Source organism: Litoribacterium kuwaitense (genome assembly GCF_011058155.1).
Taxonomy (GTDB): domain Bacteria; phylum Bacillota; class Bacilli; order Bacillales; family DSM-28697; genus Litoribacterium; species Litoribacterium kuwaitense.
The window spans coordinates 115,071-163,240 of the sequence record NZ_JAALFC010000005.1; the positions used below are offsets into that span (position 1 = coordinate 115,071).

Below are 48,170 nucleotides of genomic sequence, written 5' to 3' on the forward strand. Positions count from 1 at the left end.
ATTGGTTTTCTTTTTCCATTTCTTCGCCTGTTGTAAATCCGAGCGTTCCTTTATTCGCCATTTGTGTACCTGCATTACTTGTCATAATGAGAATGGTGTCTTTAAAGCTTACCGTTCGCCCTTGACTATCCGTCAGGCGACCATCTTCCATAATTTGCAAGAACATATGCTGTACGTCTGGATGTGCCTTCTCAATTTCATCAAGCAAGATAATACTGTAAGGCTGTCTGCGAACTTTTTCGGTGAGTTGACCAGCTTCGTCATGACCGACATATCCGGGTGGTGAACCAATGAGCTTAGACACGGCGTGTTTTTCCATATATTCACTCATATCGAGACGAATAAGTGCATTTTCATCTCCAAACAATTCACGCGCCAGCGTTTTCGACAGTTCGGTTTTCCCTACGCCTGTAGGTCCGACAAACAAGAACGAACCTGAAGGGCGGTGCTTCGACTTTAAGCCTGCTCGTGACCGTCTGACCGTTTTTGCGACCTTTTCGACTGCTTCTTCTTGCCCGATCACTTGCGTGGATAGTCTCTCCATCAAATGCTTCATCTTGTATTGTTCATCTTGCTGCAATTTTGACACAGGAATGCCTGTTTTCTTTTCAATCAACTGTTCAATGAGACCGCGTGTGACGGCAGGCTTTTGTTTTGATGCATTCGTATTTAATTGCTCCAGCAAATTTTTCTCTTCATCGCGTAATTGAGCCGCGCGTTCATAAGCTTCAATCGCTGTCGCTTCCTCTTTTTCTTTACGAACTTGTTCAAGTCTCGCTTCGATGCTGCTTTCATCACGGGCTTCCTCAGACAAGTTCAACACAGAACCAGCTTCATCCATCAGATCAATTGCTTTATCTGGCAAATGACGATCTTGAATATATCGTTTAGACAAAGTGACGCTTGCACGAAGCGCCTCATCTGTATAGGTCACGCCATGATACTGTTCGTAATGAGGCTTTAAGCCATTTAATATTTCAATCGCTGCATTTTCAGTAGGCTCATCCACTTGAACTGGCTGGAAACGACGTTCTAGAGCTGCATCTTTTTCAATCGCTCGATATTCTTTTAACGTCGTCGCTCCAACGAGCTGCATTTTCCCGCGTGCTAATGCTGGTTTCAAAATATTTCCTGCATCCATTTGTGAATCTTGCGTCTGCCCCGCACCAACGAGAAGGTGAATCTCATCGATAAACAAAATGACATCGTCACGAGATTGAACTTCTTCAACAAGCTGTTTCATTCGCTCCTCAAACTGACCACGAATTCCTGTATTCGATACGAGAGAAGCAACATCAAGCAGCATGATTTTTTTGTTTAACAGCTTTGTTGGGACGTTTCGCTGATGGATTTGCAGTGCGAGTCCCTCGGCAATGGCTGTTTTCCCGACACCTGGTTCCCCGATCAGGACAGGGTTATTTTTATTTCTCCGGTTCAGAATTTCGATGACACGTTGAATCTCATCATCACGACCAACGACCGGATCAATTTCGCCACGGTTGGCAAGAACATTTAAATTGGTCGCCATTGACTCAAGGATGCTCTCTTTTCCAGCATCCTGCTGTGTGAAAACGTGACCTCCGCCTCCTTGAGCACCGTTGCCGTTAAATGAATTAGACATGTGAGGCTGCTGCTGTCTTTGTAGTTCAGCCATACACTGATGACATAAATGTAATTGTTGTTCTTGTTGGTTTACTTTAAGTCGAAGATACACAGAAGCAGGACGTTGTTGGCAATTTTGACATTTCATGATCATTTGTCCTCCTTTGATATAGATATAAATTTAGTTCATGTTTATTTTAATGTTTGACTTTGACTTTCTTTGACCTTGACTATATTATACTTTGACCTTTCTTGACTTTCAAGAGATTTACTCGAAATGTTGTTATTTTTTTTAGATCAACGACAATAGAATAGAGAAATGTAAAGAAAGGTTGTTTCGTATGATGAAAAATGAACAGATCGTTTTTCTAGGCGCAGGCTCTATGGCAGAAGCGATTGTTCGAGGAATGCTTTCCCAAGAGATTGTCGAGCAAAATCAAATCACTATAACAAATAAAACGAATGTAGACCGGCTTGAATTCTACAAAAAAACATATGGTGTTTTGACAAGTCAAACCCCAAAAGAAATCATTCCTGATGCTTCCCTTCTCATCTTTGCGATGAAACCAAAAGAAGCAGAAGCTGCTTTTCTACATGTCAAAGATGAATTACGCCAGCATCAGTTAATCCTTTCTGTCATTGCGGGTCTACCGATAAGTACGATGCAGTCTTGGACGTCACCGCAAGCAAAAGCCATTCGCGTGATGCCTAACACGTCATCGGCAATTAGTCTGTCTACGACAGCTTTTTGCTCTAGTCCAAACGTAAGTATTGCTGAAAAAGAGCGCATCGAGACGATCTTATCTAGTATCGGCAGTGTATATGAAATTAAAGAAGAGCAAATGAATCTGTTCACCGGCTTGGCCGGCAGCAGCCCGGCTTACATGTACCAAATCATGGAGTATTTTGAAGCAACCGCCGCAGCACACGGATTTACCCGAGAACAAGGCCGGCAATGGATTGTAGAGATCATGGCAGGTGCTGCCGAAATGGTCAAAGCAACTTCTCTCACCCCTGAACAGCTGCGTAAACAAGTGACTTCTCCGAAAGGAACCACCTATGAAGGTTTATTACGGCTCAAGGAAGGACACGCTGAAGACAGCTTTCGCCAAGCCATTGAATCCTCAGCAAAAAAGTCAGCTGGATTCGAGCAGCAATTTTTAAAGCGGATGAATGAAAAGAACTAAGCCAAACAATCCCTTTTCTACTTGGTTGATTTACCGTTTGTGACATGGCTAAAACCCTCTCTGTTCAATCCAGAGAGGGTTTACTCGTTAATAATCAGCGGGGAGATTGGTTGTCGTAAATAAATAACCAATATAAAAGAGTACAATGGCAGCAGCTACGATGTATACCCAAACAATTGGGTTTTTTAAAATTGGATGTCGTTTCGTTTGCTCTCCCGTCTCACTACTCTTTTTGAAAGACATTGCCTGACCAACACGGGCAGAACCAAACGCCCCGGCGACCAACACAAGCACAGCTATTACGGATAAGGCAAGAATCGCACGGTCCATATAAGCGAACTCCTTCTTTTTTCTTACCTTTCCCTGCAGTTCTTCATTCATACATCTAAACGTGATCATTTTGATCGAATAAATATTCATATGATAAATCCATAAATAGATATAGCTGTTGAGAAATGGGGTAAGAAAAAGTCCGAATGTGCTGTTTTGTTTCGATATCTGAGTAGAGGTCTGACAAGATCCCTTTAGCGCCCATATCCATACGAACGATGTTTTCTAAAAAATACGGCCTCCATCCCCAGTTCTTTCCATTATATTCTTTTTGTAATTCCCACACAGCCTCTTTTTTCACCAAGTTTGCCGAACGTTGAAAACCATCGCGGTCACAAACGTAAAGCCTGAAGCTTTCGTTTTGAAAATCAGCAGCTACATGTGTCAGCCATTCATCATAACACTGATGCGCTTTTTGTCGTTCAAGCGTTTCTGCCATTTTTCGTTGTAGTTGCTTTTCTATATCCATCCGCTTCATAATCTTCTTTTTTTCATGATTAATAAAGCGACTAAAAGTCTGTTTCAGCGCCTCATCTTGAGACGTTGCAGGAGTGATGAATGAACTTGGTCGATCTAAAAAATTTCCCTGGTAATATTGGCCGCCATTTCGCCAAGCGTATTGCAATTGAAATTCTGTTTCAATCTCTTGATAAATCATCACGGCACCGATTTTTCGTGCGAGGTGTGTCAAAGATTGCAACACATCATCATAAGATTGGGGTTTTGTCTGATCAAGCATAGGCCTTAGGTTCACCTTCACATAATGCGGAGACAATAACCCAATGACATCTAAGTTTGTTTCCTTCACGCCAATACGATCAAGCGAAATTTTCATCCCATATGTTTTCAAATACGTGATAAAATGGTGCAGATGCTCTAAATCGCCTTGGAACGTATGCACACATATTTCGATGACGACAGATTCAAGGGGTAAAGAGAATTCACGTTCAAATGTTAAAAATAGATCAATGAACTCTTCCCCATGCGCCAATAAGACATCTGGATGAGCATTTAAAAACAGTTTTTCAATGCCAGCAGAATTCATAAATAATTCAATCGCTTGCTTATAAATATGAGCGTCTAGTTCAAAGCGATACTCTTCTGGCACATTTGCATCATGAAAGAAAGCACCAAGACCTATAGCTTTTTCGTCTACAACGAATCGACCGTACACTTCACAAGCATTCATCTGCCAATCATCAGCAGAGAACACACCTTGAAAATACGGACGAACATTCGCTTTTTGCGTTAAAATATCAAGTGGATCCATCATTTTGAAGCCTCCTTCATTAAAACACAACTTTGATGGAGCAAGAAATCAACACAATGAAGGGGAGAACGTCGAATGACTAAACAAAATATGACTCGGCGCTCATTTTTAAAGCGACTTCTCGGCTGGTTTACAGGCACTATTGCGACAATAGCCGGCGGTTACAGCTATGCCACTTACATTGAACCTCATTGGCTCGAAACAAAGCGGTTAACTCTTTCTTTCCCAACACTTCCCACCGCCTTTCACCAACTAAAAGTGGTTGTATTTAGCGATACACATATAGGGCACCATTACGATGCTAACCAATTCGAAAAGCTGATCAATGCAATGAATAAAGAAAAGGCGGATCTCATCATCTTTGCTGGTGACCTTCTCGATCGACCCATGTCTTATCAAGATCCAGAACGACTTATAGCTATTCTCACTAAATTAAGAGCCCGATTCGGAAAATTTGCCGTATACGGAAACCATGACCACGGCGATTACGGAACGGATTTATACCGTACGGTCATCGAAAATGCTGGCTTTCAATTACTCAGAAATGAAGCAGCGACAATCACAAGTCAAAGCGAAACCATTGTTATCGCAGGGCTGGATGATCAAATGCTAGGGAAGCCTGACGTGGACGCCACCCTATCTTCTGTTCAACAAGAACAATGGTCATTACTGATTGCTCATGAACCCGATATTGCCGATGATATTCACGAAACAAGCGTGAACTTACAAATTTCCGGACACACGCACGGTGGACAAGTCCAGCTCCCATTCTTTGGTCCGCTAGTCTTACCACCTTTAGGTGAAAAGTACATTGAAGGATTGTACACATTTACAGACACTGACTTCCAGTTATATGTAAATCGGGGCATTGGTACAACTCGCCTTCCTTATCGTTTTTTAGCACGCCCTGAACTGACCGTACTCACATTAGAGCGAACATAAAAATAAACGTATCCTTTCCTTCATAAAACAGCGGTTTAAACATGGCTATCCTGTGGAATACATTAAAAAATGATCTTCATTGACTCAAGATGAAGCCAACGTCAACGACAAACGGAAGCTGATCATTAAGCCCAGCTTGTATATTCATTATACAACTTTATGAATGGAGCGAGGTATGTGAAAAAACATATGACTTTTACATTGAAGAATAGGATTCCTGTTCCTACATTAATGACACTCTCTTATCGATTGAATAAAGAAAATATTGCTGTTGAATTTACATATGAAAATACAACGGTCGATGGTAGAGATGTGCTAAGTCTGATTTCCTTTTTCCTCATCCCGAAAATGGATTCGACAATTTCATTGACTACAACGGCTCAAGAGGCACAAAAAGGGATTGAACTAGTGACAACTACGATTTTAGAGAAAAACCAACCCTTCCCAATGATGACCGCCCGTAGCTAATGTTGATAGAATCTGTTAGAAAAAGACTCTCTGAACGATCATGACGAGTGTCTTTTTCTTCGTTTGGATTAAACGGTCGTATTCGTTATAATGGTTAAAAAGGAGGGTTGCACAACATGCGGACATTAGACAACGGGAAGCCCCCTCGTCTTCACGATATCGCGCGCGCACTTTTTATTGTGAATCGAAACGCAAAAACCGCCATTCACGCGAAAGAGCTGTACTCTTTAAAACATAAAACCGTTCAGAAGCTCCTTGAAGAAAACAAAGCCAAAAAAATTGGCCTCCACTTTTCTAAAAACCCGAAAAATGCGCAGCAGCATTCGAACTTACTGATCCAAGTGGATAACTATTACTTTCACGTTCCTCCTCGCAAAAAAGACTTCAGTGAGGTTCCACATCTTGGCGAAGGAGACGCCTCATACCGAAATCCGAAAACCTCAATGCCACTCTATGAAGCCAAACGACTTCTGGAACAATATACAGGCTACCGCTTTCAAGCGAAGTCTAAACCCACTTACCCAAAACGGCAAGCCCCTGTTTTTACAAAACTAGGTGAACCCTATCCTTGGCATCACCCCAAACGTTAAGTATCTCATATACAGGACAATTTTTTATGAGAAGGGTCATTTATTTTATGTTTCTAGACGACCGGGAAAAGTTGCGACAAGAGAGATTGGATGTTGAGTGAGGAAAGGAGCAAAAGAGCTCATTTTAGATATAAAGTGGCGAATGCATGGAAGCGATCGCGCGCAGAAAAACTTTCGATTATGACGTAGCCACAGCATGATGTCATCACTACTATGGACGGCAATAACCACGCAAGCAAACCATCGAACGACCATGACTTGCAGAAGATGACTCCTTCGATAGGGTCGTCTTTTCGCATTGGTTAATTTTTTATCGAAAGAGTGCTTGCGTGGTGGTAGAGAGAAGTGCCTGCTTAAGTGAAGCAATGGTGAGTCGTTCACTCATTTCACTTATCTAATTATGCAAGAAATTTAATTACTCTCATGGGAACTTTCGTGATCGTTCACATTTAATGATGTGTCAAATGGCTTAATTTAACCTGTAGTACTAAGCTTTAAAAGGCGAGATTCTTTAACGGGCTCATTTAAAAACGTAGGGGCAACGATTAATCATTTCGAATAATTAAATAAATGATGAGACCGATCACCGGAAAAAACAAGGTTCCAAACAAGATAATCAATGCATATTCACGACTCTTTCCTCTGGCTACAGAGTCTCTATATGCCCAAATGCTTGTAACGATATTTAAAACGATGAGCAACAGTCCAAAGAGCAAAAACCCTAAAAATATAAATTCCATAAATACCTCATCTCCCTTGCTATCCACTTCTACAGTCCTATGCATAGAAAATAGCAGACATTCTTTTTTCATGAACGCCTGCTTTGCTTGGATCATGTACTATAGTCACTTATTCTGGCTCAGCTTCAGCTTCGGCCTCTCTTTCCCGCAATGCCTGAGCTTTTTCTTCAATTTTACGGAAGGCACGATTCGCACACCACATCACGACAAATGCGAGTACACTTCCAAAGAAAAACGGAATTAATCCCATAAATTGCTGCATAACGAGCAAGACCACTAAAGATCCGGCAATCATCATTAAAATTTCACCAGGTCTTGAAATCGCTATCAACAGTGTTTGTTTCAAGTATTGGAATAATTTTAAGTCATAATGGACGAAAACCGGGAAGAAAAAGAGGGTCATCGTTAAATAAATGAACGTAGCAACGATAAGAAAGTACTGGATAAAAATACCCCAACTACCGGTATCTTGCGTGTTTAAAATCCGAAAATCTGCCCACAGGATAAAGCCAACCACTAGCAATAAAACACCTAAAATATTTGCACGCAAAAATTCGTTTTTATATTCGCTCCAAAAGGTCTTAAACACTGGAATTTCATGCTCGCCCTGTACCCATTTTCTCGTGACAGCAAACAACGCTGCTGTTGAGGGACCAAATCCAAACACAATGAGTCCAAGAAAAGTGAAACAAATCCAGAGAATATTGACGTATGCAAGCCGCATAATCCATTCACAAATGGAGTACAAGGTGCCCATAAATCCGTTCATTACCATGTGTTTCACCACCCTGCTTTTCTGTCTATTATGCCATAATGCTACCTTTTCACAGTAGAAAAATCAAGCATTTCCCCTTCAAAATCACCTAGTGTAACTGCGTTTATGACTAAAAATGGTTATTGGGTTCAAGCGCCGTTCTTGCGGTACGAAATGCAGGTGCGACTAAGACGACACTACGCCACGCAGCCCATACACTGACAATGGCAAAGGCACAACCCCAGACAAGCGCCGGGACCCACGTTGTGCTTGCGAGTATGGAGGCATCTCCTGCACGAGCAGGTGAAAAGAAACTTAATAACAAAAGATCAAACGCTGCACGAACGGAATCGACTAATAAGATTAAAATAAAGCAGAGGCTTACCCCCGCGCTCCACGATTTTCGCTGAGTAGAAAGAAGATAGATTAGTCCGATCAGCAGTACAGCTATCCAAATGATACCAAAGAGGTTGCGCACCCAGAACAAACCGCTAAGTAAGGCAATAAGACCTACGGACATTAAAATAAAATGATGTATTTTCTTTTTCCATAGCCACGAAAACAGGAGGAGTACAATCGACGAGCTGAGGTAGCCGGCAAGACTAACAACGATCACTGGCCAGCCAGAAGCAGTCCATGATCTCGTCAAGCCTGATAAATTTGCAAATAATTGAATGTCATTGACTTGCCCGCCTACAAGTAAAGCAGCGACAGCATGCCCACTCTCATGAACGAGTGTATTCCACGTGCGTAGAATCATTTGTACACCCGGAACATATAAAAGAATGAAGCAGACGAGACATATGAGAATGAGCTTCCAATTCATAGCTACCCCACCCTTCTTTTCCTTATTAAATCGTTATTTCTGTAATGTTCTCATAGCATCAGCCAGCTTTTTATAGGCAGCATATGGTCGTTCATATTGAGCTACAGCTGTAGCATTAGGGGAAATTTGCTCGGCATCACATCTGTCATCCTCTGGAAAAGGTGGATAACCAAGTGCTTGACGCGCTAACGCAGCCGCTCCTTTACTAGAGACGTCATGGTGTGAGGGCATAACTAGCGCTTTATTAAAAATATCTGCAAGCATTTGCGTCCAAAAATGCGAACGAACAAAGCCCCCATTAATATAGAGCTTTCCTTTTGCGGGAGAAAGCTCCCAAACGGCCTCCGCAACCATTTTCAGCTGAAATAGTACGCCTTCATATAAAGCCCGGCAGAAGTGGCTTGTTTCATGCCGTGAAGTCATTCCTAAAAAGCCACCTTGAAGCCCTGTCTCCCAAAATGGGGCTCGCTCGCCGTGCAAATACGGCAAACAGATCAGTCCCTCACAACCAGGTGGTACTTTTGCAGCCTCTTTTTCAAACCACAGATTAAGCTCTTCAGGTGTCCTGCCTTTTTTCGCTTCTTTAAAAAGATGATGCTTTGCCCATTGTAACACAATGCCACCATTATTCATTGCGCCACCAACGACCCAAGCATCTTCACTTAAATGATAACAAAACGTATGACCATTTTCATGTGTCACCGGGTGATCCAGCGTACAGCGAATGGCTCCACTCGTCCCGATGGTCATCACCATGTCATCATTTTTCGCACCAGCACCTAAATTTGCCAAAACACCATCTGTCGCCCCAAGGATGAAGGGAGTCTTCTCATTTAAACCTGTTTCTCTAGCAATGTCCTTTTTTAAACCACGTAGCACCGTTTTTGTCGGTTTAATGTCAGGAAGGTTGTGTGCAGAAATTTGAGCAGCCTGAAGCGCTTCTTTACTCCATTCTCTCTTCGTAAAATCATACAACCCAGTTGCAGAAGCCATGGACTCATCTGTCCAGCATACGCCAAAAAAGCAATAGAAAACATACTCTTTAATACTGATAAAACGGTCACCCGGTTGAAGTGTCCACGGTGCCTGTCCTTCTTGTATCCAAGCCATTTTCGTTAACGGAGACATCGGGTGTAAAGGAGTCCCCGTTTTTTTATATAAACTTAATCCTATACGCTCCTTTAAACGCTCTGTCGCTCCAGTCGAACGCTCATCTGCCCATGTCAAAAGAGGGCTTTTCGGTCTGCCTTGGCAGTCAATGATCATCAGTGAATGCATAGCAGCACTAAATGAAACTGCGCTAACCGCCTCTTCACTTAAGGAAGCTGACATCATGACTTCGTTTAACACTTGAATACAAGCTGCAACAATCTCTTCCGGTCGCTGCTCGGCGCTATGTGGAAGCGGATGCAACAGTGGATATGCCCGCTCAGCACGAGCAACGGTCCCTCCTAAATCATCGAACACAACGGCTTTCGTGCTTGTTGTTCCAATATCAACCCCAATAATGTACACGTGTTGCTCCCTCCTACAAAACCTTGCCGCTTTTTCAGATGATAAAAAGAGAGCGGGGTAATCACCGCTCTCCTTCAGCAAACGTTACATTGATAACCAATCGGTATGGAAGGTTCCTTCCTTATCCGTTCGGCGATACGTATGAGCACCAAAATAATCACGTTGTGCTTGTAAAAGGTTAGCTGGAAGCACAGCGCTTCTGTAACTGTCGTAATAAGCGAGACCGCTCGAAAGCCCTGGAACGGGTACTCCCTTCGTCACGCCGAGTGACACAACCTTTCTCCACGCATCTTGGTATTCGTCAATGATCCCCTTAAAATATTCATCAAGCAGCAAGTTTTTGATTTGAGGGTCACGATCATAGGCATCTTTAATGTTTTGTAAGAAGCCCGCACGAATAATACAGCCACCACGGAAAATCATCGCGATGTCGCCTAGCTTCAAGTCCCAGCCATATTCTTCAGAGGCTGCTTTCATTTGGGCAAAGCCTTGTGCATACGAACAAATTTTGCTGGCATACAATGCACGGCGAATCGCTTCAACCCATTCTGAACGGTCACCTTCCAGTGCTTCAGTAGCAGGACCTTGCAACACCTTACTGGCAGCGACACGCTCTTCCTTCATCGCTGAAATAAAGCGGGAAAACACGGATTCCGTAATAATGGATAAAGGTACTCCTAAATCGAGGGAGCTTTGACTTGTCCATTTCCCTGTCCCTTTTTGACCAGCTGTATCTAAAATGACATCGACAAGCGGTTGGTTTGTTTCAGGATCGACCTTTGTAAAGATATCCGCTGTGATTTCAATGAGATAGCTGTCCAATTCACCTTCGTTCCATTGTTTGAACGTGTCCGCCAATTCTTCAGCACTTAACCCGACGACATGTTTTAACAAATGGTACGCTTCGCAGATTAACTGCATATCGCCATATTCAATGCCGTTGTGTACCATTTTTACATAATGACCTGCACCATCTGGACCGATGTATGTAGAGCATGCATCATTTCCTACTTTTGCAGAAATGGCGGTTAAAATCGGCTCGATCATATCATATGCTTCTTTTTGACCACCTGGCATAATGGACGGTCCTTTAAGTGCTCCTTCTTCTCCACCGGATACACCCGTACCGACAAAGTTAATGCCATGTTCAGACAGCATTTGGTTCCGGCGGCGTGTATCTTCGAAATAGGCATTTCCACCATCAACGATAATATCCCCTTGATCTAACAATGGGATCAACTGATCGATCGTCGCATCAGTCCCTTTTCCTGCTTGAACCATAATGATGATTCGACGTGGCTTTTCAAGGGATTGGACAAAATCGGCAAGCTCTTTATATCCAGTCACATTTTTATCAGACGCTTCATTCAGTAGCGCTTCTGTTTTTGCATACGTACGGTTATATACAGCGACATCGAAACCTCTTGATTCAATATTTAAAGCCAGGTTTTTCCCCATGACCGCTAACCCAATGACACCCACATGCTGCTTTGCCATACCTGTCATCCTTTCTCGATTTAAAGTGCTCACTTATATTCATATATCATTGTAATACGAGACCCGTGTCCGCGCAACAAAAGCAAGTGTGTTTTTAATTAGTACATTCGGTCAGAAACAGCCTTCGCCGTTTGGTTCCGAGAACGTAGGGCAACATCACCTATCCGCATTGCTACACCGACGGCAAGAATATCGATAATGGCAAGCTGGGCAATCTTACCTGAAAGCGAGCCACCTTGAAGCGGGTTTTCACGTGCTGTCATAAGCAGCTCGATATCGGCAACCTTCGTAATCGGAGATTTTGCGTTACTCGTAAGACAAATGATTCTTGCACCAGCTTCTCTAGCCAGTTCGAGGTGTCTGACCGTATCTTTTGTGCTTCCTGAAATGGACAGGCCAACAGCGACGTCTCCCTTAGTCAGACCGGCAGCAGCCATTGCCTGAAAATGCGAATCTTGCTGAACTTCACATTCCTTACCAATTCGGGAAAAGCGATGAGCTGCATCTTGTGCCGTTAAACCTGAAGCACCGACGCCGAAAAACATCACTTTTTTTGCTGTAATCAATGTGTCAATTGCTGCTTCAACATGAGCTGACGATAAAAGATCGACTGATTCTTGTAAATTGTGTCCTTGTGCTGCAATTAATTTTTGAGAAAGGGTATGAACATCATCATCCATACTCACGTCGTCATGGAGCTGGCGAGAGGGATTTACGAGATCTTGAGCTAGCGACAATTTAAAATCTTGAAAACCAGAAAAACCAAGCTTACGGCAAAATCGTAAAACCGTCGTCTCACCTATATTGACTTTTTCAGCCAATTCTGTCACTGAACAATAGATCACGTTCTCTGGGTGATCCAAAATATAGCTGGCTGCTTTTACTTCTGTTTTAGTAAATGCGTTCATATGACTACGAATTTTTAATAATGTGTGCTGGTAATCAGCTTCACCTGTCATCACTTTGCCTGCCCTTCCTCGTCAAATGTTGTTTTACATGATGGGACACGATAAACGTTACTTTAGTGTAACAATTCGACTATTTTTGCGCAACTGTCCTATATGAATAGACACTCTTTCCCTTTAATTCAAAGAAGCGCTTAACAAACTTCATGAAGGGTGATAGAGTTAACAAAGATATAAACGAAGGAGAGACATCTATTGTGCAGCATGCTATAGCTCAAAAAAAAACAACTTATAATGTGCTCTGGCTCATTGCCTTAGCGCATCTTTTTAATGATACATTACAAGCTGTCGTTCCAGCGATGAACGTTATTTTTCAATCCTCTCTAGGACTAAGTTATACACAAATTGGCTTCATTACTTTTACATTAAATCTGACAGCTTCGGTCATTCAGCCGGTTGTCGGTATCTATACTGATAAGCGTCCCGCACCGTTCGCCCTTCCTTTAGGACAAGCTTCAACATTGATTGGAATGGTCGTTCTTGCCTTCGCACCCTCATATATTTGGATTATTATTGGCGTCATCTGCCTAGGGATTGGCTCAGCTGTCTTCCATCCGGAAGGGGCCCGTGTCGCTCATATGGCTTCTGGTCCGCGCCGGGGTCTGGCCCAATCAATTTATCAAGTCGGCGGGAATGCCGGTCAGTCTCTTGCTCCTTTGATCGTTGGCTTATTGTTAACAATCGGACAACGTGGCGCCATGTGGTTTGCCCTCGTTGCCCTAGCATCAGTGATCGTCTTAATGTATGTATCGCGATGGTCGAGCCAGCGGATGGCTGAAACATCTACATCAGACGTGAAGGGTATTAAAACTAAAGAGCTGCCCCCAATTACACGATGGATGAAATGGGGACTCATTCTATTAATCATCATGGTATTTACACGCTCTTTTTACCATGCAGCTTTTTTAAATTATTATTCATTTTACCTCATTCATGATTATGGCTTAGATAAACAAACAGCGCTGATGTACCTTTTTATCTTTTTAGCAGCTGGTGCTGTTGGTACCTTTTTAGGCGGTCCAATTGCTGACCGATTTGGTCATAAAAGTGTCATCGTCTTTTCTATTTTAGGTGCTTTACCGCTAGCACTTGTGACACCATATTTATCGACTAATTGGCTCGTGCCTGCGCTTGCAATGAATGGTTTTATTATTTTATCAAGCTTTTCCGTGACGGTGGTCTACGCCCAAGAGCTTCTGCCTGGTCGAGTAGGGCTCGCTTCAGGATTGATTGTCGGTCTTGCATTCGGTATGGGCGCTCTTGGCGCAGCGGTGTTAGGGTGGTTTGCCGATATCACATCCCTTAAAACGATGATTCAAGCAGTATCATTTTTGCCAATCCTCGGCTTTGCTGCTTTGTTACTTCCGTCCGATCGCCGTTTATTGGAAATGAATTTATCTTCACAGACACATATTTCTTCATAACAATTAAGGAGGCACTTCAGGTGGAGCAATGGATGAACTCAAACGCACGAGAAATTGAAATCTCTGGGATTCGACGTTTCTTTAATAAAGTCGCTGATGTCCCCGAAGCGATTCAATTAACGATCGGTCAACCCGACTTTCCTACGCCAGATGTCGTCAAAGAGGCAGCGATTGAAGCTATACAAGGCAATCAAACAACGTATACTGCGAATGCCGGCATTCTCCCTCTTCGCCAAGCGGTTTCGCAACATGTCTCGACTTATGGATTATCCTACGACCCTATAAGCGAAATTATTGTCACAACAGGGGCCAGTCAAGGTATTGATGTTGCCCTTCGTTCGTTGTTAATTCCTGGTGATGAAGTAATTTTACCTGCTCCTGTCTATCCAGGCTACGAGCCGATTATCCGGATGTGTGGTGCAACACCGCGTTTTATCGATACACGCAACACCGGGTTTGTGTTACAGCCAGAGCAAGTGCTGACAGCAATCAATCATAAAACAAAGGCGCTCATTCTTCCCTACCCTTCAAATCCTACAGGGTGTCAAATGACAGCAGCTGAGCTCACGAAATTAGCCGACGTCTTAGCTGATCAAAATATCTTTGTGCTTTCCGACGAAATTTACAGTGAGCTCTGTTTTGCGGCTCCCCACGCATCGATTGCCTGCGATCCAAGAATGAGAGAAAAAACGATTGTCATTCAAGGCGTTTCGAAAAGCCATGCGATGACGGGGTGGCGTATCGGCTTCTTGCTCGCTCCAGAGCCTTTAGCAAAGCATATGTTAAAAGTACATCAATACAATGTGTCGTGCGCCTCTTCCGTCAGTCAGCATGCCGCCTTAGCCGCACTGACAAAAGCCCCTGATGCACCGAAGCAAATGCGACAGGCGTATGAGACACGCGCGGCCTTTGTGACTGAGGCATTAGATGAGATGGGCATACCGTATGTGCGACCAACGGGGGGATTTTACGTCTTTTGTGACATTCGCCAGTTCGGTCAAGATAGTGAGACGTTTTCCAGCCGTCTGCTATACGAACATGGACTCGCCTTAATCCCAGGCACCGCCTTTTCGTCCTACGGAGAAGGGTTCCTTCGTCTATCCTTTGCCTACAGTATGGAGCAACTACAGGAAGGACTTGCTCGGCTGAAAAATTTCGTTTCGACATTGGTTTAAGTGTAAGACTTTCTATGAACGATGACCATACTCATACGAGAGCAGTCTTGGGAGAGAGAAGGTCTACTCTTATGAATGAGCTAACATTTAAACATTTAATAGTAAAAACGCTCAGAATTGAAGTGCACCCCAAAAGTGAGAGTCATAAACTACTTTTAGGTGTCACTTCAATTTTCATCTGAGCGTTTTTCGAGTTGACTTTAACATTTTCACATCATTTATCTAACTGATTTAAATCGATGACAATCGGATCAAGCTCAATTTCGGTATGGCCTTTTCCGTAATTAAGACTTGCAATTTGAATAGGCTGAATAATAAGCTTGCTAGCTCCCTCTTGAATTGTACCAAACTCATCGGTTCCATTGAGTCAGTTAGAAGAAGAGATTGTCTATTGTTTTATGAACGGATTAGAAGTGTAAAATGTCTCGAGAACATTCCTAAGTTGGTCACAAACTGATGATGAATCGATATATGATGCTGATGTTTACCCCTACTAAGGGCGAGAACTCTTGCAAAACCATTTAGCCGATCGCCCATTTTAAAAAAACCCTTCCCAAAGCAGTCGATGATATGCCTCTTTAATGAGCTAGGCTTTCTTTTCACCTGCTTGCTAAGAGGGATGGATATCACTGCGATGAGAAGGACTTTTATTGTGCAAATGTCTTATAAAGTGTAAATATGCAGGAGAAACCAAATGTCAGTAGAGCTTTGATAAGAAAACTTGTGCGGCTCGTTAACTGTCTTCAGACGAGTTCTTTTCCGGTTGTTCAATGGGAAGACGAATCGTAAACACCGTGCCTTCTCCTTCTTCACTCTCTAACTGAATTTGACCGTGATGCCTGGCAACGACTTCCTTGACAATCGACAATCCTAGGCCAGTCCCTTTGTTCTTCCGCTCGCGGCCTCGATCTACCTTAAAGAAACGCTCCCATACAAGAGGCTTGTCCTTTTCCGAAATGCCAATTCCGGTATCGGTCACGGTGATCACAATATCTCCCTCATCTCGGTTCGCTTCTAACGTAATCGTACCGTTGGTTGTAAACTTATTGGCATTTTTAATTAAATTATTAAACACTTGTTCGAGACGATCCTGATCTCCTTCTATTTTTGGAATGTCATCCCCTACATGAATGAATAATTCGTTGCCTTGCTCTTTTAACAAGCTTTCAAATGAAAAACTTAAACGACCGAGCAATTTTTGCAGTTGGACAGGATGCATTTGAAATTCAATATCATCGTTTTGCAATTTGACGAGGTCCATTAAATCATCAACGAGACGGGTCATATACATCGTTTCCTGATACATGACCTTGTAGTATTTACTTCTTCCTTCTTCAGAAATCAACCCATCTTGCAAAGCTTCTAAAAAGCCTTGCAATGCTGTCAGCGGTGTACGGAGTTCATGAGACGCATTCGCCAGGAAATCGGTGCGAATTTGATCAAGTCTCGCTCTTTCCGCTTCAGTCATTTGTAGCCTCGTAGAAATATGGTTAATCGTCTCCGCTAACTCGCCAATTTCATCGCCGGAACGAACATTTAGTTTTTCACTATAATCGCCGACGCCGATCTTATTAGCGACGCGTTCGATTTGTCGTAAAGGACGAGAGATTGACCATGAAAACGAGCTGACCATCGCTGTTGAAATGATTAACCCGAGTAAAATCGCCCATAAAATCGTTTCACGTATATGACCAATTGTTTGATTTAAGCCGTTGACCGGAGAATGAAGCACGATGCCACCATAAATACTCTCTCCTTCACCCCACGGGACAACAACCGACAGCATCGGCTCATTTAGCCCTTTAAATGACAGCTCTTGAACAGGTGGCGTTCGTCCTTGCATTACTTCTCTAACAATATCCCGACTGACAGATTTACCGACTGACACTTCGTTAGGTGTCGACGTAGCAATAATGTCTCCACCTGGACCAAACACCCAGATACGGGTATCAAAAGAACCATCAAGCATTTGGAGCATGTTATTCATTTCTGGACCTGGCTCCATCGTTTGAATAAGTAAGTTCACTCGCGCTGCTTTCCTCATCATGCCGTCTTCTGTCATATCATACATATAATTTTTCATCGTGATCGACATCATAAAACCGACAGCACCAAAGCCAGCTAATATGACAATAAAGTAACTAAATAAAAGGCGTCTAAACAAATTTTTGTTAAAATGACCGACTAATTTTCCACCTCGAATTTGTACCCCACTCCCCACACAGTATGTATACAGTCTTTTTGAATCGGTGTTCTCAGCTTTTGCCGCAACTTTTTCACATGAACATCAACCGTACGGATGTCACCAATAAAATCATAACCCCACACCTGCTCTAGCAACTGTTCCCGTGTAAACACACTGCCAGGTGATTTAGCCATGAAGGTCAGTAGATCAAACTCTTTCGGACGCAAGGTAATTTTCTCTCCACCAGCAATCACTTCACGTCTTTGTAAGAAAATGGATAAATTTTTAAAACGCAAATCTTCTGGCGGGGCTTCTTCACTTTTTCCTGGCTGACGCGGCTGCATTCTGCGAAAAATCGCTTTAATGCGCGCCATAAGCTCCCGCGGCGAAAATGGTTTTGTAACATAATCATCAGCGCCCAGTTCAAGCCCTAACACTCGATCAAACTCTTCATTTTTAGCCGTCAGCATAATGATGGGCGTATCGTATCTTTTTCTAATTTCACGGCAGGCATCATAGCCATCCATGATCGGCATCATCACATCGAGAAGAATGACATCAGGTGCTGCTTTCTCCACCTGCGCTAAAGCTTCTTCTCCATTATTTGCAGTCACAAGTTCTATATTCTGTGTTTCGAAATAAAGACGAATGATCTCTAAAACGTTTGGATCATCATCGGCAACGAGCACTTTAAAACCATTCATTTAGACTCCCCCTCTATCGCTTTCATAGCTGCAAATCACCACCAACAAAGGCGTTGGGAAGTGCTTTTTATTGATTGTATCATATTTGCGCTATGATGCTTTTAAGGTGGTTTATCAAATTTCTTCACAATTTTCGCTTCAAGCAAACCATTCCTGTCCCCCATCTAAGCAAAAAAAGACCAGCCACAAGGGCTGGTTTCATATATATGTTCGTTCAGGGGGGAGGGAGAAAATCTTGATTAAGCGTGAATCATATCCTTCACAATCATAGACTTACGATTCTGTGTCCGTTTCAGAATCAGCGTCTTCTTCAGCACCTTCTTCTTCTGCTACAGCGTCATCTGCTGCATCTTCACTGTCTGCGTCTTCAGCATCTTCAGTTTCTGAATCAGCTGCTGCGTCTTCAGTACCTTCAGCATCTGCATCAGTTGCTGTGTCTTCAGTACCTTCTTCTTCAGTAGCTGCGTCAGTGCCTTCAGTTTCAGCATCTGCTGGTACTTCTGTGTCCGCTTCAGTACCACCTGCAGGCTCTTCGCCACCACTAGAGCAACCTACCAAAAGACCAAATGCAAGTAAAGCTGAAGATAAAGTAATTTTCTTATCCATATTGAAACTTCCTCCTTCAATCCAAACCTAACTTAATTTGTGCTTTTCTATCGAGCACATTTATACTGTACCGCAGAAAGATAACCAATCTATTTTCAAAAAAGATCTTTTTATGAACATTTATGAAAAAAGTGTGTCCATTGCCATTTGAAGAAAAAGCAGTTTATAGGTTGATGACATCGGAAAGATAAATATAGAAACAATTTTTGAATTTACAAGAGGAGGCAACATCCATATGAAGAAATATAGCGTAGTACCAAATAAGGAGGTTAATGGTTGGTTTGTTAAGATAAAGGATATAGCACCGACAGAGCACTATGATACACAGAGCGAAGCGGTTGCAAAAGCAAAAGAGCTAGCTAAAAATAACACACCTAGTCAAATCGATATTCTTAATGAAGAACACAACATTACAGAATCGCTCTATTATAATTGATAACGTTCTATAAGAGTGTAGGCAAAGACGAAGCAACTTTGTCTACGCTATTTTTTAGAAAAAAATTTAAAAATAAAAGAGCACCTTAGCATCTTATACTATCTTATCATATGATGAGTAACAATCGTGACAGTTTTGTTAAAGTTTTGTTGATTATTTCTTTTGTGTAAAAATTAATGATATAATTCGTTTGAAAATTTATTTATTAAGCATCGTAATTGATATCTGAAGGAAAAGGATGATCGTCAAATGAGAAGAAGAAGAAACTTGTCTTTTAAGGAACTAGTTTCAGAAAATAAAGAGTCGCTTTTACTTGATAAAGAAGAGATGGAACGACTGGAAAAGCGTTTAGAAGACAAAGCAGCGAAGTATAATACGAATAAAACGGGATAAAAGCGTCTTGATTCCCAAAGGGGTAATCGACTATAAAACGACTAAATATATTTCGGCTTTTTTCAATGGCTCGTCGAATTTTTCGCAATCGGGAGACAATGAAGACTCTTGCAGAGACAGTGAAAGAGAAGCAGCAAATGAATGGGCAGCCTCCTCTCATTGACTCGGTAAAATATAAGCTCCGTCTTGGGACAGAACTACTCATGGCTTATGTAAAAAAAGAGTATACAGCAGTGCCTGTCAAATCAATGATCGCATTGATTGCAGGTCTTCTCTATTTTGCCATGCCGCTCGATGTCATTCCGGATTTTATTTTGCCGATCGGTTTTTTAGATGATGCAACCGTCCTGTTATTTGTGGCCAGAACCTTTAATAAAGACTTAAAGAAGTTTGAAGCTTGGAAACAGGAGCAAAGTGAACGAATTGAAGATGAGGAAAAGTAACGCAACTCAGCATTCTATCTGAGTTTTTGGCGCTCTAGGTGATCGTCTTCATTTTTTGCTCATTCATTAACTGACAAGCTTTTTCATCAAAGCACCGAATATATCGGTGTTTTTTTGTTATCTAACACCACTTCAACACTTCCCTTAAATATTTGTAAATGTCTCCCTTTTCTTCACTTCTTACCTTACTTTTTTGCTACACTAAATGTATCTTTTTTTAAATAGGAGGTCATTCCGATGAACCAGCCTTTAATTATTGCACACCGAGGTGCTTCTGCTAGTGCACCCGAAAACACTTTGGCTGCTTTTACAAAAGCTGTTGCTGATGGTGCAAATGCAATTGAATTAGATGTTCATTTAACAAAAGACAATGAGCTTGCTGTAATCCACGATGATACAGTTGACCGGACGACAAACGGTACGGGGCTCGTTGGCCAAATGACTCTCGCTGAGCTTCAGGAGTTGGATGCCGGTTCATGGTTTTCAGATGATTTTCAAGGTGAAAAAATCCCTTCTCTCACCGAAGTCTTTGCCGCACTGCCATCTACAGTCGTCGTCAACGTCGAAATTAAAAATGTGCCTTGCTATTATGAAGGCATCGAAGCACGTCTTGCTGAAGTAATCTCAAAAACACAGCGTTGGGAAACGACCGTTGTTTCATCATTTGATCATAACTGCCTCCAGACTTTAGCAGGCATTGCGCCTAACGTAAAGCTCGGCCTTCTTTATGCGATGAATGCTGTTCACCATGATAAGCTTCCGCAAACATTGGACGTGCCCGTATATAGCCTGCACCCGATGTTTAAGGCGATCTCGAAAACGGCAATCAAAGATGCCATGGATGCAGGGTATCAAGTATACCCTTGGACCATTGATGCAACGGATGACTTGTCGTATTTTATTGAAGCAGGCGCATCTGGTCTGATCACGAATGTGCCTGCTAAAGCTTTCTCACTGTTAAACAGCTAGTTTACATGTTTAACATTTGGACATGTCGTGAATACAACTTGTGAAACTTATTTACAGGAGGTATTCATCATGTCTAAGCCATATGTACGTGAATATAAGGATGACAAAGTGTTAGTTGAAGATGTCAAAGACTTAAAAGACCGAGGCGTTCGTGCCGAGGATGTGTACATTCTCGCACATGACGAGGAACGTACCGAACGTGTCGCAGAAAATGCCGATGCCAATACGATTGGCTTGCGTGAACAAGGTCTGACTGATTTTACAAGCAATATTTTCAAGAAAAAAGGCGATGAGCTTCGCAATAAAATGATGGAAATTGGCTTTTCCCAGCAAGAAGCTGAGATGTATGAAGAAAAAATGGATCACGGCTCATTATTTGTCTTCGTAACAGATACTGAAAAAGCGGCTCATTGGTCGCCGCATCAATAAGATCATTTTAAAAGACGGCGGATGTAAAACCCGCCGTCTTCCTATGTTTAAAATGGCATCCACTGTCTTTAATTCCAAGCGTTTGTTCACTTTGCGCCGAAGCCGAATTAGTTAGTTTTGTCGGCAAGTCAAAACGACTTTCTTCAAAGATTAGAGGATGAGTTTGTCGCCTTTTCTTTCCGTTTTTTCTTGCTTATCGATCGTTTAAATGCCGATGCAAGCGCATAAGAATAACAACTGCTTCTTAAGCATAGATTGTTCCTTCACGGTTGATGCTGGTGTAAACTGAGACGACCGCCTTTTTTCAAGCGATGCTCAGCGTTTGTAGAAACGTTAAACAATCGACTCGCTAGGTTGAGATTTCTGACGAAGCACTGCAGTCTTGACATCTGTGAATCTCAATGTCAACCTCTTCTTCAAATGCGCCGACAGGAATGTAAATGCTGATCTCATCGTCTAAGCTCACTTCTCCGCTTGCCCCTCTAAATGACTTGGTCGATTCGCTAACCTATAAAAAAGTACCCAAACTCATTCCTTTATCACAATATATTTATTTAAAAATTCTCTTTGGGCTACCAATATCCTGCTTTTCTAAAAACAAATATAGGCGGTTATATTCAAAATGCTAGCGCCCTTAATGGTCGAATCACGTTACCCTAAACCTAAATCCGTTGACTTTCGAGTATGACACAAACGTCTCTTTCTATGTAAAAAATCGATCTTTGGGTATCCTTTGCCACTGATCTGTGCAACCTCGGATCACTCTTTAAATTTTACCATTCAAGTAGGCTCATAGGATGATAGACCTTCGTCTCAAAATACCAAAAATACACATCCAACCCCTCTCTTTTTCTAAAATTTTGCTATAATATGCTAGGATTTCTTCTACGGAGGCGCTGATTTATGATCTTCCGAAACTTCGTATTTCTAACAATTTTACTATTTTTGCTGATGGGATGTCAGAGTGCTGGTAATGCCATTAATTCTTCGGGAGCAGGTGTATTTATGTTCCCTTTTAATGCCGATACGACAACTCGCGCGGAAGCTGAACAAACAGTAAGCGAATGGGTGGATGAAGCAAATGAGACTGCTGGTATATCTCAAGCAGAGTTGGTTCGAACGGTGGAAACGCCTGAGCAAATTGAAGTTGTGGTCTCTTTTCAGCGTTTTAGCCAATTATCATCCAGTAGCTTCCTCATTCCTCTGATCGATTTTGCGACAGTGTATGAAAATGATAGTAAAGCGCTGCTTTCTCAGACGAAGCAAGCGCCAGAAAACGACTGGACGGTGTTGCACGTTGAACAACTGGGTCTTCAACCTGAAACGCTTTCGGTCGCTGGTCAGGTCATGGCTGTGAATGGTGGTCAGCTACTAAACGAAACAACTGTCACGCTTGATCAACAGCCGACAACGATACTCTTTGCGCCAGACGTCCAATTTTCGTTTTCCCCAGTGTGGATGGGGCTTGGGGCTTCAGCACTAACTGGGCTGCTCTTCTTCTTCATCAGCCGCTTGTGGAAGCGAAGGAGGATTCCTGCATGAAATATAAACACCAACTTGTCTTACTAAGTTGTCTTATTGTGACGGCTTGTACGACGCAAGAGACAGGATCGAAGGACACCTATTTCCAAAAACAGCTAGTCGAAGCTGAACGCGCCCTTCACTCTCTTGATTTTTCACGAGCAGAAACGATCTATCAGGAATTGCTCACCATTGATCCAGAAACGTTGTCATATGCTCAGGGACGGCGAAACGTTGTCGAACGGCGACTGAACGAAACCAACCTGTTAAGCGAACAAATTACAGGTGATATTCAAAACGAATTAAGCGAAAAAGAATTAGAGCAACTAATGGCTTGGAATGAAGCACTGTCTCGTCTAAAAAACGAAGCGCATTCATTGCAGGTCGCTCAAGCGTCACCCAATGTGTCTGAATTGACAGCACTCTATCGTGAGATTGATGAGCTTCGTAAGGAAGCAGCAGAACTTCCGACCGCTTCGTTATTAAAAGGTGTCGAAGATGTCAAAAAAACCGTACATTCTCACGTGCAAACCGCTCTGATCGACCCATTGACAAAAGACATAAAAGCAGCCATGGCTGAAGACCGGCTTCAAGACGCTCATGCATCTTTACAGCAGCTGCAAGATGTCGAAAAGGCATTCCCTGAACTCGCTCGCGCTGCTTATGAAACGCAATGGACTGATTTTGCGATGTATCGAGCTTCCTTCTTGCTTGAACCAGGGACATTTACAAAACAACAGCAAACAATTTTTGAAAATAGCCAGCTTGGCCAAGTTGATTTTCTTGGTGTCGGGCAAACTGCCGATCAACCTTTGTTGTATTTCTCCATTGAAGGACCAATGGCGCGATGGGCGGATAAACTTCCCATAAAAGCTGAAGCCCGTTTGCAAAATGGCTCGTCCGTTGTAAGCACGGAATGGACCACTTATCATACCGACACAAACAAATCGTTGGCAACAGCGACACTTAAAGGGATAAATAACACTGACGACATTCAACAGCTGGATTGGTCGTGGCCGATTAGTGACGCCTCTTTAGAACCTGTCGCTTTAATATCTGGAGCGAATGACGCAAAAAGTCCTGTCGTTCACCGTATGGAAACAGGCAAACATGACTTAAACGCTCAGCTGAACAACGAAGCTTACAGTATTCGGTTTCATTCTTATCAAGCCGATGGCCAAACGCTTACAATCTCGGGAACGATCGATGCAAAACAACATTTAAACGAGACAAAGACCATCTACGTTCATTTGGCAGGTACAGATTTATTCACGCAAAAAAGTCTTCCTCTTTCTGTAGCTGCAGGAACATCAACAGGTTTTTCCGTGTCATTTCCCTTTGACAAAAATCTCTCTGAACACCATAAGCTGTTAAAATGGACCATTGATGACATCAGTACCACATTAAGCTTAAAAGAGGGCCGCTTCGTTTCTTTACCAGAAGAGCCACTTGTCGACCAGCCCTGGCTGTCGAGGACACCTTATCAAAAAATCGATGGCCTGGATGAGAAACAAGGGCGCTTTCTAACCGATGTGAACGGTACCGTGTGGGGCAATGCGATTGCGGTAAGTACGAACACACCCGAAACAATACCTACATTCGATGTCATTGCTTCACCAAATCAACGCGTTTGGAAGGGACAAGTCATCGTCGACGAAACGACAGCGGGTAAAGGCTACGGTACAAGCCTCGTTACCTTTACTATCAATGGTGAAATCGTGAGACAAATTAAACTCGATGATCTGATCCAATCAGGCCAGTTCAATGTTCCGCTCACAAACGAACATCAAATACGTGTGACAGTAGAGCAGGAGAACGGGACCCAAGGATACCAGCAAATCCTGTTTACAGACAGTCTTCTTACTGAGAACACAACCGGCGAGGAGGGATAACGGTATGTCTGACAACAAATCTGGTCAAAAGCAGAAAAACGCTTCTGGTGACCCTACCGTTCTTCTTTCTGGTACAGCACACGACCAAGGTGACCGTCCAACCGAACTTCTTCATCATGAAAATGAGAAGTGGGGGCCTTCCGCTCAAAGCACACCACTGAAAGCCGCTGACGACACAGATCAACATTCAGACCGTCATGAAGTCACCTTTGATGACACGGTCCTGCTGGCAGACGACGATGACATCACTTTGATCGAAGATGTCGAGCCAGGAGATATCATTCACGAACGGTATATCATTCATGATGTTCTAGGACAAGGCGGTATGGGAAAGGTCTTTCTTGCGCAAGATTCGCTTAACGAGGACGCTTGGTATGCGATCAAGCAGTCGTCCATGCACCCCGTATTTTATCGTTCGTTTATCGATGAAGCGAAGATGCTGATGCGTCTTGAACACGAAAACCTGCCGCAAATGGTCGACTTTTTTTCAGACGAATCGATGCAAAAAGCGTGGCTCGTCATGGAGTATATTGAAGGACAAACATTGTACGAGCGGTTCGAAGCAGCTGGGCGACAAATGGAGGAGGACGACATCGTTCGGATCGCTCTCCAGCTCTGTCACGTGCTTGATTATCTCCACCATTCAAACGGAGAACCGATTATTTATCGTGATCTAAAGCCTGGTAACATCATGATCGATCCACAAGGACTGATCAAACTGATTGACTTTGGCATTGCGCGTGAATACAAAGCGGGACAAACACAGGATACTGTCCAAATTGGTACGGTCGGGTTTGCGGCGCCTGAACAATTCGAAGATAAACAGACAGATGAAAGAACAGACCTTTTCTCCCTTGGTGCGGTCATGTATTACCTCGCCACCGGTGGGAAGTACGTCTATGCCAATACGAGACAAACCAATCTATTAAGCGGGTTCGGCTCCCCTGAGCTTGAAAGCATCGTGAATCGGCTCGTGCGGATGAACCCCGCTGAACGGTATCGTAGCGCAAAAGACGTGCAAAACGACCTCTTTCTATTACATGGAGATCAAGGCACAACCCTGCTTGACGGGTCTAAACGTGCTGGTGTAAAAGCAGCACTCACGACCAATATGAACGTGACAAGCGTTCTTCTAGCCCTTTGCTCTTTTATTGCAGCCTTCGGTTTGGCCGCCTTATTCGCTTTTGGAATTGACGGCTCGACGATTAGAGATAGCTTCGGCCTCTCCCTCTTACAAAGCCTGTCGTTCGAGGGACAGACCACAGAGCTCTCCCATCAATTGATGACCGCTTGGTCGTTCAGCGTCTGGGAGGCACTCACTTGGCTGCATGGCGGTGCACTGGAGTTTTCTATCATTGGCGAGCAAACGCATACAAAGTTATCTTTTTCCATTCAGGTGATTTCTCTATTATTTTTGCAAGTGTGTGTACTGTTTACTTTGGCGCGGCTCGCCTATCGCTGGATGAGACGGCAAGGTCCAATGTTTTTAGCGCAAAAATGGCCCTTACTTCTATTATCTAGTATTTTGTACAGTCTACTCATCACCGTATATGCGTCGCTTTTTCACCCGACGTGGCAATATCGCGGTGACGAACTAGCGCTTAATCTGTCTGCATCAACCCCGGCTGTGGCCTTTTTTATGAAGAGTTTTCTTTTGGCCGTTGTCGCGCAAGGCTTTGGCATGCAAATTCATCGAGACATCCACTGGCCGGTCTGGTTTCACGCAATGCTCCGCAGTCTGCGTATCATTGGCCTTGGAATGATCGCCATCATGACAGGAATGATCGTACAGTACAGCTTAACTTCTTCTGTAAGCCACTATCATTCTGCCGTCGTGACTTGGGGAGAAATGTGGAGCCGGTCAGGCACCGATGTATGGTATTTTCTCCTCTGGCCAAATGTTCTGTTCCAACAAGTGTTTTACAGCCTGGGCGCCTCATTTCAAGCTTACGGAGAGCCGATCATTCATTGGCTCGGAGCAGCGTCTCCTTTTTCAGCCCATATCCTTTTAGGCATCTCTGCTGAAGCGCCGTCTTCCTGGATCACTGATATGACAATAGTGGTACAGCAAGCATGGCCACCATACGCCTTTTTAGCAGTGTCGCTCTTTTCTTTTTTTCAAATGCGCCATTTGCCAGCGCGGTTTCTTATAAGGATCGTCGGTGTATTGACCGTCGCCAGTGCTGGCATCGCCACGATGACGAGCCTGTCAGGGTACTCGGATGACGCAGACCTTTTCCTTGGTACGTCTCCATTGATGACCGGAATGGCGGTGTTCATCGTTTCAAGCGTGTTTTTAACAATCGTACATTGGCTCAGGAAATCGCAGCAGTCGTCCGTCGTTTAAAAAGAAAAGTGTTGTCCAAACGCAATGAATTTGCTGGACAACACTTTTTGTCGTTATCAATGAATGACAACCTCTTCCTCGGGTCACTTTTAGCTGATTGACTCCATTCGATGAAAAAGGATACATGGTACGCGGAATTTTCTTAAACGGCAATGATTCTAAATGAACTTTAGCAGCCCCAGGTGTATCTGCCTCATAAATGAGTCTTGTAAACCGTTGATATGCTGCTCGAAACGACGTGCACGCCTTATCAACAATGAGCTTGTAAAGGGTTGGTTCTATACCACAAGCTCGATAAAGCTGAGGATCACCATTTCCAAAAATATGATGAGAGACAAGTAAATCAATATAACCGATTTGTAGCACAGCGCTTAATCCGTTATGATTGACGATTCCTCGCCCAGCAGGTCCCTCTTGTATAAACGTCCCATCATGTAAAGATTTAACGTACGCCTCTACCTCAATCGTTTCATTCATTTGGTACAGTCATTGAAATTTATCTAAAAAGGGCCTATATTGGCGTTCAACTCAGATCGGTGATTCGGAATTTGTTCAATTGTTTCCCCTCTAAGTTTATAAAGTACAGAGAATCCAAGAAGCATATTTTCTTGATCCATTTACCCATCTATAATTAGAGAAAATGAAATTTGGCTCCAAACCCACTCCTTAAAAATGCGATCAACATATTTTTCGATCTCAAGGTCATCCATATCATCAGTGATTCGCATTTGCTCAAAAGTGAAAGTTTCCGTTACTCTTGTATCGTGCAAACCACATGAGAAAGTCACTTTTTTTTCTTCCATTACCCTACTCCTTTTACGTGCAAGTATAACCCTTATACTAAAAAAAGCATCGTTTATGGCAGTCAAGGCCAAACGATACTTTTTCATATGGCTATTATATTTTATATTAGGTAATAAGAATGAATCCACAGTTCCAACACCAGGACATACTATTTCAGTATGAGGTGTTTCACGATCAGTCATAATTCTAAAGCATACACTCGCAACTGACCCTCTACACTTGGTATCCACGTGTACTCGTTTTCTTCTTGTGTACCCCTCCGACAGTATATACAAATGTTTGAGTATCTAAGTATCCCCAAACCCTGCCCGATGTGATGATCTCAACACTAGGATTGGGCTGGCCCTTCAAATGACCATAGGATTTCATTAGAGTACGTGTTATGTCCAATTTGGAGCTTTCCACCTTCTTGCGAATCATAACGAAACAATAGCTGCCCTTCTTTTGAATCGCCTGGCTGAATTTAACCTTCTGGAACTGGTACTTCATTATAACCGTGTAGATTTTCTGCACGTAGTTCTGTTCTATTGCTAAGCATCCAAGCAGCAGCAATATCTTCAACCATTAACGAATCAGGTGATGTGTTTTCAAAGGTCACATCTGCGACGGCTAAAATAAGATCTTCAGGGAGTGTTTCACCATCAACATTTTCTTGAAACTCAACATTAGACACAGTCACTTTGTAAGAACCTATTGTCGACTGAATTTCACCCGTCTCCCCGAGCTCTAGCTCCAGTCGCCCTTCCCCTACGACTGGCTCTGAAGAACCTTGATCGTCTGCTTCGGATTCTCCGTTGCCTTTAGCTGTTTCTGCTTCATTGTCCTCTGCTGGACCTGTCTCAACCTCTCCAGCGGCTTCTTCCGTGTCAGCGTCGTCTGTCGGTTCTTCCGCTGGTTCGTTCCCACCGTTACAGGCAGATAAAATGCTGATCAGTAAGATAAAGGGGAGAAGCAGTTTAAACCGAGTATTTTTCAATGTTTTTTCACCTCTTGCATTGATTCATAGTCTACTAAGAATACATAAAATACTGCTGTTCCTACTAAGATTGGCCTGGACCTTCGAATGACCAAACGAGTTCATTCGAATAGGTACTGTCACCGATTTGTAATTTGCCGCCGCCCTGAGAATCATAGTGGAATAATAGCTGCCCTTCGAATGTATCACCTGGCTGGATCTCACCTTCTGGAACTGGCACTTCATTATAGCCATAAAGATTCTCTGTACTTAATTCCGTTTCATCACTGTAAACCCATGCATCGGCAATATCTTCAACCATTAACGAATCAGATGATGTATTTTCAAAGGTCACATCTGCCACAGCAAAAACAAGTCCCTCTGGCTGTGTTTCTTCATCGACAGTGTCTGTAAACTCAACATTAGACACAGTCACTTTATAAGAACCTATTGTCGACTGGATTTCACCCGTCTCCCCGAGCTCTAGCTCCAGTCGCCCTTCCCCTACGACTGGCTCTGAAGAACCTTGATCGTCTGCTTCGGATTCTCCGTTGACTTTAGATGTTTCTGCTTCATTGTCCTCTGCTGGATCTGTCTCAACCTCTCCAGCGGCTTCTTCCGTGTCAGCGTCGTCTGTCGGTTCGTTTCCCCCATTACAGGCAGATAAAATGCTGATCAGAAATATAAAGGGGAGAAGCAGTCGAAACCGATTATTTTTCAAAATTTTTTCACCTCTTGCATTGATACGTTAGTTATACTAAGTATGATTAATTTTCCTGCAAACGTACTACGACTCATTGTTTAATGCTGGCAGTTCAAAATTCCATTTTAAAACATTTGAGTAAGCATTGCTTCCTAGTTCAATCTGATAGGCTGATCCATCTGCAACAACAAAAGAGAGTTGACCAGACATTGTTTCTCCTGGGGGAATTTCACCCTCGAAATTGTTGATTTCTTCAAAATATGATCTTTTCTCAAGCGAAGTCCCTGTCTCTTTATTGTTGATAAACGCACGGGATAATTCAACTGCATCAAGTGGATCATTTGAGGTGTTTTTTATACTCACTTCGGCAACAACATACGTTCCACCTTCAGGAGGAGCTTCTCCATCAATTCGATCCGGACTACTTACTTCACTGACGGTTACATCATATGTTCCCAATGTTGAATGGATTTCACCTGTTTCCCCGAGCTCTAGTTCTTCTTCTCCTTCACCGTAGGTTAGTTCTCCTGAACCTTCTTCAGTTTCGTCATTATCTTCCGTACTGTCTTCAGATGGTTCTGGTTCATTGTCCTCTGCTGGATCTGTCTCAATCTCTCCAGCGGCTTCTTCCGTGTCAGGGTCTTCTGTCGGTTCTTCTGCTGGTTCGTTTCCTCCGTTACAGGCAGATAAAACCAATACTGCTGAAAAAGCTGTTCCGATGAAAACTTTTTTCCAATGAATGTGTTTTGCAATTGTCATTGTGGTGTTCACTCCTTCGTTTTTGAGAACCATTGCTTCCAAAATGGTTTGTTTTTAACAGGCCTTGCTGGCCTTAGTAACACGACTGTCGCATTGTCATTCGTGTTTCTTTCCTCTGCTTGACGGATCAGTCTGCGACTCGCTTCCTGTAAGTCTTCATATACTTGGCTAAATCGCATCAGTTCTTCAATCTCGCTATCTGGAAATTGCGTATAAAAACCATCGCTGCATAAAAGAAAGATTTGGTGATCTTGAATATCGCCTTGCCGGTAGTAGGTTTGGCAGCCATATTCAATGCCTAGGCAGGCCAAGAGCACGTTTCGCTTCGGGTGCAGTCGTGCTTCTTCTTTTGACAAACGACCTTCCTTCATTTGCTTTGCTACCCACGAATGATCCTCTGTCATCTGCTGTACTTTAGGCTTTTTCTTGGAAAGGGGCACCGTTGTATCTCCACGATCGATTTCATCAGATGGCCCAAAGCCGTCATTTGACAGGCGATAGATTCGACTATCCCCAATATGACGAACGATAAATTGGTCTTGATGTAAAAACAGAACTGATGCCGTACTCCCCGCCTTTAACCCCTCGGCACTCCAATCTAGCAATATTTCATTTAACTGTTGCAGTGTTTGGTCTAAGCTCCTGCTGATATGCTCGTATGGCTTATTGAGTTCCAATAAAGCAGGTGCTTCCTCCTGCGCCCAAGTATCCAACACTTGAACGACAAGTCGACTGGCATCGTCTCCTGCACGATAACCGCCCATGCCGTCTGCAACAACGGCGAGTGTGTAGGGGGTATTCCCAGAACGGTGATACGTTTTAGCAAACCCATGGTCTTCGTTTATTTTTTTATTGGGTCCTTCTACGGACGTCACACCGACGTCCCACGCTTTGATTTTCATTCACCTGCATCCTGTTCAAAAATATACTGGATCTTGGCAAAGCCGATGACATCTTTAGTGTGGAGACCATACATTTTGTAAGGCACCATTTTTCTCCATTTAAAAACGTGCCATTCAAAGAGCCAAGATCTTTGACACCGTATTCGTTATCGACTCGAATGATTTCAAAGTGGGCTCTGGAGACGCCTTCTGTTTGTTCAACGATGTCCGCAGAATCCTCACTCCGCCCCACCACAACGTTCGCCGCTTCGATAAGAATGTTGTCTTTCTGTCCATCTTTTTCCTTTGTCAAGTATGCTGGCGGTGCTTTCGTCTGTATCGCATCGCGGTTGTCGTCTCCGAGCAAGGTCGTCTGATCAGGCTTTTTCTGAAGAAGCGTTGTATGCTGATTGAGCGCTTCATAATGTTGGGCTTCTTTTCTTGCACCAACCGCCTGAAAGGAATCTTCTTGTTCATCGCTTTCTTCTTTTGCTGTAGTATCTCTAGACTCACTTTGGGCAGGACGATGCGTTTGTGGCGTTGGCGCTGGAGCAGCGTGCGTTTGTTTTTTTCTTGGCTGTGGCCGTGCTGTTTTTGACATCGGCTGTGGTGGCTGTTCAGACGCTTCCTTTTGTCCAGGAGATAACAAATCAGAAATTGGCCGGCCCAGGCGCCACACTTTTGCATATATGCCCATCCCTGACAAAACAATCATGATGATGCCGAGGCTGATATAAAGCTGGCCTTCACTTGGGTTATCAAGATACATTTTAAATGCTAAAGCACTGACAAAAAAAGCGATGACACCCATGACCGTTTTCTCTCGCTGTGTAAGCTTAGGTAACGGCTCGGCGGCTGCTTTTTTAACGTTTCCTTTCGACGCTTGTTTTGCCTGAGACGTTTTGTGTTGCCCTGCTTGAGGCCGGGGTGTTTTCGCAATCGGCGGCGGTGATTGAGGCGGCCGTTTGACTTTTGACATTTTTTTGACCGTCTTTGGCGGCTCAGGCTCTTCTTTAACTGCAGGCTCTTCCGCTTGTTGCACCTCTTCAAGATTGATCTGATTCTCTGATGTGGAATCCCGCTTTAACGGCTGTTCAACGAGCGCATGCAACGTTTCTTTTAGCTCTTTCATACTGAAGGCAGGCTCACTGAGCTGCTGCAAAATTTGCTGATACCCACTGCCGTGCATTTCTTGCACCCGTCCGACAAGCGTTGTCGCCAAAGTCTTTAATTTCTCATGCAAGGGCAGGGTCTCAGGCCGTTTTTTCATTGGCACATAGATGAGGTGAATATCAAATAGCTCTTTGCCGATAAAAATAAACTGCTCATCCAATATGTAGTTGTGTTCTTTTAACATGTACTCTTTACTCGCTTCAAGCGTTTTTACGATGAGAAGCAGGAATTGGAACATATCTTTCATCGTAATGGTCTGCTCTTTTAAATATGTATGGAGCGGCTGTTTCGATGTAATGTCGTACAAAAAACGCACAGTAAAGTCCATTTCCTCCACATGCATATGGGCAACGTAAGGAATTTGATTGGCGCGCAGCATGTTCAATTCCACTTGGGCTAATTCATCACTATGGATCGGTGCTTCATCCTTCGTCAATACGAGATAATGACCATTTTCATCAATGACATCATATTGATACCCTTCAACGTGTACTTTCATAAATTGCCTCCTCTCAAAAAGCAATATATCCTAAAGCAAAAGTCAAAACGGCAGCAGGTGCGACAGCGTACATAAAGGGAAAACGAACTTGGGTTCTTCCGCTCGCTGTCTCACGTTCGACGATGCCGGGTACTTTCGTTTGGATACTTGACCATTGTCCTTTTCCAGCCCACCTCAACAACATGACAAGAAGTCCAATGAGTCCTGATAAAATAACGGCATAGATTAATAGAGTGAGGACGAAGCTTGCCCCACCAATTGTTCCTACAGCGGCAAACAGTTTTACATCCCCCGCTCCTAATGCTTTAAATACATATAGAAAAAGCGTCGGTAGCAGACCAGCGATAAAACCAATCACTGCAAAAGTGAGTCCATCCACCCCATACAAACCGTGATAGAGCAAACCGACGATCAACCCGACAACCACTAAAGCATTGGGAATTTTGGAAGAGCGAATATCGGTATAGAAGGCGATGATTAACAATAGAATGATGCCTATTTCATACATTTCCACGTGATGCCCTCCTTAAGCGCCAGTCCATACTCGTTCAAAGCCTTTTTTTCTTAATAAAATGTTTTCTTCTACAAAAGGAAGAGGCAAAGGAAGTTCATACGTCACCTCAATCGAGAGATACGAATCGGCGCCGCCATTCAGCCCTGGGACATCAACCTTTACTTCCTTGATGCCTTCAAACGGCATCACACCATCGTCAAGATAATGCTTCACGAGTGCTTTTGCAGGGCCCTCTGCACCACTTTCGACGAAGCTTTGAAAATCAAAGCCAGCGACGACGTCGCTGAGCGCCTTTTTCCCCATGTCCGTCATCATAGCATTCACGTCGAACTGATTCGTTTCCGGATTATAATAGTCTTCAATGTTTTGCAGTTCACCACTAATCGCTCCACTCGCTCCACCGGCGATTTTTTGGACTGGATAAATATGAGTGGCCACCTGCTTTGTCCCTTCAGACACTGCATGCTGAAGTGCAGCCTCAGCCGCTGCAATTTTGATGATACCAACGAGAAACAGTAAAAACATCAGGAATAAAGGAACGACAATCGACGCTTCAAGCGAAATGCTCCCTTCTTTATTGGACAAAAACCGTCTCATGCCATCCCCTCCTTAATACGAAAAGACTGCTTCTTTCTTTATCGTTAACTCGTCATCATTGACTTTCCCTGGCAAGACACCGGCTGTATTCAAAAGCTGAGCGACACCTGGCAGGAACCAAAGCTTTACGCTAACTTCAGCCTCGCCTGTAATGTACGTCGGCCGTTGCGTTAAATCCGACGATGTCTTGTCGTCAAGCATCGCTTTGATCCGGTTTAGCTTCTCCTCCTTATTCATCGTTAAGAGTAAGAATAAGCGGAGGTAGTCGTTGTAGTTAAAGAATATCCCTTTAGTTAATTCATTAGAGATTAAAGGAACAGAATTCCTCTCAACAGCATCAACACTGGTTAAGGCATTTACATCACCTATAGCCTTTTCTAAAGCATAACTAATTGCAATAATAGCAACCACGACCGGATGGCTACCAGCGCGTACTGATTTTTGGTTAAAAGCATCAATCAACCGCAACGCAAAGCGGATTAAAAACAAGTCGCGGATCATCGCGGCGTAATTGGCTCCTGAGACGTGGTGACCGTAGATGATGTATTCGATCTCTTTGTTTTCCAGCAAATAACTGTTTGGATCTTTTATGTCATAGGGAGCTGTACTGACAAAACGGGTCATGATATATTCGTTCACATACAGCTCGTCGCGGGCGGAAGTCAGCAATTGTGACAGCTTATTGATGATAGTATCCATGAAGTCCATCATCTCACCTGCTTTTTTAAGGCTTCCGTCTACCTCTACATCTTCTTCGACGGCGTTGTTGTATGCCCCATACTTTTGCATGGCTTGTAGGAGGCTTTCGTAGGCTCCGGCATCCGCTACGGCAGATTCGGCAAGCTGCATCGCTTTTTCTAGCTCCTTGTTTGCGTTGTCAGCATTTTGATCGGCTTCTTCTTGAGCCTTGTCTTCATCTCCGCCGCGTTTACGCCAATCCCCTTGAATGTAATCATGGGCATCTTCAATGTTTTCGTATTGCCCAGTTGCTGTTTGTGACAGTTGATCGCTCTTGAGATTCGATTGGCCGGCATTTTCAAGCTTCTCTATGCTTGTAAAATGCTTTTTGTATGCGCTCAAGTCCGTGTTCAAGGTGTCTGATTTTTCGATGGCAGCGTCAATCTTTTCCTCGAGTGTCGACAGTTCATCGGTGTAGAGAACGTCTTCGATGTTTTGCCCTTCAATTTCCTGTTCCGCGTCATTCAATTGATCACTCGGCGCATTTTCGCCCCGGTGGTCGCGCACATTTTCGTACGCAGCCGCATTTTCATTTTTATGCTCGTTAATCGTCGTTTCGATTTTCTGATTGAGTTCTACCGTTTCACCAGCCAAGGTTTTGATCTCTGCCAACAACTGACGAATGTCTTCCTGCCGCGATGATAAATCGTTGACGAGGTTCTTACTCGAGCGGTAATACTTTTCGGCTTCTTTTTTACCGTCTTTTTCTTCATCGCCGCTTTCCTCGCCGCCTTCTCCACTTTCTTCTTCCTTCTCTTCCTCAGCTTTAAGGGCGTCTTTAAATTCGTCGTAGTACTCCGGGATTCCAGGAAGGGTTTTAATATTTGTGAATGTATTCCCTGAACCGTCTGTCATCCCTGTGTTCTGTGCAGCGGCTAGATCTTTTGCTTCTTTTAATTTGTCTTGTATCTCTTGCAGTTTATTTTCCCGGTCGTCATAGTCGTCCGCAATCTTTTCAGAGATATCGATAAAGTTCGAAGCATCCTCAGCTGCGTCTGCGACAATCGTAAATTTATCGATAATCGACAAGGTAAACTCGATCGGCGCACGGTATTTCATTTCTTCTAAAATTTGCCTTTCAAAAATATCATTATTCGCAAGTTCGCGATTGTCTCCAAGGTCAACGGTGGCCCTGTCCAACTTAGGAGACACGAGTTTAAATATTCCGTCGCCTGCAACGGTTTCACCGAGATTTTCTTGAACGACTTTTTCGAAGATTGCTTGTGCCGATTCGTCCCCTTCTTGATAACTGTACATCCCAAAGCCTTGCAAGCCGCCATCATATGAAGAGGCGACGGAACGAACGCCTGTTTTGACAGCATTTTCAGCGACTTGGTCCGCGACCATAATGCGCGCGTAATCGATCAACACCGCGTGAAACACGAACACAATCAGGATGATCACCAGCAGGAAAATGGTGACCGACCCACGTTCACGATCATGAGAAGGATGTCGAAACATTGAGCCACCTCCTTGCTGGCTTTTTACATTTTCTTCATTTACGCTTCATAAGGCTTTTCGCTCGTTCAAGTGATATGTTGCTGTTTTGGCTGATGTGCGAAGCAATCCGCTGAGCGTACGTCGCCATTAAATCAGACGTGCGCATAAATTCCACCGGATCGGTAATTGTGGCGCTCGCCTCTGCCTGTAAATTGCCATCTAGCAAGTTCCCTAGAAGCTCAGGCATCCGTAACGTTTTTTCCAGCTTAACCGTCACCTTTTTCTCATAGAGGTGGTTGCTGTATTCGACCGTTCCCGTCGTACCGTCACGAAAAACAGTTGTTGCGTGCTTCCCGAGTTTTTGTTCGATGAGTCCGCCACCTGATTGGCCAATTTGAATGGACGTTTGTGCGCCCCCGTCTCCAAAGGCATCAAACAACAGTTCGAGCACTTGGTCGCTCGTCAGCCGCCAATATAAGCCGTCCCGCTCACCGATATCAAAAGCGCCAGTCTCCGGATGCTTATTGCTGTTGTCCCACACGTACGCGACACGCTCAGCAGCCACCGAGGCGCGCTGATACAAGACGACGCGTTCGTATACATAGAGTGACAGAATCAGCATCGCGATGACTGAAAGAAAAATAATCGGGAAGACGAGCGAGGCTTCAAGCGTAAAACTCCCTTTTTCGTCTTTGAGAAATGACTTATTTTTGTGCAGTTCATAGCGCATCGTCATCATTCCTTAGTCAGATTGATTACTCTCCTCCCCCATCAATGATCTCATCAATTTGATTGCTATTTGAATTCATAATGTCTTTTACCCAAGTTTCAATATTATTTTTAAAGAGGATCGCTACCGCGATCAACACCGCAATAATCAACAAAATTTCTAACGTCCCGAGCCCTTCTTCGTCATTCCAAAACGCTTTACATTGCTCCCAGAACAAGTTCATCTAAATTCCTCCTTAAAATTCACATCATTTGCAAGGCGGGATAGGCGACGACGACTAAAATGGCCACAAAGATAAAAATCATTGGGAAAACAAGCTTAGACGAGGCTTGCTCGCCTCTCGTACGCGCGATCGCCTTCCGCTTTTCCCACAGCTCGCGTGACAGCTCGCGCAAGGCAACGACAAATTCACTGCCTCCGCGACGATAGTTGAGAAGCACGGTCGTCGTGAACACCGACACCTCTTGAATCGCACAGTTTTTACTAAATTGCTCGAGCGCCTGGTTAAAAGGCTCGTTGTTGCGCAGACGGGTCACTGTATCGTGTAATTCCTTATACAGCGCATTGTCTTTATTCTGGTTACGGTCAATACAATGAATCATCGCTTTTTGCACGGTTTCCCCGGCATTGACGAGAAGCGTCAGCTTATTGACAAACTCCGGCAGTGCTAGCACGATTTCCTCTTCCCTTTTTTTAATACGGTCACTAATCCGCCGAATCATTAGCGGTGGTACGATGACGGCCATGAAGAATCCGAGGAAGAAAAGGGCATTGTCACCCTCGTTCACAGCGGCCAACAATGTGAAAATGAAGAGCACTGCCAACGAAAAGGACAACAGCTGCGCAAGCGTCATTCGTGTATAATCAAGCGCTGTCCGATTGCCATACAACCGAATAATTTTTTGGTGGAGCTGCGTAATTTGATGAGGAAAACGCTCCATGACTTTCATTTTTTCAATGATGAATAACGAAATCGGCGCTAAAAATACGAGTTGAAACTCTTTTTCATATTGCTTAACAAATGGACCAAACGCTTTTTTTGCCTTTCCTTGACATAAGAGAAAAAATAACAGCATGATCAGTACGATCCCTAAATAGATATACATATGTTTACACCTTAATATTCATGATTTTCTGTGAGAGCCAAAAACTGAAGATCAAGACTCCGATCGCTAACGTCATCACAAAAGGACCGGTGCCAGGAAATTGGTATAAAGGTGCCATGTAGTCAGGTGAGCTTAAGGCCAAAGCCGAAATCATGACGAAGGGCGCAATATTTAAGATGCGTGACTCCAAACGTTTTTGCGACACGACGACAGAGATCTCTTGCTGAATATCGAGCTTGTCACCGATAATGGTCGATGTTCGCCGTACCACCTCGACGAGATCGCCGCCATTGCGCTTACACGTCGAAATGACATCGGAAAAATTTTGAATATCCTCTATATCCGAGCGGACCGCAAAGTTTTCAACCGCACGCTCGATCGGCTCTCCGTTTTCGACCTTCCGATTGATGAGCTCAAACTCCTGAATAATGTACGTGCGCTCATCCGGATAAAGCAGCTTCAAATCAAGGGCGACTTCGCGGAAGGCATTTTCTAATGATTTACCCGCAGCTAATGACGACGACAATGAATACAGCGCCTGCTTAAATTGCAAGCTTAGTTCATTCTTTCGTTGCTCAATCAATTGCCGGATACGAAACCGTGGTGCGAAGAGCGCGAATAAGGATAACAGAAGCGACACAATGATATTCTGATAGAACACAATGCCGATTAATAAGAGAACCGCTGCGACGGCGAGGACCGCTGTGAGCCATTCAACTCTTGAAAGCTGATAATCGCCGTAATATGTTTCATACTGGGCAAATACCCCACTGCTTGCCGGCGGTTTTGCTTTCGCACCTTTATCCTTTTTCTTCCGTTTATTTTTGTCCTGTTCGTTATCGTTCTCTTTCACCGCCTTATTCTTTCCCCGGCGGTCTGAGAGGAGGAATAAGAGCATTAACACAACGCCTACTGCTAGAGCGATCCAAATGAGTTCCATCGCGATCCCTCCTTTACGATATCATCGTAGTGATATCTGGAACCTCTAACCCAGCAGCCTTTAAGCGGAAGGTTTGCTCGAGGGCGTGACCAGTCGGTTGGAGACTGCCGATGATTACTCCTTCATCGGTTTCACGCTCTTCGACAAATTCAAAGAGCGGTCTGAGCACATAGTCACCGTTTTCCACGCCAATCATTTCGCTAATTGAGACGACCTTTCGCGACTTGTCTCGTAAGCGTGTGAGGTGAACCATAATATTAATGGCTGAAGCAATTTGCTGACGAATCACTTCAACTGGCAGCTGTGCCGCCGACAACACCATCGTTTCAAGCCGGCTGAGCATATCACGCGTTGAGTTGGCGTGTCCTGTCGACAACGATCCGTCATGACCTGTATTCATTGCCTGTAACATATCCAACGCTTCTGCGCCACGTACCTCGCCGACAATGATCCGGTTAGGGCGCATCCTGAGCGACGTACGAATTAAATCACGAATCGTCACTTCCCCTTTGCCCTCCGTATTGGCATTGCGCGTCTCTAAAGCGACAAGATTGGGAACGTTGCGAATTTGCAGTTCAGCAGAATCTTCAATCGTAATGATCCGCTCATCTTTAGGAATAAAATTGGATAATACATTCAAAAATGTCGTTTTCCCTGACCCAGTACCGCCAGACACGAAAACATTGTATTTGGCTTTAACGAGGCTTTCGAGAAATGAGGCGACTGGTGCTGTAATCGCCTTCCACTTAATCAGATCGTCAACACTAATCGGCTTCTCAGGAAATTTCCGAATGGTCATCGTCGGGCCTCTCAAGGCGATCGGTGGCAAAACGACATTGACCCGCGAGCCGTCCTCTAAACGAGCATCGACAATCGGTGATGATTCATTGACAATCCGATTGACCCGAGACACAATGCTTTGAATAATATCTTCAAGCTTTGCGCGTGAAGGGAATTGGATGTCCGTCCGAATCACTTCGCCGGCCCGCTCGATAAACACTTCGTCATGGCTATTCACCATAATCTCAGTGACTGTCTTATCATCTAATAGAGGCTGCAACGCGTCTAAACCTCGAAACGATGAAAACACCGCATCGATGAGCTGTTGTTTTTCTGAAGCTGTTAACCGCTTTTCTTTTGAATAGGCAAAAATAATTTCTTCAATTTTTGCCTCAAGCTCTTCATCCGATGTCGAGGCAGATAAATCGAGCTCATCCATCACTTCATTTTTCAATTCTTTAATTAACGCTAAATCGTTCATACAGTCTCCACCGTATCTTTGCTGCGCTTCGTCGTCATTAAGGAAAATAGTTCTCGTACTTGTTCCATGTATAAGGCTGAGTGATAGAGCTGATGAGCATCGGTGACCGTTTTCCAATCAGGAACATACGGAAGACGTGATTGAATATCAAAACCGTAAGACGAGAAGATTTCTTCTTCGTCACCGAGAAATTTATTTAAAATAAAGCCAATCCGTTGCTCGATGTGCGCTCCACTCGCATATTTCTCCAGGCTTTCGAGGTAGATCCTTGTTTTTTCATAACTTCTCAAGTCATCCGTCAGGAGCTGCAACACATAATGGCTTTTTTTCAACGCACCGATCATTCGCGGCTGTAAAGACGAATCGCCATCAATGACGACAAAATCAAACGCTTCTGTTTTGTCCGCTGCTGAGATTAACGCCTGCGCGTCCTGATCTGATAGTTCTTGAATATCAGAACCTTCAGCCGGCAAGTTGAGAAAGTGCACGTTTGTCGCTTCGTCCTGGACGATATATTCCATATACTGCTCTTCTAATAGATCTGGCTTCGCTTTGGCATAATACAGTAGCGGTGAGGAATCCATATCCTTCGAGCTTCGAAAGAAGAGGTGCGTTGAATGGTATTCCTCTAAGCTGATGTACAAGACATTGTATTGTTGTGAAGCCATCGTTGCGGCGAGAAGCACCGATAAGGTCGTTTTTCCAGCCCCACCGCTTGCTGACGTAACTGTAAGTACTTGTGTTGTTTCGTTACTCGCCATTGAACCTGCAATTGGCCGGTTTAATGCATAATAATGATTGGTCAATTTTCGTAACATTTGCGGAAGAGGCTGATATTTAAAAACAGCACCTTCCTCCGGTTGGTCAGAAAGAACAGCATGATACCGAATATGTTTCTCAAGAAGCTCTTCGTCCAGTGTCATCTCTTGTGATGACAATACGAGATCCGTTTTTGTCCGGCTTCGTAAAAATTCGTCCAAGCTTTCGGTAGTCGAAAACATTTTTACATCATATCGTTGATCATCCTCTGAAGATCGAAAGAATTGTGCCAGAGATTGCAAATACTCCTGATCGGTGTCTGCAATGGCTAATGTTAAACTTCGCTTCACTTCCATACGATTCTCTCCCTTAACCCCTCAAATCTTATAGCTTCATAAAGCCTCCAACTACAAAAATGATGCCGATAACAGCGAGGGTTAATGCGATACGTTGACATTGGACCTGACTCAAAGGATTCCACCATCCTTACTGATAATCATTCAACATTGTATCGAACGATTTCCAGTTTTTCACGTTTTAATTTTATGTCCTTTATGACAAAAAAGGGACTAATGTCTTTCTCTATGTTACATTTACGTGTCGAACGATCATGTTTTTCCAATTTTTAGTTGTTCATTTCTACTAATGAACTACCCATTATTTACCTTAACAAACCCATCCAATACAAAAATGAGAATATATACCTAATACAAAATGTTTCTAAAACACTCAAATGTCTTTAACCTTTTAACGTAGATATACTGTACATTGGTGGCATATCTATAGATTACACAACATGTCATTCACAAAAGAACAATTTACTTTTGGCAATACTCATCATGTTGTTATTGAGCACATAGCTTCCTTGCACACCTTGATTGAAACTGTCTGCCAAGCGAACTTCGTCCTACATCAAAAAAAGTGTAGACAAAGTCAAAGCTGACTTCACCTACACTCTTCGTATCTAAGCATTCATCATTTATTGATCCATGTCAGCACGGACAGATAGAAGCCGTGTGAATACTGTAGCTGCCTGTGCTCTCGTCACGGACGCATCAGGTTTAAACTCATCATTCATGCCTTCCATAATTTCAAAGTGGTGAACGATTGCTGCTGCACCTTTATTGTCGATGTCATCAGCATCCGCAAAGTCAATTTGGAACAAATCATTTGCATCTGCCAGTTCTTCGTATCCAAGTACTCGTGTTATGAAAAGAGCTAATGCATCACGCTCAACAACGGCATTTGGATTAAAATCCTTGCTATCTTCAGGATTGAGGTATCCTTGACGAACTGCTGCTTCAACAAATGCAAAATAAGGGCTGTCAGCACTTACATCATTAAAGGTTGCTTTTGCAGTCGAATCCGCAGCAAGCTCTTCGTAATAAAAAGGATCAGGACGCTCTACAAGCATCATCATTTTTACCATTTCTCCGCGCGTTAGCTCATCATTTGGATGCACCATGCCATCCTCATCAATGTTTAAAGCACCATAGCTGATTAATAGCGAAAGTGCATCCTCTGCCCAATGCCCATCAATATCCTTGACATCTTCGGCAGAAACCACTGGCTCACCAGTATCCCGCGACATGTATTCCCCTTCAATGGCATCGAAATACGTTTCCCACTGACTTGGATTTTCTCGCAGTTGATAAACAAGCTGGATTGATTCCTCTTGACTATCCTCATCCGGAAGAGAAAGATACACAGGTTCAACAGAATAAGGCTCTAAAATCTCAGGACGAACATCAGCAATCGGCAGCGCCTGATCTGTTGACGGGCCAGTAAAGTCAACATCCCAATTCACGTAATACCCTTTTAGTTCACCGGTTTTTCCATCAATGCGAATATCAATACCTTGACTTTCTACAAGTGCCCCATCTAAGACACGATCAAAATTGATATTATAATCCGATCCATAGCTGTATCCTGGCTGCGGGCTTTCCGTTAATTGATGCAGCAAATGTGGTGAATACGTTTCTATCCATTTAACAGCGTGATCGTATGCCTCGTCACGGTCCATCGTTTTTTCCTTATCTGTCTCACTTGTAGGTGAATAGGTTGAATACATTAACAACTCGCCTGTCTCAGCATGAATATCGCCACTGACTCTTTCATTTGTCTCTTCATTTAAAAAGCTTAAACTCCACAGAGAGTTATTATCATATTGGCTAAACGACACATTCTGTAAAGTAGCGTCGTCAGAAACATCTACGACTTCTTTAAAATGGGCAATCGCTTCTTCCTGCGTCAAAGCATCTTTTTTCGCTGGACGCTCTGCTTGAGGCTCATCCTTTAATCGTTTTAAAGGTGCTGTTTTTCTATCTTCAACTTGACCATCTGGTCGCATCCACTCGCCTGTTTTAGCGTTGAGTAGTGTTGCGGAGGAAGCTAAATCGTATACGAGGGCAACTTTCGGCTCTTCACCGACAGAACGCGACGTATACATTTTTTTGTAGACGAGCTGCAAAGGTAGATCATCTGCAAAGCGTTTATTCGCTTCTTCCTGCTTGATCATGTTATTCGTTGCAGGGAAATCACGAGCTTCTTGCCACGATAAGGAAAGAAAAGACACCTTTCCATCACCACGAACATCAATAGAAACATCATTTTCAGGATAAGGAATGCCATTGACCTCTTGTGGAAAACTGTAACTGTAAACGACACGTCCGCCTAATGGCGGCTTATCTCCCTGACCAGTTTCTTCTTCATCGCCGAGTTGTTCGTAAATCTCTGGAAATTCTTTGGCGATATATTCTTTTGCAATTTGTTTTGCTTCTTCACGATTCACTTCTGGAGGATACTGGCTGACTTGCTTCTGGAGCGGTAACGAAATACGGTATGATGCCACTTCGTTTGTCATTGCGTTTACTTCTACAAAAACCGAGCCATGGTACATCGCTGTTTCTTTTTCATCTTTTTCTTGCTGCCATTGAACGTTCCACACTGGCCCTTCACCGTAGGAGGACAACGAAACGCTCTGTAATGAATAACCTGCTGGAATATCCTTAAATGCTTTTGCCGTTTCAATTGCTTCCTCTTTTGTGACTGAAGCAAGTTCTTTGAGTTCCTCTTCCGACTTCATCGTATCCATACGGACGTTCATGTTTGAAGTCGACGAACTAGGTGCACTTTCCGATGTTTGAATTGATGATCGTATTGGCATATCCTCCTGTACGACTGCTGGCACTTCTGCGTATGCGCCTGCAGTTGGAATGGATATCGCCAATGTAAGAATAACTGATGCTGTTTTTTTGGCATATAGACACGCCCCCCTTTAAGGTGTATATCCAATTAGACGGTAGATGGTGGCAAAAGTTTCATCAATTGATATTTTTTCTTTTTCATGCTGCGTTAAACGGGTGTCCCTTGACAATTAGAACAATTCACGTAGAATAAGAAGTATTCAAATGAATCGAACAAAAGCTATGATAGGGAATAGTATTGACGTCACAATGTTAGAGAGAGAAGCTCATGGCTGAAAAGCTTCTTCATTCCCTGACGCAAAAACCCGCCCTAGAGCTTTCTGGCGATGAGTCGGACGCAAGCCAGCGATATCGGCACTCGGAAGATCAATTCTCTATATGGGGATTGGAATAAAGGTGGTACCACGGTGATAACCCGTCCTTATTTAAGGATGGGTTTTTTTATCGTTTGTCCGAATGATTTCACTTCGGGAAAAATACCGTATGCTTATCATTATAATTAGGAAGGTTTTCAACATGAATAAACGAATCGTTGTTAAAATTGGTAGCTCTTCATTAACGAATGCAACAGGCTCACTTTCCCTAGAGAAGTTGCATGACCATACGAAAGCAATTGCTCGACTACGTCGGTTGGGACATCAGGTCATTTTAATTTCGTCTGGTGCCGTGGCAGCAGGATATAGTAAGCTTGGCTATCCAACCCGTCCAGTAACGATCCAAGGAAAACAAGCAGCCGCGGCAATTGGTCAAGTCGAGTTAATGCGCTATTATTCTAAGGCATTTCAAGACGAAAGTATTCACGTAGGCCAACTCCTTTTAACACGCGAAAATTTCACGAAGCAAAAACAATATCAAAATGCACATAACACACTGGAAGAACTACTCAAAAGAGGCGTACTGCCAATCATTAACGAAAATGACTCGGTGTCTATTGATGAGTTAACCTTTGGAGATAACGACATGCTTTCAGCTCTTGTCAGCGGACTCGTCCATGCCCGGATGACGATTTTACTTACTGACGTGAACGGCATATACGACCAGCCACCACACCTGTCTCCAGACGCCAAAAAGTACCATTATCTTCCTGCGGTCTCTGATGAGCTGCTCTTATCTGCCGGGCAGAGCCAAAGTGCTGTCGGTACGGGTGGAATGCGTTCAAAAATAGAAGCTGCCAAAACCGCCATCGCTTTTGGGAGCCAAGTCTTTATCGGAACTGGCACCGGAGCTGAAAAGCTGACCGATATTTTAAAAGGAAAAGGGGATGGAACGTACATCGGTTTTTCCGGCCATCCTCAAGCAACAACGAAAGAACAATGGATTGCTGTCCATAGCCTCCCTAAAGGAACTTTGCACATAGACCATGGCGCTGCCGAAGCAATTTTAAGCCGCGGCAAAAGCTTATTAACAGCAGGTATATGCAAAATAGACGGCGTTTTCCACCCCGGCGATGTCGTCGAGGTGCGAGAAATAAAAGGGCGATTAATTGCCCGCGGGATGGTTTCAATGTCAAGTGATGTGATTGCTGACAATGCAAACCTGCAAGAGCAACGACGACCTACTTCTATGGCGATTCATCGAGATAACTTAGTAACGATAAAAAAAGGAGAGATAATTCATGAGTGAACTACTAACAAAAGCCGAAGCAGCTAAAAAAGCGAGCAAGCTTCTTGCGCGCAATACAACCGCAGAGAAAAATGACGCTTTAGATGCGATTGCTCACCAGCTAGAAACAGATGAGTCTTCAATTTTAAACGCGAATGAACAAGATTTGATTAACGGCAAGAAAAACGGGCTAAATACCTCTCTTCTTGACCGCCTTCGGTTAACGTCAGAGCGAATTAAAGAAATGGCGTCTGCCTTACGGGAGTTAAAAGCGTTAGACGATCCAATTGGTCAAACGCTGTCCCAATGGACTCGACCAAACGGACTGCACATTCGTCAAGTTCGTGTTCCACTTGGGGTTATCGGAATGATTTACGAAGCAAGGCCAAATGTTACGATTGATGCAACAAGCCTTTGCTTAAAGACGGGAAATGCGTGTATATTGCGCGGTTCTTCCTCAGCCATTGAGTCGAACAAAGCACTTGTCGCATCGATTCATCGTGCGCTCGAAAAGACACCGCTCCCTGCTGACGCTGTTCAACTGCTCGAAGACACAAGCCGCGAAACGGCTGCGCAGATGTTTCGATTGAATTCACACCTTGACGTATTAATTCCGCGGGGAAGCGCCAATCTCATCCAGACGGTCATCCGTGAAGCGACGGTTCCCGTGCTCGAAACAGGTGCGGGGAATTGCCACGTGTATATTGACCACTCAGCACAGACAGATATGGCTACGAGCATTGCCATTAACGCAAAAACACAGCGCCCTTCTGTATGCAATGCCGCGGAAACATTACTTATACATGAAGAATGGGCGAAAAGTCATCTCAATGACCTCATTGAAAAGCTCATTGAAAGTGGTGTGGAAGTGAGAGGAGATGAAGCCACTCAAGCGGTTTCGCAAGCAGTACAAAAAGCAAGCAAAGAAGATTGGGCAACCGAATATAACGATATGGTTGTCGCAGTAAAGATTGTTCAAGGTGTCGAGGAAGCGATTCAGCATATCAACACTTATGGTACAACGCATTCTGAAGCTATTATTTCTGAAACAAAAGCCAACGTCGACACTTTCTTTACGAATGTTGATGCAGCCGCACTCTATCATAATGCCTCGACACGCTTTACAGACGGATTTGAATTTGGTTTTGGTGCTGAAATTGGTATTAGTACGCAAAAGCTGCATGCCCGCGGCCCAATGGGGTTAGAGGCCTTAACGTCTAGTAAGTATTTGATCAATGGTGAAGGCCAAATCAAATAAGTTCATTGCTGTGTAGACATGTATAAGCATGTGCCACATTGTCAAAAGGTAGACGTTCATAGACATTGTCCTGCTCTAAAACAAAAAATGAGATGCAAAAAACAAAGCGTTAATGCACATTCGCATTTCTAATAATGGCTGTATGATTAGCAGTAAACCAGCAGTAATCGAAAACGCTCAGATTTGAATTCTGAGTGTTTTCCTTATTCTATCTGTGACAGTCAGACGACTCATTCTTTCTTCTGTCTTTTGATTGTCAATATAACCGCCGCTACAATAGTAAATATTCCTACCAAAAGAACAAAGATGCCCGTATCTATTTGTTTGTTTTCGTTCACTCCGGCATTTTCTAAAGTTATTTCCTTTTTATCAGCCAAAAAATCATCTGCTATTTCCGTGTGCCTTGTTGTTGGCGAACAAAGTGGATGTACCCAATTGTCTCCTTCTTTGTTAAGGAAATATAAAAATTTTATGTTAAGCTGGCTTTCGCCAATCCATAGCTTCTTTTACAGTAATTTTTTCTTTACGCCTTTAAAGCTTTGCTCGACTTTTATCGTTAAAATTTTTTCCGAGTTTTTTCTTTATTTTTTTCCACTGTACCAATGACAACAGCGTCATATTCATCATAGGCAATATCTGGTGGAGAAGGCTCTACACATGACAAAGCAAAGCTTTGGTTAGGCATGAAAAACAAAGAGATTAAAAACGTGGCAATCAATATTTTTTCATATGAAAACCCAAATATTTTTATCGTTTTCTGACAGAAGACTCCCACTTCAAGGAATGTTAGGACGTTGTCCAATGAGTAAGTGGGAGATGAATGTCGGTTAGGCGTGATTCAAAAAGCTGTCTCTTTTTGCGCTAGGATATCATTAGTCTTATACAAAAGAAAGGCTGATATTTCGAGGAAATTAGATGATATCGAAAATCAAGGTCTAAAGTGAGGTGAAAAGCAATGTTGGTCAACAAAGCATACAAATTTCGTATTTACCCAAACAAAGAACAAGAAATCTTAATCGCAAAGACGATTGGTTG

At 43.4% G+C, this 48,170-nt stretch carries 47 protein-coding genes (1 of these 47 only partly in view); 17 read left to right on the forward strand and 30 right to left on the reverse strand.

Translation table 11 applies throughout. The features are described 5' to 3' along the window. Positions 1-1,750: the 5' portion of an ATP-dependent Clp protease ATP-binding subunit gene (locus tag G4V62_RS05390; protein WP_165199974.1), read on the reverse strand. 356 nt of this gene lie to the left of the window's left edge; only the first 1,750 of its 2,106 coding nucleotides appear in the window; its start codon is at positions 1,748-1,750; its stop codon lies off the left edge, out of view. A 196-nt stretch (positions 1,751-1,946) separates the two neighbouring features. Here G4V62_RS05390 and proC point away from each other — a divergent pair, with 196 nt between their 5' ends. Next, the gene (gene proC / locus G4V62_RS05395; protein ID WP_165199976.1) at positions 1,947-2,789 is read left to right on the forward strand and encodes a pyrroline-5-carboxylate reductase; all 843 of its coding nucleotides are present in this window, start codon (positions 1,947-1,949) and stop codon (positions 2,787-2,789) included. A gap of 87 nt (positions 2,790-2,876) precedes the next feature. Here the strand turns inward: proC and G4V62_RS05400 are convergent, their stop codons facing one another. Together G4V62_RS05400 and G4V62_RS05405 are read right to left on the reverse strand one after the other, a co-directional pair. Beyond that, positions 2,877-3,119, reverse strand: coding sequence for a hypothetical protein (locus tag G4V62_RS05400; protein WP_165199978.1), 243 nt, complete (start codon positions 3,117-3,119; stop codon positions 2,877-2,879). Positions 3,120-3,174: 55 nt separating this feature from the next. Then, complete coding sequence (locus G4V62_RS05405) at positions 3,175-4,392, reverse strand: EAL domain-containing protein (protein ID WP_165199980.1); 1,218 nt, start codon at positions 4,390-4,392, stop codon at positions 3,175-3,177. Positions 4,393-4,464: 72 nt separating this feature from the next. Between G4V62_RS05405 and G4V62_RS05410 the strand changes: the two genes are divergently transcribed. The 3 genes from G4V62_RS05410 to G4V62_RS05420 all read left to right on the forward strand — a co-directional run bounded on the left by G4V62_RS05410 (position 4,465) and on the right by G4V62_RS05420 (position 6,389). Further along, positions 4,465-5,331 carry a metallophosphoesterase gene (locus tag G4V62_RS05410; protein ID WP_165199982.1) on the forward strand — a complete coding sequence of 289 codons (867 nt, stop codon included), beginning with the start codon at positions 4,465-4,467 and terminating at the stop codon, positions 5,329-5,331. Between the two features lie 177 nt (positions 5,332-5,508). Continuing rightward, the gene (locus G4V62_RS05415; RefSeq protein WP_165199984.1) at positions 5,509-5,799 is read left to right on the forward strand and encodes a hypothetical protein; all 291 of its coding nucleotides are present in this window, start codon (positions 5,509-5,511) and stop codon (positions 5,797-5,799) included. 116 nt (positions 5,800-5,915) lie between these two features. Beyond that, the gene (locus tag G4V62_RS05420) at positions 5,916-6,389 is read left to right on the forward strand and encodes a YkyB family protein (protein WP_165199986.1); all 474 of its coding nucleotides are present in this window, start codon (positions 5,916-5,918) and stop codon (positions 6,387-6,389) included. Between the two features lie 545 nt (positions 6,390-6,934). Here G4V62_RS05420 and G4V62_RS05425 read toward each other — a convergent pair. The 6 genes from G4V62_RS05425 to G4V62_RS05450 all read right to left on the reverse strand — a co-directional run bounded on the left by G4V62_RS05425 (position 6,935) and on the right by G4V62_RS05450 (position 12,680). Beyond that, positions 6,935-7,201, reverse strand: a complete 267-nt coding sequence (locus G4V62_RS05425; RefSeq protein WP_376768276.1) for a PLDc N-terminal domain-containing protein — start codon at positions 7,199-7,201, stop codon at positions 6,935-6,937. A 37-nt stretch (positions 7,202-7,238) separates the two neighbouring features. Continuing rightward, on the reverse strand, positions 7,239-7,904 hold the full coding sequence (locus tag G4V62_RS05430; RefSeq protein ID WP_165199988.1) for a YesL family protein: 666 nt from the start codon (positions 7,902-7,904) through the stop codon (positions 7,239-7,241). 109 nt (positions 7,905-8,013) lie between these two features. Then, positions 8,014-8,709: a M50 family metallopeptidase gene (locus G4V62_RS05435; protein WP_165199990.1), complete on the reverse strand. Its 696-nt coding sequence runs from the start codon at positions 8,707-8,709 to the stop codon at positions 8,014-8,016. 33 nt (positions 8,710-8,742) lie between these two features. Next, positions 8,743-10,224 carry a gluconokinase gene (locus tag G4V62_RS05440; protein WP_165199992.1) on the reverse strand — a complete coding sequence of 494 codons (1,482 nt, stop codon included), beginning with the start codon at positions 10,222-10,224 and terminating at the stop codon, positions 8,743-8,745. 84 nt (positions 10,225-10,308) lie between these two features. After that, the gene (gene gnd, locus G4V62_RS05445; RefSeq protein WP_165200074.1) at positions 10,309-11,730 is read right to left on the reverse strand and encodes an NADP-dependent phosphogluconate dehydrogenase; all 1,422 of its coding nucleotides are present in this window, start codon (positions 11,728-11,730) and stop codon (positions 10,309-10,311) included. 89 nt (positions 11,731-11,819) lie between these two features. Next, positions 11,820-12,680: a MurR/RpiR family transcriptional regulator gene (locus G4V62_RS05450; protein WP_165200076.1), complete on the reverse strand. Its 861-nt coding sequence runs from the start codon at positions 12,678-12,680 to the stop codon at positions 11,820-11,822. A gap of 203 nt (positions 12,681-12,883) precedes the next feature. Here G4V62_RS05450 and G4V62_RS05455 point away from each other — a divergent pair, with 203 nt between their 5' ends. Continuing rightward, positions 12,884-14,110: an MFS transporter gene (locus tag G4V62_RS05455; protein WP_312855435.1), complete on the forward strand. Its 1,227-nt coding sequence runs from the start codon at positions 12,884-12,886 to the stop codon at positions 14,108-14,110. A gap of 20 nt (positions 14,111-14,130) precedes the next feature. Further along, positions 14,131-15,285 carry an aminotransferase class I/II-fold pyridoxal phosphate-dependent enzyme gene (locus G4V62_RS05460; RefSeq protein WP_165199996.1) on the forward strand — a complete coding sequence of 385 codons (1,155 nt, stop codon included), beginning with the start codon at positions 14,131-14,133 and terminating at the stop codon, positions 15,283-15,285. Between the two features lie 733 nt (positions 15,286-16,018). On the opposite strand, the gene G4V62_RS05465 is transcribed toward G4V62_RS05460, so the two are convergent. From G4V62_RS05465 to G4V62_RS05475, 3 genes are all read right to left on the reverse strand, one after another. Continuing rightward, positions 16,019-17,506 (reverse strand): sensor histidine kinase, encoded by a 1,488-nt coding sequence (locus tag G4V62_RS05465; protein ID WP_312855436.1) that lies wholly within the window; start codon positions 17,504-17,506, stop codon positions 16,019-16,021. Further along, complete coding sequence (locus tag G4V62_RS05470; RefSeq protein ID WP_165199998.1) at positions 17,470-18,174, reverse strand: response regulator transcription factor; 705 nt, start codon at positions 18,172-18,174, stop codon at positions 17,470-17,472. The genes G4V62_RS05465 and G4V62_RS05470 overlap by 37 nt, the downstream gene beginning before the upstream one ends. A gap of 273 nt (positions 18,175-18,447) precedes the next feature. Next, on the reverse strand, positions 18,448-18,780 hold the full coding sequence (locus G4V62_RS05475; RefSeq protein ID WP_165200000.1) for a hypothetical protein: 333 nt from the start codon (positions 18,778-18,780) through the stop codon (positions 18,448-18,450). A gap of 235 nt (positions 18,781-19,015) precedes the next feature. On the opposite strand from G4V62_RS05475, the gene G4V62_RS05480 reads away from it, so the two are divergent. The 8 genes from G4V62_RS05480 to G4V62_RS05515 all read left to right on the forward strand — a co-directional run bounded on the left by G4V62_RS05480 (position 19,016) and on the right by G4V62_RS05515 (position 27,210). Continuing rightward, positions 19,016-19,216 (forward strand): DUF2188 domain-containing protein, encoded by a 201-nt coding sequence (locus G4V62_RS05480; RefSeq protein WP_165200002.1) that lies wholly within the window; start codon positions 19,016-19,018, stop codon positions 19,214-19,216. Between the two features lie 249 nt (positions 19,217-19,465). Further along, positions 19,466-19,609, forward strand: coding sequence for an FbpB family small basic protein (locus G4V62_RS05485; protein WP_165200004.1), 144 nt, complete (start codon positions 19,466-19,468; stop codon positions 19,607-19,609). Between the two features lie 98 nt (positions 19,610-19,707). Then, positions 19,708-20,052 carry a YkvA family protein gene (locus G4V62_RS05490; protein ID WP_165200006.1) on the forward strand — a complete coding sequence of 115 codons (345 nt, stop codon included), beginning with the start codon at positions 19,708-19,710 and terminating at the stop codon, positions 20,050-20,052. 237 nt (positions 20,053-20,289) lie between these two features. Further along, entirely contained in the window at positions 20,290-21,021 is a 732-nt protein-coding gene (locus G4V62_RS05495) for a glycerophosphodiester phosphodiesterase (RefSeq protein WP_165200008.1), read from the forward strand. 69 nt (positions 21,022-21,090) lie between these two features. After that, positions 21,091-21,450: a YflT domain-containing protein gene (locus G4V62_RS05500; RefSeq protein ID WP_165200010.1), complete on the forward strand. Its 360-nt coding sequence runs from the start codon at positions 21,091-21,093 to the stop codon at positions 21,448-21,450. Positions 21,451-22,353: 903 nt separating this feature from the next. Then, on the forward strand, positions 22,354-22,992 hold the full coding sequence (locus G4V62_RS05505) for a hypothetical protein (protein WP_165200012.1): 639 nt from the start codon (positions 22,354-22,356) through the stop codon (positions 22,990-22,992). Then, positions 22,989-24,863 carry a hypothetical protein gene (locus G4V62_RS05510; protein WP_165200014.1) on the forward strand — a complete coding sequence of 625 codons (1,875 nt, stop codon included), beginning with the start codon at positions 22,989-22,991 and terminating at the stop codon, positions 24,861-24,863. Before G4V62_RS05505 ends, G4V62_RS05510 begins: the two co-directional genes overlap by 4 nt. A gap of 4 nt (positions 24,864-24,867) precedes the next feature. After that, a complete protein-coding gene (locus G4V62_RS05515) occupies positions 24,868-27,210 on the forward strand; it encodes a serine/threonine protein kinase (RefSeq protein WP_165200016.1) in 2,343 nt (780 codons plus the stop codon). Here the strand turns inward: G4V62_RS05515 and G4V62_RS05520 are convergent. The 17 genes from G4V62_RS05520 to G4V62_RS05600 form a co-directional block, all read right to left on the reverse strand. Continuing rightward, on the reverse strand, positions 27,160-27,687 hold the full coding sequence (locus tag G4V62_RS05520; RefSeq protein ID WP_165200018.1) for an MlrC C-terminal domain-containing protein: 528 nt from the start codon (positions 27,685-27,687) through the stop codon (positions 27,160-27,162). The two genes, G4V62_RS05515 and G4V62_RS05520, sit on opposite strands and share 51 nt — an antisense overlap. A gap of 140 nt (positions 27,688-27,827) precedes the next feature. After that, positions 27,828-28,013 carry a DUF7167 family protein gene (locus tag G4V62_RS05525; protein WP_165200020.1) on the reverse strand — a complete coding sequence of 62 codons (186 nt, stop codon included), beginning with the start codon at positions 28,011-28,013 and terminating at the stop codon, positions 27,828-27,830. Between the two features lie 464 nt (positions 28,014-28,477). Then, positions 28,478-28,990 carry a hypothetical protein gene (locus G4V62_RS05530; protein WP_165200022.1) on the reverse strand — a complete coding sequence of 171 codons (513 nt, stop codon included), beginning with the start codon at positions 28,988-28,990 and terminating at the stop codon, positions 28,478-28,480. 64 nt (positions 28,991-29,054) lie between these two features. Beyond that, positions 29,055-29,690: a DUF4352 domain-containing protein gene (locus G4V62_RS05535; RefSeq protein WP_165200024.1), complete on the reverse strand. Its 636-nt coding sequence runs from the start codon at positions 29,688-29,690 to the stop codon at positions 29,055-29,057. 66 nt (positions 29,691-29,756) lie between these two features. Beyond that, complete coding sequence (locus G4V62_RS05540; protein WP_165200026.1) at positions 29,757-30,431, reverse strand: DUF4352 domain-containing protein; 675 nt, start codon at positions 30,429-30,431, stop codon at positions 29,757-29,759. A gap of 8 nt (positions 30,432-30,439) precedes the next feature. Continuing rightward, complete coding sequence (locus G4V62_RS05545) at positions 30,440-31,333, reverse strand: PP2C family protein-serine/threonine phosphatase (protein ID WP_165200027.1); 894 nt, start codon at positions 31,331-31,333, stop codon at positions 30,440-30,442. After that, positions 31,281-32,984 carry a DUF6382 domain-containing protein gene (locus tag G4V62_RS05550; protein ID WP_165200028.1) on the reverse strand — a complete coding sequence of 568 codons (1,704 nt, stop codon included), beginning with the start codon at positions 32,982-32,984 and terminating at the stop codon, positions 31,281-31,283. The genes G4V62_RS05545 and G4V62_RS05550 overlap by 53 nt, the downstream gene beginning before the upstream one ends. Before the next feature lie 13 nt (positions 32,985-32,997). Beyond that, a complete protein-coding gene (locus G4V62_RS05555; RefSeq protein WP_246218280.1) occupies positions 32,998-33,492 on the reverse strand; it encodes an A24 family peptidase in 495 nt (164 codons plus the stop codon). 18 nt (positions 33,493-33,510) lie between these two features. Continuing rightward, on the reverse strand, positions 33,511-34,095 hold the full coding sequence (locus G4V62_RS05560) for a TadE/TadG family type IV pilus assembly protein (RefSeq protein ID WP_165200030.1): 585 nt from the start codon (positions 34,093-34,095) through the stop codon (positions 33,511-33,513). Between the two features lie 12 nt (positions 34,096-34,107). Next, the gene (locus G4V62_RS05565; protein ID WP_165200031.1) at positions 34,108-36,294 is read right to left on the reverse strand and encodes a DUF5702 domain-containing protein; all 2,187 of its coding nucleotides are present in this window, start codon (positions 36,292-36,294) and stop codon (positions 34,108-34,110) included. 34 nt (positions 36,295-36,328) lie between these two features. Beyond that, positions 36,329-37,003 (reverse strand): TadE/TadG family type IV pilus assembly protein, encoded by a 675-nt coding sequence (locus tag G4V62_RS05570; RefSeq protein ID WP_165200032.1) that lies wholly within the window; start codon positions 37,001-37,003, stop codon positions 36,329-36,331. A gap of 25 nt (positions 37,004-37,028) precedes the next feature. Continuing rightward, positions 37,029-37,226 (reverse strand): Flp1 family type IVb pilin, encoded by a 198-nt coding sequence (locus G4V62_RS05575; RefSeq protein WP_165200033.1) that lies wholly within the window; start codon positions 37,224-37,226, stop codon positions 37,029-37,031. A gap of 19 nt (positions 37,227-37,245) precedes the next feature. Then, positions 37,246-38,109 (reverse strand): type II secretion system F family protein, encoded by an 864-nt coding sequence (locus G4V62_RS05580; protein WP_165200034.1) that lies wholly within the window; start codon positions 38,107-38,109, stop codon positions 37,246-37,248. A gap of 4 nt (positions 38,110-38,113) precedes the next feature. Then, positions 38,114-39,049, reverse strand: coding sequence for a type II secretion system F family protein (locus G4V62_RS05585; protein WP_165200036.1), 936 nt, complete (start codon positions 39,047-39,049; stop codon positions 38,114-38,116). 13 nt (positions 39,050-39,062) lie between these two features. Continuing rightward, positions 39,063-40,310: a TadA family conjugal transfer-associated ATPase gene (locus G4V62_RS05590; RefSeq protein ID WP_165200038.1), complete on the reverse strand. Its 1,248-nt coding sequence runs from the start codon at positions 40,308-40,310 to the stop codon at positions 39,063-39,065. Then, complete coding sequence (locus G4V62_RS05595) at positions 40,307-41,425, reverse strand: CpaE/TadZ family protein (protein WP_165200040.1); 1,119 nt, start codon at positions 41,423-41,425, stop codon at positions 40,307-40,309. Before G4V62_RS05595 ends, G4V62_RS05590 begins: the two co-directional genes overlap by 4 nt. A gap of 623 nt (positions 41,426-42,048) precedes the next feature. Then, positions 42,049-44,298, reverse strand: coding sequence for a YcdB/YcdC domain-containing protein (locus G4V62_RS05600; RefSeq protein ID WP_165200042.1), 2,250 nt, complete (start codon positions 44,296-44,298; stop codon positions 42,049-42,051). 493 nt (positions 44,299-44,791) lie between these two features. Between G4V62_RS05600 and proB the strand changes: the two genes are divergently transcribed. After that, entirely contained in the window at positions 44,792-45,898 is a 1,107-nt protein-coding gene (gene proB, locus G4V62_RS05605; RefSeq protein ID WP_165200044.1) for a glutamate 5-kinase, read from the forward strand. Then, on the forward strand, positions 45,891-47,135 hold the full coding sequence (locus G4V62_RS05610) for a glutamate-5-semialdehyde dehydrogenase (RefSeq protein WP_165200046.1): 1,245 nt from the start codon (positions 45,891-45,893) through the stop codon (positions 47,133-47,135). Before proB ends, G4V62_RS05610 begins: the two co-directional genes overlap by 8 nt. A gap of 230 nt (positions 47,136-47,365) precedes the next feature. Here the strand turns inward: G4V62_RS05610 and G4V62_RS05615 are convergent, their stop codons facing one another. Next, the gene (locus G4V62_RS05615; RefSeq protein ID WP_165200048.1) at positions 47,366-47,512 is read right to left on the reverse strand and encodes a hypothetical protein; all 147 of its coding nucleotides are present in this window, start codon (positions 47,510-47,512) and stop codon (positions 47,366-47,368) included. 578 nt (positions 47,513-48,090) lie between these two features. Between G4V62_RS05615 and G4V62_RS05620 the strand changes: the two genes are divergently transcribed. Next, a partial coding sequence (locus G4V62_RS05620; RefSeq protein WP_165200081.1) for a helix-turn-helix domain-containing protein occupies positions 48,091-48,170 on the forward strand: 80 nt, incomplete at its 3' end.

Bases quoted from the DNA above. Each gene is read 5' to 3' on its own strand.
- G4V62_RS05525 (WP_165200020.1), bottom strand. From the start codon at position 28,013: ATGGAAGAAAAAAAAGTGACTTTCTCATGTGGTTTGCACGATACAAGA.
- G4V62_RS05505 (WP_165200012.1), top strand. From the start codon at position 22,354: ATGATCTTCCGAAACTTCGTATTTCTAACAATTTTACTATTTTTGCTG.
- G4V62_RS05515 (WP_165200016.1), top strand. From the start codon at position 24,868: ATGTCTGACAACAAATCTGGTCAAAAGCAGAAAAACGCTTCTGGTGAC.
- G4V62_RS05520 (WP_165200018.1), bottom strand. From the start codon at position 27,687: ATGAATGAAACGATTGAGGTAGAGGCGTACGTTAAATCTTTACATGAT.
- G4V62_RS05565 (WP_165200031.1), bottom strand. From the start codon at position 36,294: ATGTTTCGACATCCTTCTCATGATCGTGAACGTGGGTCGGTCACCATT.
- G4V62_RS05490 (WP_165200006.1), top strand. From the start codon at position 19,708: ATGAAGACTCTTGCAGAGACAGTGAAAGAGAAGCAGCAAATGAATGGG.
- G4V62_RS05555 (WP_246218280.1), bottom strand. From the start codon at position 33,492: ATGTATGAAATAGGCATCATTCTATTGTTAATCATCGCCTTCTATACC.
- G4V62_RS05400 (WP_165199978.1), bottom strand. From the start codon at position 3,119: ATGGACCGTGCGATTCTTGCCTTATCCGTAATAGCTGTGCTTGTGTTG.
- G4V62_RS05475 (WP_165200000.1), bottom strand. From the start codon at position 18,780: ATGGATAAGAAAATTACTTTATCTTCAGCTTTACTTGCATTTGGTCTT.
- G4V62_RS05595 (WP_165200040.1), bottom strand. From the start codon at position 41,425: ATGGAAGTGAAGCGAAGTTTAACATTAGCCATTGCAGACACCGATCAG.
- G4V62_RS05575 (WP_165200033.1), bottom strand. From the start codon at position 37,226: ATGAACTTGTTCTGGGAGCAATGTAAAGCGTTTTGGAATGACGAAGAA.
- G4V62_RS05550 (WP_165200028.1), bottom strand. From the start codon at position 32,984: ATGAAAGTACACGTTGAAGGGTATCAATATGATGTCATTGATGAAAAT.
- G4V62_RS05430 (WP_165199988.1), bottom strand. From the start codon at position 7,904: ATGGTAATGAACGGATTTATGGGCACCTTGTACTCCATTTGTGAATGG.
- G4V62_RS05545 (WP_165200027.1), bottom strand. From the start codon at position 31,333: ATGAAAATCAAAGCGTGGGACGTCGGTGTGACGTCCGTAGAAGGACCC.
- G4V62_RS05590 (WP_165200038.1), bottom strand. From the start codon at position 40,310: ATGAACGATTTAGCGTTAATTAAAGAATTGAAAAATGAAGTGATGGAT.
- G4V62_RS05420 (WP_165199986.1), top strand. From the start codon at position 5,916: ATGCGGACATTAGACAACGGGAAGCCCCCTCGTCTTCACGATATCGCG.
- G4V62_RS05585 (WP_165200036.1), bottom strand. From the start codon at position 39,049: ATGGAACTCATTTGGATCGCTCTAGCAGTAGGCGTTGTGTTAATGCTC.
- G4V62_RS05495 (WP_165200008.1), top strand. From the start codon at position 20,290: ATGAACCAGCCTTTAATTATTGCACACCGAGGTGCTTCTGCTAGTGCA.
- G4V62_RS05405 (WP_165199980.1), bottom strand. From the start codon at position 4,392: ATGATGGATCCACTTGATATTTTAACGCAAAAAGCGAATGTTCGTCCG.
- G4V62_RS05485 (WP_165200004.1), top strand. From the start codon at position 19,466: ATGAGAAGAAGAAGAAACTTGTCTTTTAAGGAACTAGTTTCAGAAAAT.
- G4V62_RS05480 (WP_165200002.1), top strand. From the start codon at position 19,016: ATGAAGAAATATAGCGTAGTACCAAATAAGGAGGTTAATGGTTGGTTT.
- proC (WP_165199976.1), top strand. From the start codon at position 1,947: ATGAAAAATGAACAGATCGTTTTTCTAGGCGCAGGCTCTATGGCAGAA.
- G4V62_RS05450 (WP_165200076.1), bottom strand. From the start codon at position 12,680: ATGACAGGTGAAGCTGATTACCAGCACACATTATTAAAAATTCGTAGT.
- G4V62_RS05580 (WP_165200034.1), bottom strand. From the start codon at position 38,109: ATGTATATCTATTTAGGGATCGTACTGATCATGCTGTTATTTTTTCTC.
- G4V62_RS05425 (WP_376768276.1), bottom strand. From the start codon at position 7,201: ATGAAAAAAGAATGTCTGCTATTTTCTATGCATAGGACTGTAGAAGTG.
- G4V62_RS05610 (WP_165200046.1), top strand. From the start codon at position 45,891: ATGAGTGAACTACTAACAAAAGCCGAAGCAGCTAAAAAAGCGAGCAAG.
- G4V62_RS05540 (WP_165200026.1), bottom strand. From the start codon at position 30,431: ATGACAATTGCAAAACACATTCATTGGAAAAAAGTTTTCATCGGAACA.
- G4V62_RS05470 (WP_165199998.1), bottom strand. From the start codon at position 18,174: ATGAATGGTTTTAAAGTGCTCGTTGCCGATGATGATCCAAACGTTTTA.
- G4V62_RS05560 (WP_165200030.1), bottom strand. From the start codon at position 34,095: ATGAGACGGTTTTTGTCCAATAAAGAAGGGAGCATTTCGCTTGAAGCG.
- G4V62_RS05570 (WP_165200032.1), bottom strand. From the start codon at position 37,003: ATGCGCTATGAACTGCACAAAAATAAGTCATTTCTCAAAGACGAAAAA.
- proB (WP_165200044.1), top strand. From the start codon at position 44,792: ATGAATAAACGAATCGTTGTTAAAATTGGTAGCTCTTCATTAACGAAT.
- gnd (WP_165200074.1), bottom strand. From the start codon at position 11,730: ATGACAGGTATGGCAAAGCAGCATGTGGGTGTCATTGGGTTAGCGGTC.
- G4V62_RS05410 (WP_165199982.1), top strand. From the start codon at position 4,465: ATGACTAAACAAAATATGACTCGGCGCTCATTTTTAAAGCGACTTCTC.
- G4V62_RS05510 (WP_165200014.1), top strand. From the start codon at position 22,989: ATGAAATATAAACACCAACTTGTCTTACTAAGTTGTCTTATTGTGACG.
- G4V62_RS05435 (WP_165199990.1), bottom strand. From the start codon at position 8,709: ATGAATTGGAAGCTCATTCTCATATGTCTCGTCTGCTTCATTCTTTTA.
- G4V62_RS05500 (WP_165200010.1), top strand. From the start codon at position 21,091: ATGTCTAAGCCATATGTACGTGAATATAAGGATGACAAAGTGTTAGTT.